Raw genomic sequence first — 57671 nt, forward strand, 5'->3', positions numbered from 1 at the left:
GCCTGAACGCTGATTCTTTTGCCTGAGCGCTGATAATTTTGCTTGAGCGCTGATTCTTTTCTCTGAACGCTGATTTTTTTGCCTGAACGCTGATACTTTTGCTTGAACGCTGATTCTTTTCTCTGAGCGCTGATAATTTCGCCTGGACGCTGATACTTTTGCTTAAACAATGCAAATTTGATGATCTCTTACTCACGCATTTTAACTGCGCACTCCGTCTTTACTGTGAGTCATTTCACGCTCATTCCTCAACGATAGTTCATTCTTGCTTTTGAAAAGTACAATCATCCAAATAGACAATATTTTTCAAAGGTGATTTTTTTCTCTTCACTTTTTCAACGTATGTATACTTTTCTAGAAATTTGGACATTGATGCACATAACAAGATTTGAGCAAACGCTCTAATGAAACTTGAGGTGAACGCAGATGAAATGTCCAAATTGTTCAAGTAAGAATATCGGTAAAATCGGTGTCAATCAATATTACTGTTGGAACTGCTTTATTGAATTGTCACTTGAGGATGGGAAATTATCATTGAGTCAGGTTGAAGAGGATGGGAGTTTAACCGGTCTGGATGATTTGTTTCAATCTTCAGAGCTGGAGGCGAAAGCGAACGGATTCTGATCGAATTCGTTCACATCTTCCGATCTTGCCGCTCATGATTTGCTTATGATTGGGCAAAGCTAAGCGTGGAGGGATGATGATGCGGAAATGGACTGCCTTGCAGTGGATGAAGGGCCTATCTATCGCACTGCTGATTTTTCTTAACGGGTATCTTTTTTATCGGTTACTGCCATTAATCGGTATTGTGCTGCAATTTCTCACCAAAGTGGCTGTTCCATTCATTGCGGCGGCTATTATCGCCTATTTGCTTCATCCGCTCGTGGGACGCGTTCAGCGCATGGGTTTGCCGCGGACAGTGGCGATTCTTGCAATTTACGCGCTTTTCTTTGGCGTGGTCGGCTTTACAATCTATAAAGGCGGCCCGGTGCTGCTGCATGAGCTCAGAGGGCTTGATGATGATATATCTAATTATGAAAAAATGTATCAAACCAATTTAGATCACTTATATGGATCGACGCCGGAAGCCGTGCATGACCAAGTTAATGATGCGTTGCTGCGAATCCGCAACAGCTTGGCGCATACTGCCGATCGAGCGATGGACTGGTGCTCCGGGGTTGTCCAATCGTTCTTTACGTTGTTAATTATTCCGTTTCTTTCTTTTTATATATTAAAGGATGCAGGTTCAATTAAGAAACATGCGTTGCTGATCGTCCCGAGAAAGTGGCGCAAGCAGACGGCAGACCTGTTTTCGGAAATGGATCAATCGATTGGCAACTATATTCGAGGTCAATTGACCGTTTGCGCGATTCTGGCGGTGATGGCGACAATCGGACTGTGGATTCTTAAAGTTCCTTATCCTATTGTATTCGGACTGTTTATTGGATCAACGGATCTGATTCCGTACTTCGGTCCGTTTATTGGTGCCGCCCCGGCAGTTCTGGTTGCCGCGACAAAGTCATTCTATTCGATGACGGGCGTTGTTCTGATGATTATACTAATCCAGTTCCTTGAGGGAAGCGTGATCGAACCGCTCGTTGTCGGCAAGAGCGCGGAAATTCATCCGCTCTATATTATGCTTGCTGTCGGTGTAGGCGGCGAGCTTGCGGGCATTGTCGGTATGCTCCTTGCCATTCCTTGTTTTATCATCATCCGCACCTGCCTGCGCCATTTGAACGAACGGTTTCGAATCATTGACAAATAAGGGGAATTTCATCTATAATAGCGGCAGAATAATGAAAACGAGACGAAAAGAATAGCGACAGCGCGAGCAGCCAATTGACCGCCTGAACCATTTTAAATTGCGGGAACGGCTTTTCTGTAGTTTATTTTAGCGTTTGCGGCGGTGCGCCTGAAGGAAGCCTTCGGCGGACTGAGGCGCCGAGTGCTGTTATACATATGCCGCGTAGTTTTCTTTTCATTTGCGGCGCAGATAAAGCTTGAAAGCTTTCGTCCTTTCTGGTGAATGGGATGAGAGCTTTTTTCGCTTGGCGTCCTCATGTTTTACATAATGATAGTTGCAGCAAACTTGAGTGGAGGTTCTTGTGATGAAACAGCTTAGTTCATCGGAAGTCAGGCAAATGTTTTTGGACTTTTTCAAAGGTAAGGGGCATACGGTCGAACCCAGTGCGTCATTGGTTCCTGTAGATGATCCGTCCTTGCTCTGGATCAACAGCGGTGTGGCAACACTGAAGAAGTATTTTGACGGGCGTGTCGTGCCGAAAAATCCGCGCATCTGTAATGCTCAGAAGGCGATAAGAACGAACGATATTGAGAATGTCGGGTTTACAGCGCGGCATCATACGTTCTTCGAGATGCTGGGGAACTTTTCGGTCGGCGATTATTTTAAAGAAGAAGCCATCACTTGGGCGTGGGAATTCTTGACCAGCCCGGAATGGATTGATTTTGATCCGGACAAGCTGTCGGTGACCATCTATCCTGAGGATGAAGACGCCTATAAGCTTTGGCATGAAAAGATTGGTCTTCCGGAAAACCGGATTATTAAGTTAGAGCATAATTTCTGGGATATCGGCGAAGGACCAAGTGGACCGAACACGGAGATCTTCTATGATCGCGGTGAAGCCTTCGGCAATGATCCGAAGGACCCCGAACTCTATCCGGGCGGTGAGAACGAGCGTTATTTGGAAGTATGGAATCTCGTGTTCTCGCAATTCAATCACAACCCTGACGGCAGCCATACTCCGCTTCCAAAGAAGAATATTGATACCGGAATGGGCTTGGAACGAATGGTCAGCGTGATTCAGAATGCTGAGACAAACTTCGATACCGACTTGTTCTTGCCAATCATTCATCGAATTGAAGAACTCTCCGGCGCGAAGTATCAGATCGGCAAGAAGAACACAGCGTTCAAGGTTATTGCCGATCATGCGCGTACGGTTACTTTTGCGATTGCCGATGGGGCACTTCCTTCGAATGAAGGCCGCGGCTATGTTCTGCGCCGATTGATTCGCCGCGCGGTTCGTTACGCCATGGATCTTGGGATCGACAAGCCGTTCCTGTTTGAATTAGTTCCGATTGTTGCCGATATAATGAAAGACTACTACAAAGAAGTCTCCGAAAAGGCGGCTTTTGTTCAGAAAGTGATTCGCGGCGAGGAAGAACGATTCCAGGAGACGATTCACGAAGGTGTCTCGATTCTGAAACAGCAAATTGAAGAAGCGAAGGCACAAGGCAAGAACGAACTCTCTGGGGCGAATGTGTTCAAGCTCTATGACACCTTTGGCTTCCCTGTTGAATTAACTGAGGAATATGCGAACCAGGAAGGCTTGACTATTGATCGAACGGGCTTTGAGAAGGAGCTTGACGCGCAAAGAGATCGCGCGCGCTCTGCCCGCAAGGATCAGAAGTCGATGCAGGTTCAGAGTGGTACCTTGCGCAATATTACAGAAGCCAGCGAATTCATCGGTTATGATCAATTCACCGTTGATGATGTCAAGGTACTCGCACTTGTGAAGGATAATGCTGCTGTAGACCATGCTTCTGAGGGAGAAAAGGTTCAAGTGATTCTGGATCGCACCCCGTTCTATGCGGAAATGGGCGGTCAAGTGGCTGATCAAGGTACATTGTCCAATGAGAAGGCCGGACTTAATGTTACTGACGTTCAGACCGCGCCAAATGGTCAGAACCTGCATACCTGCGTTGTTAAGAGCGGTGAAGTGGCAGTTGGTGACCATCTGAAGGCTGCGATTGATGGGAAAGCGCGCCTTGCCATTCAGAAGAATCATACGGCGACACACTTGCTTGATCAGGCACTCAAGGATGTACTAGGTACCCATGTCGGCCAGGCCGGTTCCTATGTCTCAGCCGATAGGCTCAGATTCGACTTCTCTCACTATGGTCAGGTGACAGAAGACGAACTGCGGGAAGTTGAAAAAATCGTTAATGAGAAAATTTGGGAACAATTGCCGGTGACAACCAAAGAAATGCCGATTGACGAAGCGAAAAAGCTAGGCGCCATTGCGCTCTTCGGTGAAAAGTATGGTAAAATCGTGCGCGTTGTCAGTGCCGGCGATTACAGCATGGAACTCTGCGGCGGTTGCCATGTCTCCAATACTTCGGAATTAGGCTTGTTCACACTTGTCGGTGAAAGTGGTATTGGTGCCGGTACGCGTCGAATCGAAGCGCTGACCGGAGAAAAGGCTTTTGAAAAGTTGAATCAAGTCAAGCTTCAGATGAAGAACATTGCCGCGTCACTGAAGGCGGCTCCGGATCAACTTGCGGAACGTATTGACGCACTGCAGCAGCAGATTAAGAGCTTGGAGAAAGAGAACGCGGCACTGATGAATAAGCTTGGCAGCGCGAAGACAGGGGAACTTGAACAATCCGCGAAACAAAGCGGAGATGTCACGTACATCGCGGCTAAGGTCGATGCCATGGACATGAATCAACTCCGTTCGATGGCTGATGATTTGAAGAATAAACTTCAATCAATCATTGTTGTGCTTGCATCAGTCGAAGACGGAAAGGTTCATCTTGTCGCCGGTGTGACCAAGGATCTGATTCAAAAGGGCTTCCATGCCGGCAAAATTGTCAAAGAGGTTGCGACGATTTGCGGAGGCGGAGGCGGAGGACGACCGGATATGGCTCAAGCCGGCGGCAAGCGTCCGGAAAAAGTGCGTGTGGCATTAGACGCGGTTTCCGACCTGATTGAAAAAGCGGCTGTTCGCTAATTCGGTGTCAACGGGCAATACACAATTCCTGTTTGGGAGATGAGTATCATGGATAAGACAATGAAATTCAGTTTTGGCGATCAAAAGGATCACAATCCACGTGAAGTCTTGTTTCAAGTCTATGATGCGCTTGATGAAAAGGGGTATAATCCAATCAATCAAATTGTTGGTTACCTGCTATCCGGAGATCCCGCCTACATCCCGAGACACAAGGATGCGCGGAAATTAATTCGCAGACTCGAACGTGATGAGCTCATTGAAGCGCTGGTCACTTCATACCTTAAAGAGAAATGGGACAAAGAATGAGAATTATGGGCTTGGATTTCGGTTCGGTGACGTGCGGGGTCGCGATTAGCGATCCACTTGGGCTGACTGCTCAAGGTATTGAAACGGTACGTTATGTCGAACATAAGAAAAATCTGCTTTTTGACCGAATTGGTGAATTAATCGAACACTATGAAATTGAATCTGTCGTGGTTGGTCTTCCAAAGGATCTAATCGGCACGGAAAGCGAGCGTGCGCTTGCTTCGCGCGGGTTTGCCAAAAGCGTCCGACGCAAGTTCAAGATTCCGGTGGAACTCTGGGATGAGCGACTGACCACGATGGCTGCCGAACGCATTCTAATTGAAGCTGATGTCAGCCGCAAGAAACGCAAACAAGTGATTGATAAGGAAGCGGCGGTACTCATACTGCAAAGTTTTCTTGATAAAAAACGAATGGAGCAAAAAAAAGATGAGTGAACACGAGCACAATCATTACCCGATTTTCCTGCCGGATTCCGAGGAAAAAGAACGTATTGTCATCCCTGAAGAAAATGGAGACGAAAATCTCTTTGACGTTCTCTTTTATTTTGATGTTCCGGAAACAGACAAGTCTTATGTTGTGGTTGTACCTGCCGAACAGGATACGGATGATGATGAAGAGCAGGAAGTATTCGCTTTCCGCTATGAAGGCGATGACGAAGATTTTAAACTGTTCCCAATCGAAACGGATGAAGAATGGGATATTGTTGAAGAGATGATCAACACATTCAGCGATGAAGGCGAAGAATGATTGAGCCCCGGCAATAGGGGCTTTTTCTATGCCAAATGAACTGGTAAAAATCGAAACGAATCGTGTCAATTTATGAAAAAATTTTGCTGTTAATTAGTGTATAATTGATGGGGTACTCTTGAAAGGAGCGGCTCATTTCTATGATAAAAAAACACTGGCGCATGATTGCTATCATCATTATTATTTTTTTCGTGATGATTGCGGGAGCGGCTTGGGGTTTTAACCGATACTATATAAACCAGTTGACGCCGGTCAATCGCCAAAATAAGCAACCGGTCTCGGTAACCATCCCGTCCGGTGAGTCCGTCCGTGAAATCGGGCATATTCTTGAGAAGAAGCGCTTAATTCGCAAGGCTTGGGCATTTGAATTCTATGTACGATGGAATCATCTGAACACCTACCATTCAGGAACTTATACGTTTAATCAGACGATGTCGGTTGGCACATTGATGAATGATTTGAAGAAAGGGGAACATCACGGGCTGATTTTGCTTGTGGATGTCCGTCAAGGCATGTGGGTCAGTGAAGTCGCCGGTCAAATGGCCGAAGTGTCCAAGCTGGATAAGAAAGATATACTCCGGAAACTGAGTGATCATGCCTACGTAAAAGAACACTATGCAAAGAAGTACTCATTTCTCACTAATGAGATCTTTTCTAAGGGAATTAACTATCCATTGGAAGGTTATCTTGCTCCGGGCAACTATCGCTTTAAAGTGACGAAGAAGGATCCTATAACTCTTGATCGAATGGTTGATCAGATGCTTGAGAATACGGGGAATACTTATAAGGACTATTTATCCCAAATTAAGAAAAATAAGCTTCATTCATTTCATGACATTTTGGCGATGGCTTCACTTGTTGAGCAAGAGGCCCCAAAAGATAAGGATCGTCGTCTTATAGCGGGCGTCTTTTACAATCGGCTTGATCAGGGAAAAAGACTTGAATCAGATACTACGGTTATCTACAGCAGACAAAAAAGAAGTCGAGACTATACGATTAAAGATATTCGCAAGGATACGCCGTACAATACGTACACGAGAACTGGTTTGCCGGTCGGACCGATCGGTGCTCCAGCAAAAGACGCGATCGAGTCAGTTCTGAAATCGACACCTTCGAAATATCTGTTTTTCTATGCGAGACCGAATGGGAAAATTTATTATTCGAAAACCTATAAAGAGCATCTCGCGATTGTCGCTAAATATCGTCATGAATGGTCTGAGAAATCGTAAATAAATATCGGATTCAATGAATTAGAGAAAGGAAGATAGGGTTGATCGATTTTAAAGAGCTGTCGGCGTATGCGGCCGCTTTCACGTGCTCGGAGAATGAGCTGCTTCACAAAATGGAAAAGAAAGCTGCGGATATTTATATTCCCATCATGCAGCCTTCAGCGATGGCTTTTCTGCAGCAATTGATCCGTTGGACAAACGCGCAAAGAATTCTTGAACTTGGCACCGCGATTGGTTATTCATCCATTCGAATGGCACTCGTCACCGGTGGTGGTACAAAAATCATTACGGTTGAGCGGGATCCGGCGATGATCGAAGAAGCAACTCAGAATATTAAAGCACTCAATCTTCAAGACTCGATACAAATTGTGGATGGGGATGCGACTGAAGATTTGCCGGAAGTACATGCTTCCGCCCCGTACGATCTGATCTTAATTGACGCCGCAAAAGCCCAATATGAACATCTTTTTCAGAAGTGTGCCGGCCTTTTGTCTGATAAAGGCATTATCGTTACAGACAATGTCTTTTTCCACGGCCTTGTTTGCGATATTGACGCTGTTAAGAAAAGGCAGCTGAACAGGCTCGTCAAAAAAGTCGATGAATACAATCACTTCCTTTCAGAGCAGCCCGATTTCGATACCCTATTTCTCACGATTGGCGACGGAATGGCCGTAAGCACAAAGAAAACATTTACCGCGCACGAGGGGGAACGCTGATATGAAAAGAAACAAGCCCATTGTTATTGGAGTTGCCGGAGGTTCGGGATCCGGCAAAACGACGGTTACTCGGGAAATTTACCGCAGTTTCCCCGACAAATCAATCGCAGTTATCCAGCATGATTCTTATTACAAGGCTCAAGACGACAAGCCTTTTGAAAAGAGGCTTCTGACAAACTACGATCATCCATTTGCATTCGATACGGACTTGTTAATTTCACATATTCACGAGCTGCTTCAATTCCACCCGATAAAAAAACCGGTGTATGACTATACAGTACATACAAGATCTGCTAAAATTGTACCCGTCGAGCCAAAAGATGTGATCATAATCGAAGGCATTCTTATTCTTGAAGATGAACGGCTTCGCGATCTGATGGACATTAAGGTTTTTGTGGATACGGATTCAGATCTCCGTATTATTCGCCGACTGCTCCGCGACACCGCGGAGCGGGGCAGAAGTGTTGAATCGGTCATCAATCAATACCTAACCGATGTTCGCCCGATGCATCTGCAGTTTGTCGAACCAACGAAACGGTATGCAGATATTATTATTCCTGAGGGCGGGAAAAATACGGTAGCGATTGATTTGATGGCCACGAAAATTCGCACCATTCTGGAAGGCAAGGGCAATGTGACAACATGACTTGAACGTGAAAATCCTAATCTCAATTCGCTCTTGTTGATGGACATCCGAATTGCAGACTAGAGCAGTTGATCATAAATTAACTCAGGAGTGTGGCAGACTATGGCAGAAAAACTTCACTATATGACCGCTGAAGGTAAAGCGAAACTTGAACATGAACTCAATTATTTGAAGACTGAGAAACGAAAAGAAGTTGTTGAACGAATTAAGATCGCTCGTGGATTCGGTGACCTTTCCGAAAACTCTGAATATGACGCGGCAAAGGATGAACAAGCGTTTGTTGAAGCACGCATCCAACAGCTGGAAGTCATGATCCGTAATTCGGTCATCATTGAAGATGATGAAACGACTGATGTTGTAAAAATCGGTAAATCAGTAACGTTCCGCGAATTGCCGGATGGCGATGAAGAAACGTATCAGATTGTCGGCAGCGCCGAATCCGATCCGTTTAAGGGAAAGATTTCAAACGATTCTCCGATGGCCAAGGGCTTGATCGGTCTGTCGGTCGGTGAAGAGGTTAGTGTGAGCACACCGGGCGGCGACATCCGCGTCAAGATTTTAAAGGTCGAATAAATGAGAAAAAGAAAACAGCGCAAATCTGTTCGGATGTGATGAGTCCAGCAGTTTTGCGCTTTTTTTCTATATAGGTGTTCACTAAGGCATCATATGTGAAAAGGATCAGACGGGAATAGTTTTGAGACAGGCGCATAAGTTGTACAGTGTATATTTATGGCAGGCTTAAAAGGGACAGTCATGACGAGCCCGACTCCTTCGAATTCCTTTATACAGGTTTTGGGGTCACATGTATTATAGACAAAGTATTCATAATGAAGTAGTTTGTTAACTATTGCGGGCCACTTAAATCAAATAATAATATACTTTTAAAGCTGTCCCGTATATAATCAGTTAGTGTTGTCGGTAAAAAGGAGGATGTCCTATGAGAAGTCAGAGAGGGAATGGTGATTCATCGTCTCGAGTTGAGCAGCGCAAAAGTAAAGGAGATCGTTTGCTGAGCTGGACAATTGGCATTGTCTCATTGCTCATTCTAGCAGTGGGCTGCATCATTCTCATTTCAGTTTTTCACACATCGCCATCATCGAATAAAGCTGCATCATCGCATTCGCAGGCACAATCCAGCGAAAGCAGCAATTCTCAAGAAAATAGTTCCGATCAGTCATCATCTGATTCCAGTCAGGCATCAAATGATGATGAAAGCAGCTCTGAATCATCGAGTTCAGCTACGGAGTCTGATGAGAACCACCAAGCCTCATACGAGATGGGGTCTGCAGACTGGAACGCTCAGGTTAGCGCTATTTCCGAGGCTACAGGGATTGACGTGGCCAACATGACGATTCGCTGGCTGGGAAACGGTGGAACGCCGAACAGCTCTCTTGCACGCGTTGCACCGAAAAATAATCAAAACGCTATCTATGTTGTTCATTTGATCTATCAAGATGGGAAATGGCAAGCAGATAATGTCAAGAAACCGTGAACCAGTCTTTACCATCCAACAGCCGCCGAGTGCGGCTGTTTTTTAGATTCTGCTTTATTGCTGACGATTCATAAGAAAACGGGTGCGTTTTTTTCCAGCTTTCGGTAGAGATGTAGAAAAGTTTTTTGTTGTAGTTTTTTATAATGTGTGCTAATTTAGTGACATTGAATTCAATAATCCATACTAATATTATATGAAATTAATGATTTTCGACTAGTATGGGAGGAAAAATAAATGGGACGCGAATTTATTCATACATTTGAGCAATGGGCCGATCATTATGATCACTCTGTCTTTGGTGGGGACAGAGAATATAAGGAAGTTTTTAAAAATTATGATTTGATCCTTGAAGAAGTAGCCAAGCATGCACGCGGGGCTGTCCTCGAATTTGGGGTCGGTACCGGCAACCTGACACAGAAATTGATTGACCGGGGACTGGATGTCGTGGGTATTGAACCATCGGGAAAAATGCGGGAGAAAGCTCAAACCAAGCTTCCTAATTTACAACTAGTGGATGGCGACTTTCTCGACTTTCCACTGCCCGATCATCCGGTCGATTCTATTGTCAGTTCTTTCGCCTTTCACCACCTAACGGATGAAGAGAAGGAACAAGCGATCGAGAAATATAGTCGCCTATTGCCGATTAATGGTAGAATAGTGTTTGCAGATACACTGTTTGACAGCGAACTAGAAAAGAAAAAGGTGCATCGGTGGGCACGCGCGAATGGGTATGCTCATTTGTTGAAGGATTTAAATACAGAATACTATCCACTGCGAAGCAATCTATATACGGCATTTCGCAAGAAGCACTTTGTGCCGTATTTTAAGCAGTTGAATCGATTCGCGTGGCTGATTGTCGCCGAAAAAAATTAAATGATCTTCAGGAGGACCCAGTTGTGACATTAGGAATGATCGGAGCAATGGAAGAAGAAGTTGCATTGTTGAAAGAACATATGAGCGGAGTCGAGGAAAAAGAAATTGCCGGCTGCCATTTTTATAAAGGAATACTTGAGGGTACTGAGGTTGTTCTGCTCCAATCAGGAATTGGAAAAGTGAGCGCGGCGGTTGGAACGACGCTTCTGATCGACCATTACCATCCGTCTGCCGTCATTAACACCGGATCGGCGGGTGGTACAGATGCGGCACTTAATATTGGTGATGTTGTGATTTCGTCATCCGTCATTCATCACGATGCCGATGCGACCGCCTTTGGCTATGCGCCAGGGCAGGTTCCAGGTATGCCTCCTGTTTTTCTTCCGGACCGCAAGTTGGTTGAGACGGCGATTTTCGCTTCTGAAGCTGCAAGATCTGAGCATCAAATTGTTGAGGGAATGATCGGTTCGGGAGATTCGTTTATGTCTGATCCGGAACGCATTCAAAATGTTAAAAATACATTTCCTGAGTTAAAGGCAGTGGAAATGGAGGCAGCGGCAATCGCGCAAGTCTGTCACCAGTTCAATGTGCCGTTTCTGATCATCCGTTCCTTATCAGACATCGCCGGTAAGGATTCAACTATATCTTTTGATCAATTTTTAAAGACCGCCGCGAAACATTCGGCTGAATTCATTCTCTCAATCATTAAGGAGATGGCTTAACTTGACGGAACGCCCAAAAATGAACGTTGAAAGCTTTAATCTGGATCACACCAAAGTGAAGGCGCCTTATGTGCGGCTGGTCGGGGTGACTAAGGCGCCGCGTGGAGATGAAATCTATAAATATGACGTTCGTTTTTGCCAGCCAAATGAAGAGCATATGGAAATGCCGGCACTCCATTCTCTAGAACATTTAATGGCAGAAAACATTCGCAATCATATTGATAATATATTCGATGTCGGTCCGATGGGCTGTCAGACCGGCTTTTACGTGTCAATCGTTGACAACAGCAGCTACGACGCTATTCTTCAAGCAATTGAACGTACACTTATTGACGTAGTGAACGCAACCGAAGTTCCAGCTGCAAACTGTTATCAGTGCGGCTGGGCGGCAAGCCATGATCTTGCCGGTGCAAAGAAAGTTGCGGAAAAAATGTTGGCGCACAAAGCCGAGTGGAGAGAAATCTATGCCTGAGCTTGACCTTGTGCCCAAAAGATAGGGAGAGAGGGTTATGGCAGTTTACGAAAGTGTTCATGAACTTGTGGGCAAGACGCCGCTTGTCGCTTTGCACGCATTTCCACTGCCCGAGGGTGTGCGAATCTATGCGAAATGCGAATATTTCAACCCTGGAGGCAGCGTGAAAGATCGGCTGGGAGAAAAGCTGATCCGTGAGGCGATGCAGTCTGGAAAACTTAAGCCGGGCGGCACCTTAATTGAGCCGACAGCTGGAAACACAGGGATCGGGTTGGCACTTGCGGCAGTGGGGAAGGGCATTAATGTCATTTTCTGCGTCCCTGAGAAATTCAGCGCGGAGAAGCAAGTCTTAATGAAAGCGCTCGGTGCTCGTGTCGTTACCACGCCGACCGATCAAGGTATGTCCGGAGCGGTAGCGAAAGCGCGGCAACTGGAGCGGACGATAGAGGGCGGCTACTGCCCGAATCAATTTGCAAATTCTGATAACCCGAGGACTTATTTTGAAACACTAGGACCTGAGATCTGGGACGACTTGGATGGGAAAGTGGATGTGCTGATCGCGGGTGCAGGTACTGGCGGCACATTCACAGGTACGGCGGAATATCTTAAAATGAAAAATCCGGATGTGAAAACGGTGGTTGTCGAGCCTGTGGGTTCAATTCTAAACGGAGGGAAGCCCGCAGCGCACCGCACTGAGGGAATTGGAATGGAATTTATTCCTTCTTTCGTTAAAACCAAGTATTTTGATGAAATTTATACAATTGAAGACCAAGATGCTTTTCGGCGGTTGAAAGAGGCAGCAAAATATGAAGGACTGTTGATCGGCAGCTCATCAGGATCCGCGCTGCACGCGGCCTTGCTTGAGGCGGAAAAATCAGAACCGGGAACCACTATTGTCGTCATTTTTCCTGACTCGAGCGAACGTTACCTCGGTGAACATATCTATGAGTAAAAGAATTTACTGAAAAAACTGGAGGAGTCATACATGAGACCAAAGACACAAGTTATTCACGCAGGAATTTTTGGGGATGAGTTCACAGGCAGTGTGTCTGTGCCGATTTATCAGACAAGTACTTATAAACAAGAAGCAGTAGGCAAAACGAAAGGTTATGATTATTCGCGTTCAGGCAATCCGACGCGTCACGCACTTGAAGTGTTGATCCAAGAGCTTGAACATGGAAAAGCGGGATTTGCGTTTGGATCCGGTATGGCCGCTATTTCTTCGGTTCTCATGCTGCTTAATAGCGGCGATCACTTGGTCATTACTGATGATGTCTATGGCGGAACGTTCCGCGTTATTGATAAAGTGTTTAAACGGTTGGGCATTTCTGCGACCTTTGTCGATACAAGTGCTCCGGAAAACATTGAAAAGGCGATCACTGCCAAGACAAAAGCGCTTTATCTGGAAACACCGACAAATCCTTTGCTGAAAGTGACGGACATTCGTGAAGCATCTAAAATCGCGCATCAGCATGGACTGTTGTTGATTGTTGACAACACATTTGCAACACCATACTGGCAGCATCCGCTCGACTTAGGCGCGGACATTGTTCTCCATAGCGCGACCAAATATATTGGCGGACACAGTGACGTAGTGGCGGGACTTGTCGCCGTTGCTTCTAATGAGTTAGCTGAACGGCTCTATTTTGTTCAAAATTCAGTTGGCGCGGTGCCAGGTCCCCAAGATGCTTGGCTTCTCGTCCGCGGAATCAAAACACTCGGCCTGCGTATGGAGCAGGTCGAGAAGAACGCAAATCAGATCGCAAAATTTCTCGAGGCACATCCAAAAGTGAAGAAGGTTTATTATCCGGGGCTTGAGAGTCATCCTGGGCACAATCTTGCCGCAAAGCAGGCATCAGGGTTCGGCGGCATGATCTCTTTTGATGTTGGAGATGAGAAGACTGTGAATCAAATCCTTTCAAAGACTCATTTTTTCACACTTGCTGAGAGCCTTGGCGCTGTAGAGAGTTTGATTTCGGTTCCGGCGAAGATGACGCACGCATCAATTCCAAAGCCTCGTAGAGATGAACTGGGTATTACTGATGGTCTCATTCGCTTGTCCGTCGGCATTGAAGACGCGGAGGACTTAATTGAAGACTTGGAACAAGCATTAAGTTGATTTAATACGGTTTGTCGATTAAGATGTGGAATCAATCTGAGTTTCATTTTGTCAGAAACTACCTGATCTTCTCTTATTCATCTCGTGTTATAGTAATCAAGTGACGGAGGGATGGACTTGGAAGAACAACAAAAAATGATTCTAGATAAAATCATCGACTACCAAAGAATCGGCATGTTATGCCTGTTTATCAGCTCGTTTCTCTATAGCGGCACTTTGATTCCTAAATACGCCGAGGTTCAATGGAAGCTTGGGATTCTATCCGCATCCAGCCTCATATTCCTAATCTTTTCATTCTTTTTATACTGGAGAACATCGAAACTGAAGGAAAAACTATGATAGATGCACGACAAACCGTCGAACGATCGATTAAGATCGTTTGGCGGTTTTTTTTTTTTTTTTTGAAAGAAAAAATGCACGAAAACTAGGGATCAATGCACAAAAACCAGAGAGTCCATGCATAAATAAGATCTCGAGCAGAGTCCATGCATGAAAGCTTAATCTCAATGCACGAAAATTACCCGAGTGCCGCACCAATTCCCGATAGGGAACCAATTTCCAGGGATTGTTTTGGGTTTTTCCCAGATTAAATGATTATTTTCCTGGATTAATCCCTAACTAGCCGGGATAAAGTCTGAGTTTTGTGCCGATTCTTGGATAAGCCGCCATTTCTCCGGAATTTTGGGTTTTTCCCAGATTAAATGAACAATTTCCCGGATTAATTTCCAATAACCTTCGTTTTGCATAGTTCGTCCTTACTGCGCACGAAGCCCATTAAATTAGAACCGATCAGGTATATTTGCCTGATTTTTCTTCTTCTCAGACTGAGAAAAATTCAGACTTCGGCAGGAGGCAGAAACCATCCAACAGCCCGTCGAAACAGATTAAGGTGGAATGTAAAATGACGGTATACAAGATGAATAATACGTAGGAGGCATACAAAAATGATCTGTTTCCATATTCAAAAACTGACCGTAACCCTACAGTGGAAGCCTAGATACATTGATCGCGCGTCGAGAGTGAGACGCAACCAACTTATAAAAAAAGCTCATGAAACAATCTTGGATCGGCAATGCGAGCATTCGCTCTTCCTTTAATTGTTTCTTTTTTTGCTCAACAGAAAAATGCCAATATCTTTGACCGATCGATTTAGAATTGACACATTTTCCCTTCCGAAGTTATTGTTATTATCGAAAAACAATGATATATTTTGATAGTACTAAATATTTATTATTATTTCGAAAATGTTACATAATTTTGAAAAATTATCTTCAAGAAAGGTTATCCATCTAGAAATGGGGGGAGAATTTATTGACGAAAAGAAAAAACAAAGTGATCATCAGTGTTCTGGCAATTGTTGTTTTAATTCTTAGTTCGCTGACAGGATGTGGTGGCGGAAATAAAAAGAGTGAAAGTAGCAATTATCTGAATGTCGCTTTTGGACAAGACCCGGGGACAGCTGATGTCCAGAAAACGACGGATGACTACGCGATTCCGTTAAATATTTTTGATCGATTAGTAGAGACAAAAACGGTTGATGGAAAACCGACCCAGGTGCCGGGTCTAGCGAAGAGTTGGGACGTTTCATCAAACGGATTGGTGTATACTTTTCATCTGAGAAAAGGTGTCAAATTTTCAAACGGTGCAACATTCAAAGCAGATGATGTACTCTTTACTTTTGATCGTATGCTCAACCCGAAAACAAAAGCATTAAATACCGATTTTTTAAACATGATCAAAGGCGCGACTGCTCGCCTTGATGGTAAAGCATCAAGTGTTAGTGGCTTAAAAATTATTGATGACAATACGATCCAAATTACTTTAGAAAAGCCTTTTGCGCCGTTTATCGCAAATTTAGCGACACCGGCAGGATCGATTTATAACAGAAAAGCGACAACTGCTGCAGGAGACAAATTTGGTGTTGAACCATCTAAAACAGTTGGAACCGGTCCTTTTAAACTTAAATCATGGAAAGTTAACGACAAGATTTTGCTCGTCGCAAACAAAAGTTATTTTGGTGGGAAACCGACTTTGGACGGTGTGAATTTTAACGTTGTTTCTGATGCGGATACGAAAAGAATGCTCTTTGAAACGGGTAAGTTGGACGTTTTTGATTTGGATGATGCTCCTTCTCAAATTGCTTACTTTGAACAGAACAGTAAATGGAAGAAAAATGTGGTCAGTGGGCAAAGAGTAGGTGTCTATTACTACGCATTGAATGAAAACATTAAGCCATTCGATAATGTGAAGGTGCGTAAGGCATTCCAACTGGCGATTGATCGGAAATCATTGGTAGACAAGCTTTATAACGGCAAAGGCAAAGTCGCAGGCGGTATTCTTCCTGAAGGTTTGATTGGCTATAATGCAGATCTTCCGGAAATGAAATACGATCCTGATCAAGCAAAGGCTCTATTGAAAGAAGCGGGCTATGCTAAGGGATTCGATATGACAATCGCTCAAGTTACTGACAGCCCATCAACATTAAAACTAAACGAGGCTGTGCAGGCGATGCTGAAAGATGTAGGTATTCGGGTGAAAATAAAGCAAATGGACGAAGCAAGTTACTTCGGCACTCGTGGTGAAGGAAAACTACCTGCTTATGAATCCGATTGGTCTGCAGATTATAATGATCCGGACAATTTTATCTACACATTCTTCTCGGAAAAGAATACCGGAGCACGCTCATTTAATTACAAGAACAAGGATGTTTTCAAAAAGCTTGATCAAGCACGTGAAATGACCGATCAGTCAAAACGGCTCGCTCTCTATCAAGATGTTGAGAAAACAATTGTTCAGGATGACGCTGCTTTTGTGCCGCTGTTCTCTTTGGAGCACCTCTTTGTGGTACAACCGAAAGTGAAGAACTTTAAAGTTTCTTGGAATGGTTGGAGCAACATGCCTTATAACGGAATCACACTGAGCAAATAAAATTAAAACGAACATGTATCGAAGCAAATACTGTGCGCTGGCCGGTATTTGTTTTTATATTCTTAGTTTTAGAGGAGCGGTTTTATGAAGAGATATATTCTCAAAAAGCTGATTGTTTCAGTTCCGGTGATTATTGGGGTCGCTTTAATCACGTTCCTTCTTCTCAATGTGGTTCCGGGAGATCCAATTACATTAATGATGAAGGAACATATCAATCCAGATGTAGTCAAAAGGGTCAGCGCTGAAATGCATCTTAACGATCCGGCGTATTTCCGTTTTATTCACTTTTTATGGAATGCCTTGCGCGGAGACTTTGGTATTTCATATAAGTTAAATCGACCTGTTTCAGAGCTTTTATTAGAGGCTTTTCCGAATACGTTAGCCCTTGCTGTTGCGGCAGCGGTGGTGTCGTGGATTATCGGTATTCCGGCTGGCATTCTGTCCGCAATCAAACGTTATTCTTTTCTGGATAACTTTTTCATGGGTTTTTCTCTGTTAGGGGTGTCTATGCCGGTTTTTTGGACTGGACTTTTGTTTCAGTATATTTTTTCCTTAAAACTTGGCTTTTTTCCAATCTCCGGGTTCGATGGTCCGGAATATCTGATTATGCCTGCTATCGTGCTTGGATGGAGTTCTGCTGGAACAATTGCCAGACTGACGCGTTCTAATCTGTTGGATGTTATGCGGAATGATTATATAAGAACAGCTCGATCAAAAGGGATAAAAGAACTTAAAGTGGTAACCAATCATGCGTTAAAGAACTCCCTGCTTCCAGTCGTGACGGTGATGGCGCTTCAGGTTTCAGGTTTGCTATCGGGAGCTGTCATTACTGAGAGCATTTTTGGAATTCCAGGAATCGGGCGCGTGGCTGTGGACGCCATTCAAAATAGAGATATGCCTCTTTTGCAAGGGTCGGTTATTCTGACAACCATCCTCGTCGTTGTCGGAAATCTTGTTGCAGATATTTTGTACTCTTATTTAGACCCACGCATCAAGTACAACAAGAAGGAGGCTTAATATGAGTGCCAATGTAAACGGTGTGGTCACCGAAGAATGGACCGATCAAGATTACGAGGTGGAAATGGGAAACGGATGGAAAGAGCTAGGGTTAAATTTCGTACAAAATAAAATGGCTGTCATAGGCGGAGTTATTATTATTCTTGTGATTGCGACTGCATTGTTCGCGCCCTTTATCGCGCCGTATGATCCCTATAAAGTAAATTTGAAATTGCAGTTTCAGGAACCAAGTGCCCAATTTCTATTAGGAACAGATATGTATGGCAGAGATGTCCTATCGCGAATTATTTACGGATCCAGGATATCACTCCTGATCGGTCTTGTTCCCACATTAATCTCCATGGTCATTGGAGCAATAATTGGAATGATCGCCGGATATTACCGTGGGAAAATAGATTTTATTTTAATGTCGATTTCCGACATGGTCCTATCTTTTCCATCACTGCTGCTGGCGATGGTCGTAATGTATACGTTAGGCGCGAGCTTAATCAATATTTTTATTGCGCTCAGTGTAATCGGCTGGGCACAAACCTCTCGTGTGGTTAGAGCACAGACCATGTCGCTGAAGAACAAAGAATTTGTTGAAGCATCGAGGGCTATTGGAGTGCGAGACATCGTTATCATGTTTCGCCATATCCTGCCTAATTGTATTTCGCAATTGATCGTTCTGTTTACGTTGAACATTCCGAGCTCTATTCTTTCTGAAGCGAGTTTAAGCTTTCTGGGTATTGGCGCGCAACCGCCTGCTTCAAGCTGGGGGCTGATGGTATCAAATGGAAAAGAATATTTATTTAACGCCCCTTGGGTGACGATTTCCCCGGGTATCGCCATTCTTATCGTTGTACTGGCGTTCAATTTCTTTGGGGATGGGTTGCGTGATGTTCTTGATCCGCATCTCAAGCATTGAGGCAGAGGGGAGAAAAAATATGGTTGACACGATACAGCCTTTACTGGAAATAAAACATTTGAAAACTCAATTTTTTACATCAAAAGGGATTGTTCCTGGGGCGGATGACGTCAGCCTCACGATTGATAAAGGGAAAATTGTTGGCGTGGTTGGGGAATCTGGTTGTGGCAAGAGTGTCACAGCTCTTTCAATCATGCAGCTGATTTCAGAACCGGGAAAGATTGTCGGAGGAGAAATTTTATTTGATGGTCGGGATCTTCTAAAAAGTTCCAAGCAACAGATGTATACAATTCGTGGCAACGAGATATCTATGATTTTTCAAGAGCCCATGACCTCATTGAATCCTGTGTACCCGGTTGGCAAGCAGGTTGCGGAGACTTTGCTGATACACAACAGCCATTTAAGCAAAGAGGCTGCGAAAAAGGCTGTGATCAACATGTTTGAACTTGTCGGTATCCCGGATGCCAAAAGACGTTTTCAGGTGTACCCGCATCAATTATCAGGAGGATTGCGCCAAAGGATCATGATTGCGATGGCGTTGATCTGTAAGCCGAAACTGTTGATCGCCGACGAACCGACGACCGCACTTGATGTGACGATTGAAGCGCAAATTCTGCAGCTATTAAAAGATTTACAAGAAGAAATTGATACATCAATTATGATCATTACACATAATCTAGGCGTTGTTGCAGAAGTTTGCGACGATGTCTATGTCATGTATGCCGGTAAGGTTGTTGAACATTCGGATGTCTTCGAACTTTTTGATCATCCGAAGCACCCGTATACGAAAGGACTCTTGAAATCCATGCCCCGTAGTGATGTCGATGAACAAAGAAGAAAGCTTTATAGTATTAAGGGAATGGTTCCAAATATGTTAAGACCGCCGCAGGGGTGTAGATTTCACCCGAGATGCAGTGAAGCTATGGATATATGCAAGAAAACTGAGCCAACTGTTGTGACGATTAATGAGCAGCATTGCGTCAGTTGCTGGAAGTACAACGAGCGATAGGCGGTGGCAGAATGAATGACATATTAGTGAAAGTGGAAAATATAAAAAAATATTTTGCTTTAGATTCAGGCGTTATGGGGGATAAAGGCGAAGTTGTCCATGCTGTGGATGATGTGAGTTTAGAGATTAAAGAGAATGAAACATTAGCGCTTGTTGGAGAGTCCGGATGCGGTAAAAGTACGCTTGGACGATTATTAATTCGTCTTCTGGATCCTTCTTCCGGCCATATTTATTATAAAGGTGAAGATATTTCACAATACAGTAATAGAAAAATGAGAAAGACAAGAAAAGAAATGCAAATCATTTTTCAAGATCCATTTGCTTCCTTGAATCCGAGAATGCGGATTATTGACATCATTGCCGAACCATTGACGACGCATATCCGCATGAGTCAGAAAGAGAAGAAACAACGGGTCAGTGAATTGATGAAACTGGTTGGGTTACGATCAGAATACATGATGAGATATCCTCATATGTTCAGTGGCGGGCAGAGACAAAGAATCGGTATTGCTCGTGCGATCGCCCTAAATCCAAAGTTCATTGTGTGCGATGAGCCGGTCTCCGCTTTGGATGTTTCCATTCAGTCGCAAGTCATTAACTTGCTTCAGGATTTGCAGGAACAGAAGGACCTGACTTATCTTTTCATTTCTCATGATCTTAATATTGTGAGCCATATATCTGATCGTGTTTGTGTGATGTTCCTTGGAAAAGTTATGGAAATAGGGGATACTCATGAGGTGTATGAACATCCGTTGCATCCATATACTAAATTTCTACTTGCTGCATCTCCGGTACCGGATCCACATCTCCGAAATCAAAAAAAATTGGTGTTGAAAGGTGAAATTCCTAGTCCAATTCATGTGCCTTCCGGGTGCAGATTTCATACAAGATGTCCGTTTGCACGTGAGATTTGCAAGGAAAAGGAACCGCCGCTCGTCACTCGTGAGGGACGAAGTATCAGTTGTCATTTTCCTCTTGAATAAATGGAACAGCGAAATCCAAAAGCAGTAAAACAAGACGCATAGGTCTTGCTTTACTGCTTTTTAGAGTTGGTTCGATCAATCTGAATTTTTTATTTCAAATTGAATGTAATTTTTCGGCTCGGTATATTCATACAGGTCAACGCTAGAGATTCGCGAGAAAGGACTTCCTTTTTTTATCGTTTTCACAAATTGTTGAATATCTGATTTTTCGCCTTCAGCAGCAATTTCGACACTGCCATCGTCACGATTGCGTACCCATCCGGAAATGCGATATACATTTGCTGTTTGCCAAGTGAAATAGCGGAATCCAACAGCTTGTACTCTCCCCTTAACCATTAGGTGAACACTTTTAATTTCTTCCGGCTCTCCCATCAGGTTCAAACCTCTATTTTTGTGCGATTCGTCCATAGTGATTCCTCGATTCTCATACTTATTCTGAATCTTTATTATTAATGGTACCATTTAATCAGATGACAGGGTATGAGAATGCTTATCTATTGTTGATTTTATTACGATTAGTGATTAGGTTTTCGATAGATTTCATGAAACAGCTTCATCAGCGCACGTTTTTCAATCCGTGAGACATAGCTTCTGGAAATCGATAGCTTTTTCGCGATTTCCCGTTGAGTCAACTCATCTTGATTGTCTAGTCCAAATCGATCGATGATTACTTCACGTTCGCGTGGATCAAGAATATGCAAGGCACCATAAATTTTTTTTGTTTCAAGTGTTAGAGATATCTCATCGACAATGTCCTTATTCGTGGATTTCAGAATATCAATGAGCGAAATGGTGTTGCCTTCCTTGTCTTGCCCAATCGGATCATTTAATGAAACGTCTTTCCTTGATTTCTTTAGTCCACGCAAATGCATTAAGATTTCGTTCTCGATACAACGCGCAGCGTAAGTCGCGAGTTTCGTTCCTTTCCCTGTTGAATAGCTGTTGATGGCCTTGATAAGTCCAATGGAACCAATGGATATCAGGTCATCCGTATCTTCTTTTGTGTTGTCAAACTTCTTCACAATATGAGCGACAAGCCGCAAGTTGTGTTCAATGAGCTTATTGCGGGCATCTTCATCGCCTTCAGCCATAAGCTGTAAACACTTGGCTTCCTCATCCTCTGACAAGGGCTGGGGAAAAGCGTTGTTTTTCACATAAGATACAAGCAGCCACACATTTTTGAACAAATAGGCGAGTCCACCGACAATTGACAGCATGAGCGTTCACTCCTTTGGGAGATCTATTTTCCTTCGCTGTCTTTTAGTTTATGGGCACTCGCCCTGTCCTGTGCCTGTCCTGCTTGAAAAGAATCACTTGGTCCTAATGTTCTATTTTGTCAACGAGTTATTTGGAGTTTGACTGATCATTGAATGTTAGCTTGTCTGCTGCATTTGATTCCGCAAGCTTCGACGTTCCATTTCTGCTTCAATCAATTTAATAAAATCCTCACATAAATGGTATTCTTTAGCTTTTGTATAGGATTCAATGAGTAGATCGTCTGAAAGAATGTCCATTGTCAACCGTTACCGGTTTTTCATCTCCTTTTATAGAATTAATAATCACTACGTATCTTTGCACAAATCATAGATATATATTGAAAAAGTGGTGCAATCAATAGGAGATCTTAGAATTTGCTTGATGATTAACGAGTTGTTTATTCAGTACAATTGTCAACCGTTTCCATGTTGTTATTGTGATCAAATCTACAAATTAAATTGCATAAATACACTTTACCATGTTCCGTGTTTCGGAACAATTCGATATTTATCCACAATGGAGGTGGATAAACTGTGCGCTTTATGTGGGTAACTTGACGAAAATAGTGAAGTCTATTGGATGGTGATGTGGACAAATTTATCCACAAAAATTATGCTGTCAACTTTTGTCGAAATATTTAGGAACTGGATGGTCAATGTCGCACATAGAATAGTCGGTTTATGTTTTTTACACGGGGTCAATAGATTTTTTTGAATCGTTGTCTGATAAAAATGATTTAGGACTTGGTAAAATCGTCAACATGTGGGAAAATGAGAACAGAATATGAGGTGGAGAATTCAGTGTTGAGAAAATTTTTACCTGAGGAACATGTAGAAAGTATTCTAGATATTCAACCGGATAAACTGAAGCAGCGAGGAATAAAAGCGCTGGTCACAGATCTGGACAATACACTTATCGCTTGGAATGAAAAGGAGATAACACCGGAACTGATCGGCTGGTTCTCTTCTCTGGAAGAGGCGGGAATCTCGGTTATGGTTCTGTCGAACAATAGTGAGAAAAGGGTCAAGCTGTTTTCGCATTCCGCCGGTGTTTCCTACATTTATCGAGCGCGAAAACCGCTGCCTTTTGCCTTTAAACGCGCGATGCGAATCATGAAGGTGAGAAAAGACGAAATGGTGGTCGTCGGCGATCAATTGCTGACTGATGTGTGGGGAGCCAATCAAGTCGGCGCTCACACAATTTTAGTAACACCTATTGCCTCTACTGATGGTTGGGCGACCAAAGTTAACCGTCATTTGGAACGTTTTATCCTTTCTCAGATGAGGCGCAAAGGATGGCTGAAATGGGAGGAATAATGCATGGATGAACTTTATTGCGCCGGTTGCGGCGTAAAGATTCAGACCAACGATCCAAATGCACTTGGTTATGCCCCGACAAGCGCGTTGCAGCATGATCCTGTGGTTTGCCAACGCTGTTTTCGTTTGGCACATTATAATGAAATTCAAGATGTCTCACTGACCGGAGATGATTTTCTGAACATGCTTTCTCGGATCTCCGAGAAGGATGCTTTGGTCGTTTATTTGGTTGATCTGTTCGATATTGCCGGAAGCTGGGTTCCCGGTCTGCAGCGTTTTGTCGGTAATAATCCGGTGCTTCTTGTTGGAAATAAACAGGACCTGTTTCCAAAATCGACGAATCCGAACAAATTGATCAGCTGGATGCGTCGTTCTGCGCATGAGCAAGGGTTAAAACCGGTGGATGTTGTATTAATGAGTGCGGCTAAAAATCACGGCCTTGATGATGTGGCATCTTGTATTGATTACTATCGCAAAGGCCGCGATGTCTACGTTGTGGGCACGACAAATGTGGGAAAGTCGACCTTTATTAATCATCTGATTCAGCAGCTTGGCTCCGGAGATTCAGTGATTACGACATCAAAATTTCCTGGAACGACCTTGGATTTCATTGCGATTCCGCTGGATGATGATCGTAATCTTTATGATACGCCCGGGGTTGTTAATGATCACCAGGTGGCACACTTTGTGGAAACGCGTGATTACAAAAAGATTATGCCTGGAAAAGAAGTTAAGCCGAAGGTTTTTCAGCTCAACGAAAACCAAACGTTATTTCTTGGCGGGCTTGCGCGAATTGACTATATCGGACCTGCAAAAAGATCTCTGATCGTGTATGCGGCGGGATCATTGCTTATTCATCGCACAAAGATGGAACAGGCGGATGATTTATATGAAAGGCAGCTTGGCCGGCTGCTTGCTCCGCCAAGTGAGGGGACGAGCCTTCCGGCAATGGTGCGTTATGATTTTCGTACCGATGAACCGGACTCGGATGTTGTTTTTTCCGGGCTGGGTTGGATCACAATCAAAGGAAAAGGGGCTAGGGTTTCTGCTTATGCACCGAAAGGAATAGGGGTTTCTCTACGTCCATCGATTATAAAGGGGTAACGACAAATGGAAGATAAGTATGGTCTTATTGGCGCGCCCATTGCGCACAGTCTGTCACCGGCCATGCATAATTTTTGGTTTGAAGAATATGGTATTTCGGGTGATTACCGGCTTTATCCGGTGGAAAAGTGTGACCTTGTCCAAGCAGTGTCGCGTATAAAAGAAGCAAGGGTAAAGGGATTTAATGTCACTTTTCCACACAAAACAGCTATTTTGTCATTACTTGACGAAGTTGATGAGGCTGCTGAAGTGATTGGAGCTGTAAATACTGTTGTTCAAACAGGTGGCAGACTGATTGGGTACAATACGGATGGTATTGGTTTTCTTAAGGGGTTACAAAGGAATTTTCCCAGTTTTATCAATAAAAGGCCATCCATTCTAGTGATTGGAGCAGGTGGAGCCGCGCGATCTGTAGCGTTGACGTTAGCACGAGCGATGGGGGCGCGCGTCGATATTTGCAATCGGACTTGTTCAAAAGCGGTGGCGTTGAGTGCGGCTTGCGGTGCGTACAGCGATTCTGATGCTTTAAAATTCGATCAGGCCGAACGGCAATTGGATCGGTATCAGGTTGTCATTAATACAACATCAATTGGTTTAAATCCAGATGCAGATCATTCGGTTATTCATTTAAACAGGGCGCTTCCCGGAACCCTCTTTGCGGATTTGATCTATAGTCCAAGAAGAACTGCGTTTCTGCGAGAAGCCGAGCGGCTCGGTCATCCTGTAATGAATGGTCTATCGATGCTGGTTTATCAGGGGGCGCTTGCTTTCCAGAAATGGACGGGAGTATTTCCTGAAACTGTAAAAATGGAGAACCACCTTATTAAAATGTATTTGATGAGTTAATTATGGAGGAGTTAAAGAACGTATGCTGAGCAATAATCAAAGAAAATATTTAAAAAAATTGGCGCACCCGCTCAGACCGGTTTTTCAAGTTGGCAAAACCGGTGTACATGATCAATTTATTAATGAGATTGATCATGTGCTCGAGAAACGTGAGCTAATCAAGGTGCAGTTTTTACAAAATACATTCGAAGATCCGTTTGATGCAAGCACGGAAATTAGTGAACGCACAGGTTCGGAGCTTATTCAGGTGATCGGTCATACCGCTGTTTTATATAGACGTTCCAAAGAGCATATGCGGATTGAAGTTCCGAAAAAGTAGGCATACCCATGATAAATAAGAGAATTGGCGTTTTCGGAGGCACGTTTGATCCGCCACATCTGATGCATCTGCTGATTGCAGAGGAGGCTCTTGAAGCGTGTGAACTTGATCAAGTTTGGTTCCTACCGAGCTACCAACCGCCGCACGTACAAGGGAAAACGGCTCGCGCAAGCGCCGAACAACGCGCGGATATGGTACATCTGGCGATTAAAGAGAATGAACGATTTGCTGTTTGCCGAGCGGAAATTGAGCGTAAGGGCAAGTCCTATACTGTGGATACTTTTCGCGAGTTGACTGAAAAATATCCGAATTATCATTTTTACTTTATTCTTGGCGCGGACATGGTTGATGACCTCCCAACATGGCATCAGGTAGTTGAGTTAAGCAAATTGACATCATTCATCGCATTCAAACGGCCGGGCTATCCGGAGACGCATCCCGACTTCGCCGATGTGCGCTACATTGATATGCCAAAGGTGGATTTATCCTCGAGCTTTTTGCGTAGGAGATTGAGACAGGGTCGGTCATGCCGTTACTTTTTGAATGACGCGGTCATAAACTACATAAAGGAGCGAGGGCTTTATGAAGATTGATGAAGCACAGCGAGCAATTAAGGACATTTTACCTGAAAAACGGTATGTACATTCCGTTGGTGTTTCAGAAACAGCGGGAAAACTTGCGAAAAAATATGGCGCAGATGAAAGAAAGGCCAGGCTCGCCGGAATGCTGCATGATATTGTCAAATATTTCTCAGATGATGAATTAAAGGCAATGATTTTGAGCAAACCAGGGACGTGGAGTGACTGCCTAGAGTATTCAGATAAATTGTGGCATGCTCCTGCCGGGGCGGTTTATGTTGAAAAAACGTATGGTATCGCTGATTTGGATATTCTAAATCCAATGATTTATCACACAACCGGACGCAAACAAATGACTCTTCTTGAAAAAATAATTTTTCTGGCCGATTATATAGAGCCAAGCCGTGATTTTCCTGGAGTTGATGAAGTCAGGGAAGCGGCTAAGCGGAATTTGGATACGGCTGTGTTGTTGGAATTACAGAAGACGATCACGCATCTTCTCTCCAAGCAACAAAGCGTCTATCCAAAGACGTTTGAAGCATATAATGATCTTGTACGAGAACAAAAAAACAAGAAAATCGATGAGGTGACTGAATGAACAGCGAAGAATGGGTCAAATATCTTGCGGAGACCGCAGACGACAAAAAAGCTCAAGATCTTGTCATGCTAAAAATGCAAGGTATTTCAATTATTGCCGATTACTTTATCATTTGCCATGGTGATTCTGGAAAACAAGTACAGGCCATCTCCATGGCGCTCCGGAAAGCAGCGGAGGAGAAAGGGCTGACGATTCATCGGATGGAAGGATATGATCAGGCGCGCTGGGTTCTGATTGATTTTGGGGATGTCGTTGCCCATGTCTTTCATAAGGATGAACGTGATTATTATCAATTGGAAAAGTTATGGGGAGACGCCCCATTATATACGTTAGAAAAAAAACCTATGTAATATGTAAAGCGAGTAATTTGTGGAGATGACTGTTCATTCTCCACATTTTTTTACTTAATTATGAAGAGATTGGATGTTACGTGTAAACGCGGAGGTGTAGACTTGAAAGCGATAATGCTCGGTGTGTTAGCAGCGTTTTTCTTTGCCGCGGCTTTTATCTTTAATCATTCGATGGAATTATCCGGCGGCAGTTGGGTCTGGAGCGGCACATTGCGTTATTTTTTTATGCTGCCTTTCCTTGCTTTAATTGTTATTATGCGTGGAAATTTTCTGGATCTATTGCGTGAGATGAGGTCCAATTGGCCGCGCTGGGTGTTATGGAGCTCTGTCGGTTTTGGATTATTCTATGCGCCGCTCTGTTATTCAGCTAGTTTCGCGCCTGGTTGGCTGATCGCGGGTACATGGCAGTTCACAATTATTGCCGGTTCATTACTGTCACCGCTCTTTTATGAGACAACGCACACTGTAAATGGCGTGGTGCGGATAAGAGGCCGTATCCCTGTAAAAGGTCTTATGTTCTCATTGATCATCTTGATCGGCATCGCACTCCTTCAGGTGGAGCAGGCAAGCAGTCTTTCTCTTAGCTATGCACTACTTGCGGTTGCTCCGGTTGTGTTTGCGGCTTTTGCTTATCCGCTCGGCAATAGAAAAATGATGGACGTATGCGGCGATCGTTTGGATACATATCAACGTGTGTTCGGAATGACACTGGCGAGTATGCCTTTCTGGCTTATTCTTGCGGTGTTCGGCATTTTTACAGCGGGAATGCCAAGCCGAACTCAGGTGGTTCAGTCGTTTATTGTTGCGATTAGTTCCGGGGTTATTGCGACCATTCTGTTCTTTTCGGCGACAGACCAAGTGAGGGGCAATATGCAGAAGTTGGCGACCGTTGAAGCGACGCAATCAATGGAAGTCTTGTTTACAGTGTTAGGGGAACTTGTCCTTTTGTCCACTCCGTTACCTTCGCTTCTTTCTTGGACAGGCATGCTGATCATCATGGTAGGCATGATTCTACACAGCTTCCGATCACATGGTGCAGCCCCAACGATAACTACCAAGCTATGTGACAATAAAAAAGAAATGATCCTGACTGATGTTTCCACTAAGGAATAATCGTTCGGGTCATTTTTTTAATTTGATTAGAAGGGATTCACGTTGATTTGTCGAAATAGTAAAAGATCCCGTTTTAGACTTCTTCTTGATTAAAGGCAGCGTTCACTGCCTGTCGATCTTCGGCAAACTTTTGCTGTGTCGCCGAGAAGAGCTTTTCAAAGTCTTCGTTATATCCCTGTTCCAAGATATCTAAACCAACCCCTGTTACACCGCCCTTGACTGTCACTTTCTTTTGCAATTCTTCGAGCGTGTAAATCTGCTCCGCAAACAGCTTGCCCAAGCCCTCGACCATCTCAGTTGTTAACTGTGTTGCTTGTTTTTTTGAGAGCGATGTTGTATTCACCGCGCCGTCAATCATTTTTCGCAACAGAAAAGAGATAAATGCGGGACCGCAGCTGGAGAGGTCTGAAGCCACGCGGACATTTTCCTCATCGATCTCGATCGGATGAGAAAACTGGGAGAGAATCGCCCATAGTTTGCTTTTCTGAATATCGGTCATACTTGTTCCGAATGTGACGAGCGTGCTGCCTGAAAGGCCTTGGTTGACAATGCTCGGAATCACCCGTGCGACCTGGCAAGGAATCAGCTGCTCGAGCTGACTCACGGAAACTGGACTTGTTATGGAGATCGCAATCTGTCCGGGATGCCATGCGCCGCGTAGCGATTGGAGCAAGGAGTAGAATTGGCCGGGTTTGACGCAAAGAAAGACAATATCTGCGTGCCGGAGGATATCAACCGGCGATTCATAAACAGACAACCGGTGATGCTTCTTCGCCAGGTCCAATGCTTTTTTCTTTGTTCTGTTCATTACAGAAATAAACCGTGGCTTTACTGCCTTGCTTTTTACCAATGCGTCGACAAGCAGCGCGCCCATATTTCCGGTCCCAATCACACCGATTCTCATGATTTTCCACCTCAATCTCGCTTCAGTATCCTTTTTGAACCTATGTCACAAACTTATGGATTATGTCTGACAATACCTGACTTCACTAATTATGCAAGAGGAGGCAATGGTTTGAGAGAGCGCTTGAATAAATTTAGAGTATGGGTGATTATCGGCGTAGTCGCGGCCCTTCTCATCTTTTGGCTGCTTTATCAGCATCAAAACAATCTCAAGCGATCAGCGGAAGTGCGGAAAACCGATCAGCTCTTTTCGAAGCAACAGAAAAGTAACGGTATATCCGAAAGCCCAATCAGCAAGCAAAATAGTTTACCTTCAGAACTTGTTATCGATGTAAAAGGGGCCGTACGAAATCCGGGCATTTATCATGCGCAAGCATCTGACCGTGTCATTGATGGTATTAAGCAGGCTGGCGGTTTCAGCAAAAAAGCGGATCGCGACAAAATCAATCTGGCCCAGAAATTGGCCGATGAGATGGTAATTTATGTGCCGGAGAAAGGTGAAGAGATGCAGGTGTCTGCCGGCGGGGCACCGGGAGCGGTGTCTGGGCAGCAGGGGAGCACAGAGATGGTGAATGTAAATACGGCGGATGAACAAGCGATGCAGAATCTGCCCGGAATCGGTCCTGCAAAAGCGAAGGCGATTATTCAGTATCGAGATGAGCATGGACCTTTCAATAGCCTGGATGAGTTGACAGATGTTTCAGGAATTGGTGAGAAGTCTTTGGAGAAGATGAAACCAAATATGTCACTCCAGTAAGCGCACAACTGATAATAGAAATGAAAATAAGAGGCGGATTCTGATACAATAGGGACAGGTTGCTAAATCGGGAGGCTGTTAGATCATGGAAAGACTATCTTGGGATCAATATTTTATGGCGCAGAGTCATTTGCTCGCGTCTCGAAGTACATGTACAAGGCTGGTTGTCGGCGCAACCATCGTCCGCGAGAAGCGCATTATTGCCGGCGGGTACAATGGCTCAATCGCCGGCGGACCACATTGTACGGATGAAGGCTGCTATATGATCGACGGACATTGCGTGCGCACCATTCATGCGGAGATGAACGCGATTCTCCAATGCGCAAAGTTCGGAGAGCCGACAGAAGGTGCGGAAATTTACGTCACTCATTATCCATGCTTGCAGTGCTGTAAGGCAATCATTCAAGCGGGGATCAAAGGTGTCTATTTTGCTAAGGATTACAAAAATCACCCGTACGCCAGTGAGCTCTACAAAGCGGCACATGTGACTGTAAAAAAGGTTCCATTTGATGATCTGATTAAACTAAAGCTCGCGGGAGTACAAGAAACTAAATGAAGGAGGGGTTTTCATGTGAACGATCGTATTGATTATCAACTAATCCTCTTCAGAACGGCTCAATATGCCTTTTGCCGGTAAGTGGCACCTAGTCGCCCTTTGCAGCTGCTTATCAGCTTGGGGCCTTTTAGACGGCGATTCGTTTGTTCCGCTCGTGCTGCTTGTCGCTTACGGGCTATTCCTTGTATCGAAACGCAAATTTCGGCTGCTTACAATTCTTTTTCTTGTTTTTTTGGTCGTAAAAATTGATCTCACATTTTTTCAAGAAAATGAATCAATCTTATCCGGAAAAGAACAAACATTAAGCGGTCGGATTGCCGATCTTCCTCATTTTGACGGCGATCTGCTTCGCTTTCGAATGAAGACAGAACAGGGCGAACTGGTGCAAGTTGATTTGCATTTGCAAACGGAAGATCAGAAGAATACGTTAATTCGTGAACTGAAAACCGGCATGGTTTGCCGCGTGATCGGGAAACTTGAGAAACCGGAGCTGCCTGGTAATTTTCACGCGTTTAATCAGCGCTTGTATTTAGAACGACATCATATTTATTGGCAAATGAAGACGAGCCAATTACCTGCCTATTCCAAGTCTTCACTGACACTTGCCGATCTGCTTCGCCTCGTTCGACAAAATCAGATTACGTTTATTTCCGAAAACTTCACACCTTCTTCTTCGGAAATGATGAACGCTTTGCTGTTTGGGTCGGATGATCAAATGGAAGAAGGGCTTACGTCAGCATACAGGATGTTCGGTTTGGTACATCTGCTCGTTGTTTCCGGCATGCATGTCGCCGTTGTGTTCGGCACTTTGTTCTATATGCTCAGGCGCGTTGGGATGGTTCGGGAACACGCATCGCTTCTGTTACTTGCATTGATTCCAGCCTATGTCGTACTTACCGGTGCTGAGCCGTCCATCGTGCGTTCCGGAATTACAGCCAGTTGCGTGCTCATTTTTACACTGATGAAAAAGCGGAATATTCCGGTTTCGGATCCAATCAGTATTGCTTGTCTTCTGATGGTCGTTTATGATCCGAACGTTGTGTTTGATTTGGGCTTTCAGCTTTCATTCGTTGTAACCTTTGTTGTCCTTATTGCCGGCCCAACAGTAGTTAAATCTTATCGATCCCCGGTTATGCGAATGATCATCCTCTCAGTAATTTGCGAACTTGCAACGTTCCCAATCATTGTCTCAAGTTTCTTTCAGCTTTCACTCGCAGGTATTGTTCTCAGTGTTTTCTTCGTTCCATTTATCACCTTCATAATATTTCCACTATGCACTGCTGCGTATTTCTGCAGTTTGACATTTATTGGCCTTTCCGGTTTTTTCTCTTACGTTCTGGATATTTTGTTATCTGTTCCTCATCGTATTCTGCTCTACCTTGCGCAGCATCCGCCGTTTCAACTGAATTATGGAGCCTTAACCGGATGGCAAACAAGTCTTTCTGTCTTTTTTATTGTCGCTTCATTGCTTTTCTGGGAACACTTCCGGAATAAAAAAGCGATTTTGGTATTGCTGGTTCCCTTTGGTCTGATTTTTATGAGTGTGTCACTTGCTGATCTTCTCGATGATCGCGGTACGGTGACGTTTCTGAACGTCGGTCAAGGTGACAGCATCTTGATTCAGCTCCCTAACAAACAAGGCGCGGTGCTGATTGACACCGGAGGGACGATTTCGTTTGGTCGTGAAAAGTGGAGGGAACGGAAAAAACCATTTGAAGTCGGGAGAGATGTGGTGCTTCACGAATTGTCGGCTTTGCGTATTAATGATCTCGACGCGCTTGTACTGACACATCGAGATTACGATCACGTCGGAGGTTTGAAAGGGATCGTAGGTAAAGTGCGGATTAATCAGCTGCTCGTGAGTCCGTATCATGATCCGGATGCAAACGATCAGGCGCTTTTCAGAAAAATGGTGCGTGACGGAACTGTGGTGAAACGTATTCATTCGGGAATGACGCTGAGGCTCGGAAAAGCAGAGTTTCATGTGCTTGCTCCGACTGCAAGATCGAAGGAGAGCAATGATAACTCCATCGTGCTGCATACGGAATTAGGCGGCAGACAGTGGCTGTTTACTGGTGATTTAAGCCAGAACGGTGAAAAAGCGCTGCTCGAACGCTATCCGGGAACAACTGCCGACGTGCTCAAGCTTGGCCATCATGGCAGCCGTACGTCAACATCGGAAGAATGGCTGAATCAGCTTCAACCCGCGATCGGGATTATTTCCTGTGGCAAAGGAAATCGTTATGGTCATCCACATCAAGAGGTTGTCCAATTGCTTGCCGCGCATCAAATAAGCAGCTTGCGCACCGATCAATTGGGGGCGATCCAATTTAAGTTTGACAATGAGCGAGTTATCGATTTTGAGCACCTCTATCACCCATAATTTCCATCATTTATAAAACGCAAAATAACAGTTGTCACCCATACTTTTTTAAGTCATAGGATAACATAGAGAGAGTAATGTATATCGTTTGACCAGCGATGTCCTAGGCTTCGCCGGTCGGCGTTCATATATAACAGGAAGCGGCGATAAGCCGCTTTCTTTTTTTTGCAAGACAAGATAGTATAGCGTTTTGCCTTGCCGGTACGACGGTAAGCGTCACAAGATTTGGTTGGGCGATTAGATAAGCGCCCAATCTCAGAAATAAACGGAGAAATTCCGCTTATTTAGAAAATGAATGAAAAAATTGCTTAAATAGACGGAGAAATTCCGCTTATCGCATCGAAAAACGTGAAAATGGAGATTTTTTCTGTGCATAAGCGGAAAAATTACCCTTGTTTATCTGTGAAACAAGCGCCATGATGCAAATAACCGGAAAATCTCCGCTTATTTTATTTCCGGCCACGTTACTTAATCAAGAATCAAAAGGATTCATGGAATAGAATAATACGTCTAAAAAATTTGATGAGTTCAACGGCATTTTATCAATAAGTCTGTTCGAGACGCGCGCGGCAAGCGAGCAGCTGAAGTGTCGCATAGGCACAAGATTCTCAAGCCGCATCCAGAGTGACCAATAATACCGGGGAATGCGGCTGGGTGTCTTGTCATTAGGGCGGCGGGACGGTAAAGTAGGTATAGGTACAGAGCGCGTAAGGCGCTTTGAAGAATTCGAGGTAAAGGATGAACACCACCAATGGCAGCACCTAAGTCAGCAAACTTATCGATAAGTAAACCGCTTGCGCCCATCTATCTGCTCTTCGGCACGCAGGATTTTCTCATCCAAATGATGAAAAAAAACATCACGAGTGAAGCGTTAAACGATGAAGAACGTGATTTTAATTTTTCCAAATACGATATGACGGAACTTCCGCTTGAGCATGCGATTGAAGATGCGGAAACGATTCCATTTTTCGGTGATAAGAAAGTTGTCATTATAGAAAATGCTTACTTTTTGACAGCTGAACGAACGAAGACGAAAATTGAGCAAAAAATTGACCGATTGGAACAATACATGGAACATCCGGCAGAGAGTGCTGTGCTCATTATAAATGCTCCTTACGAAAAGCTTGATCGACGTAAGAAAATTGTCAAAAAGCTTGAAAAATCGGCCGCTGTCTATGAATTATCACACCTTTCGGACACGACGCTTTTCACTATTCTTGAGAACGTTGCCGCCCAATATGGCACGCGATACACGAAGGAAGGCCATGAACAGCTGCTGGCAGCGATTGGTCCTCATCTTGGTCAACTTGCCAATGAGGTTGGAAAATGTGCTCTGTACTGCGATGCGGATCGCGCGATTGACGCGCAGGTGGTTGAAGAGATCGGTTCAAAATCGCTTGAGACGAATGTTTTTCTGCTTGTGAATCAGGTGATGCACAGAAAAACGGCGCAGGCACTGCAATTGCTTCATGAACTTGTTCGAATGAAAGAAGAACCACTGAAGCTGCTTGCACTTTTGGAACGTCAATTCCGGATCGTGTATCAAGCAGGATACTATCAGAAGGAAGGCTACACACAAAACAGCATTGCGAGCAAGATCGGTGTTCACCCCTATGCGGTTAAGTTGGCACTTGAGCAGACGCGCTTATTCAGCACTGCTTTGTTGCAAAATGCGTTGGAGAAATGTGCGCAAACGGATTATCAGATCAAGACCGGACAAGCGGACAAAGTGCTTGCACTTGAGCTTCTGATCGTTCAGATATCTGGAAAAGCAGCTTGACTATGAGAAAAAATGCAAAAAAAAGAGGCTCGCTTTGAGAAGCGAGCCATTTTTCATAATTAAGCGTTCAAACTATTCATTTTCTTGGACAGCCTTGATTTTTCATGTGCTGCTTTATTTTTATGGATTAATCCTTTAGTCACTGCTTTGTCGACTTTCTTCGTAGCAGTAAGAAAAGCATCCTTTGCGCCTTCAACATCATTTTCTTCAACCTTTACGTTGAATGATTTAATCGCTGTGCGCATTGCGGACCTGTATTGCACGTTGTGCTGACGGTTCGCTTCGCTCGTTTTCACACGTTTAATTGCTGATTTAATATTTGGCATTCGATTCACCTCCAAATCATGAATTCCCGGTCATCATACTAACTCTGCCGAAATAAAAACGTTCTTATATAAATAAACGATAGACCGAAAAGGCCTCTATTCCTATGAGCAGAGATTCATTCTGACAAACTGTATTGTATCAAAGGCTCCCGTCTTTTGCAATGAATGAATGAAAAAAGCGTAAATGAACATCCTTTTAACAGATATGAAGTTGCTATGGGCGTGCGGAAATTCCGTTCTTAGTGAAGAAGGTCAATTAACGAGGAGGACTTTGCATGAATAGAGATCTGGATTTAAAGCAATATGCGGTACGAACAGACCTGGCAATTGAGGCGAATGAAAGTCAGCCGACAATTCAGGGTGTTCATATTGAGGAGAAAATGGAATCCGGCATTAAAGTGACGTCAATGACTATCAATCAGCAAGCGGCCGAAGCGATGAACAAGAAGCCAGGAGCGTATCTTACCTTTGAAGCGAAGGAGCTGCGTACCGGTGACACTGATATCGAAGGAAAAACAGAAAAGGTGTTTGCTCATTATTTCTCTCAATTTCTCAAACAGTTGGATATTGCAGATGACGCGAGTTGTCTTATTGTCGGGTTGGGAAACTTAAAAGTGACGCCGGATGCACTTGGGCCGAGTGTGGTGGAGAATGTGCTTGTGACAAAGCATCTGTTTGACCTTCAGCCGGAGAATGTGCAGCCGGGTTATCGTCCGGTCAGCGCCATAACACCAGGAGTTATGGGAGTCACAGGTATTGAGACGAGTGATATCATTCTTGGCGTGATCGAGAAAACGAAACCGGATTTTCTTATTGCCGTTGACGCGCTGGCGGCACGCGCGATTGATCGTGTAAATACAACGATTCAGGTTGCCGACAGCGGTATTCATCCGGGATCGGGAATTGGAAACAATCGGAAAGAATTGAGCAAGCAAACATTGGGAATTCCAGTCATTGCTATTGGCGTGCCAACAGTTGTTGACGCGGTAACGATTACGAGTGACTCGCTTGACTTGCTGCTGCGCCATCTGGAGCGGGAAATGAAAGATACGAGGCCTTCCAAATCACTTGCTCCGTCATGGATGTCATTTGGGGAAAAGGTGGACTACAAAAAACTAAATTTGCCTAGCAAGGAGGATCGCGCAGCATTTCTCGGTATGGTCGGTACATTGAACGAGGTAGAAAAGGCGCAATTAATTCAAGAGGCGCTTGGAGCGAGCGGCACTCAGCTTATGGTCACACCTAAGGAAGTTGACTTTTTCATTGAAAAAATGGGCAATGTCATCGCTGAAGGCTTAAACGCAGCACTGCATCATCAGATCGACCAAGGGAATGTCGGTCATTTTACGCATTAAGTCATGAATATTCGTTTGCGCGCATAAAATGAAACTACGAACAAGGGACAAGCCTTGAATGAAAGGGAGCGACGGGAGATGAAACGTATCGTCATTGAGTGTTTCGTGGTACTATTCGTACTTCTCTTGTGCGCACTTTACGGGGCGGTTACGGTTCGGGATGCACATCAGCCGCAGTTCAGTAATGAAACGACACGCACGGTTTTTCATGAACAAAAAATTGTGGTTCCTAAAAGTGAACATGAATCATCGACGGATTCAGAGGAGCTAAATACAAATACACCGACAAATAGTGGTACCGAGAGCCATGGTTATTCACTCTCGGACAGAGTGCAGCGCCTATTTTTATGGGGAGTCAGCGCCATTGCAGAGTTTGTGGATGGATTAATCCAAATATTTGCTTAAGGCATTGATACAAAACAGCTGGAATTCCGGCTGCTTTTTTGTCTAGGAAATGATAAATGATCGACTTGTAGATAATTGTCGATGGAACACCAAGAAGCTTGATCTGTGGCTGAATGAAGCAGCGGCATCATTAAATCAATCCTTAAAGAACATTTTGATGACAATCAATTAATGGGGGAGCCTTTTTCTTATTATTTTATGAGTTTATCATGTGCTAAAAGTGATTTCATGCAATTCACAATCACATGCTTTCATGGTTCCTCATTGAAACGTGACTTGACGATTGATATAATCGAGATTAAGTGATGTTTTTTGCGAGCAGGAGGAACAACTATGTCAGAGAAGCAAGACGCACGTCAGTCGCGAATCCGTAATTTTTCAATCATCGCGCATATCGATCACGGCAAATCAACATTAGCCGATCGAATTTTGGAAGCAACACAAGCGCTCACGCAAAGAGAGATGAAGGCACAAACGCTGGATGCGATGGATCTTGAACGTGAACGCGGGATTACGATAAAATTGAACGCGGTGGAATTGAATTATAAAGCGCCGGATGGAAAAACGTATATTTTTCATTTGATCGACACACCTGGGCATGTCGATTTTTCTTATGAGGTGTCGCGGAGCCTAGCTGCCTGTGAAGGAGCACTGCTCGTCGTCGATGCCGCTCAGGGGGTCGAGGCGCAGACCTTGGCAAATGTCTACCTTGCCCTAGAGAACGATCTGGAAATTGTTCCGGTTATTAATAAAATCGACCTTCCGAACGCCGATCCTGATCGCGTCAAGCAAGAGATTGAAGACGTGATTGGTCTTGACACCTCTGAGGCTGTGCTGGCATCGGCGAAAACCGGAATCGGAACGGATGAAATTCTGGCACAGATTATTGATAAAATTCCCGCACCGTCAGGCGATCCGGATGCGCCGCTTCAAGCGCTTATTTTTGATTCGCTTTATGACGCGTATCGAGGTGTCATCGTTTATATTCGGGTGGTTGAAGGTACCGTCCGCGTCGGCGATACAATTAAAATGATGGCAAATGGAAAAACATTCGAGGTGTTAGAGGTTGGCGTTTCCACACCTAAAATTGAAAATCGCGATGAGCTGTCCGTCGGGGATGTCGGTTTCCTGACCGCATCGATAAAATCGGTTCATGACACGCAAGTCGGCGATACGATAACTCATGCGGAACGTCCCGCTGATAAGCCGCTGCCCGGATATCGGAAAATGAATCCGATGGTTTACTGCGGGCTCTATCCTATTGACACCGCTCGGTATGATGATCTGCGGGAAGCGCTTGGCAGACTCGAACTGAACGACTCATCGCTTCAATATGAGCCGGAGACTTCGGAGGCTCTTGGCTTTGGATTCCGATGCGGATTTCTCGGTTTGCTTCATATGGATATTGTTCAAGAGCGTTTGGAGCGTGAATTCAATATCGATCTGATCGCGACCGCACCAAGCGTTATTTACAGTGTCCGCTTGACTGATGGGTCGAAAGTGCGTGTGGGTAATCCGTCTGAGATGCCGGACCGCAAATACATCGCCGAGGTAGAGGAGCCCTATGTTAAAGCGACGATCATGACGCCTAATGATTATGTTGGTGCGATCATGGAGCTTTGCCAAAGGAAGCGCGGCGAATTTCAGACGATGGAGTATCTTGACGCTAATCGGACTAATGTTATCTATGATTTGCCTTTGTCGGAAATCATGTATGACTTTTTTGATATTCTTAAATCAAGCACGAAAGGCTATGCCTCTCTGGATTACGAGATGGACGGCTATCGTGTGAGCGATTTGGTGAAAATGGATATTTTGCTTAATGGTGAAAAGGTGGATGCGCTTTCGGTCGTTGTTCACCAAGAATTCGCCTATGATCGCGGAAAAGGGATCGTCGAGAAATTGAAAGAACTGATTCCACGGCAACAATTTGAAGTGCCGATTCAGGCGGCGATTGGTCAAAAGATTATTTCTCGATCAACAATTAAGGCACTTCGGAAAAACGTGCTCGCTAAATGTTACGGCGGTGACGTGTCGCGTAAACGTAAGTTGCTTGAAAAACAAAAAGAAGGAAAAAAACGGATGAAGGCTGTCGGCAGTGTCGAAGTACCGCAGGAGGCATTCATGTCCGTTTTCCGGATGAGTCATGACGACTAAACGTGGGGCATACATCCATATCCCTTTTTGCGATCACATCTGTTATTATTGCGACTTTAACAAAGTGTTTATGAAGAACCAGCCTGTCGACGACTATTTAGACGCACTTGCCCTGGAGATGCGCGGTTACGGCAAGGAAGGGCGTCCCCAAACCATTTATATTGGCGGCGGGACACCGACTGCGCTTAATGAAACGCAATTTGAGCGACTTTTCACCGCTATTGAACGCTATTTACTGAATCCATCCGTCAAAGAGTTTACGGTTGAAGCCAACCCGGAAAGCTTAAATGAGGCAAAATTAGACATCATGAAGCGATTCGGTGTAACAAGGCTTAGCATCGGGGTTCAAACCTTTGATGATCGGCTGCTTAAAGAAATCGGGCGAGCACATAAAGCGGACGATGCGGCAGACGCAGTCCGACTCGCGCAAAGCCGCGGTTTTGATAATGTGACGCTTGATCTGATGTTTGCTTTGCCGGGACAGACGGAAGCTAGCCTGCACGAGTCGCTGCAACAGGCGCTGAGTTTGGGGACGCCGCACATCTCCATTTATTCGCTTCAGCTGGAGCCGAAAACGATTTTCTACAATCGAATGAAGAGTGGAAAGTTAAGACTGCCCGGAGAAGATATCGAGGCTGATATGTATGGTCAGATCATTCTCGAGTTGGAGAGACATGGACTTCATCACTATGAAATTAGCAATTTCGCAAAGCCGGGTTATGAAGGCGTCCATAATTCAATGTACTGGAGCAATGAAGAATACTACGGCATTGGCGCGGGTGCACACGGCTATTGGAACAGCATGAGATATGCTAATGCTGGTCCGGTGAAAAAGTATATAGAACGTGTGCGCGAGCGGGGCAACGGGAGAGTATCCGAACATCCGGTCACCGTCACAGAAAAAATGGAGGAAGAAATGTTTCTTGGCCTTCGTCTGATGAAAGGCGTCGGCATCAAGAATTTTAAAGAAAAATTTGGAGAATCAATCGAGCATGTTTATGGTGAGCAAATTGCTCAATTAATGAGACAAGAGCTGCTCACTGAGCGTGATGGGCGGCTTGCGATGACCCAAAAAGGAATCTTTTTAGGGAATAATGTATTTGAAGCCTTTTTAATTTCGTAAGAATGGCCTAAAACATTTGACAAATAGGAATGAAGTTGGTAAATTTTAATGTAGAATTAGCACTCGGTTAGATCGAGTGCTAACAGAGGTGATCAACAAGATGTTAACTGATCGTCAATTGTTTTTGCTGCAGCTTCTCGTTAATGACTATGTTGTCTCTGCCGAACCGGTCGGTTCACGATCAATTGCGAAACACGATGATGTCAATTTCAGTCCGGCGACAATCAGAAATGAACTTGCGGACTTGGAAGAGATGGGCTATCTTGAGAAAACACATCTTTCCTCAGGGCGGGTACCTTCCGAAAAGGGGTATCGTTTTTATGTCGACCATTTACTTTCACCGGTGCTTCTCTCCGATGATGAAATGGGAAATATTCGGTACGCCTATCAGAAGAAATTTTCTGAGACGGAGGAACTGATTCGGGTCACAGCCCAAGTGCTGTCCGAGTTCACGAATTACACGGCGATTATGCTCGGTCCCGAACTCTTGGAAATGAAACTGAAACATATTCAGTTGGTTAAACTGAATGAGACTCAAGGCGTATTAATTATCGTGACAGATACCGGCCATGTGGAAAATCGTGTCGTGTCGTTTCCAGAGTCGATAAAAGCGGATGATATTGAGAAGATTGTTAATATCTTGAATGACAAACTGAAAATGGTTCCGCTCTATCAACTTCAAAGTCGTCTGAATGTCGAGATTGCCAGTGTGCTTCGTGCGCATGTCCGTGATTACGAACGAGTGATGACTCTGCTGAAAGACAGTTTGACGATCAATGATCCTGAGCAGATTTTCTACAGTGGGAAAAGCAATATGCTGTCCCAGCCTGAATTTCAGGACGTCGATAAGATCATTTCACTTTTAAATGTGCTTGAGGGAAAAGAGATCGTTCGTGAATTAATGAGTATGCCGGCGAAAGGGCTGCATATTCGTATCGGCCGTGAGAACAAACTTAATGGCATTGAGGATTGCAGCCTGATCACGACTACTTATTCGGTAGGAAGTGAACACCTGGGTACGGTCGCTGTGATCGGTCCTAAGCGGATGGCTTATCCGAGAGTTGTTACACTGATCGATATGGTCTCCAAATTATTAACTGAAAATCTAAATAAACAAGAGTGAAGAGATGAGTAGCTCTTTAACTAGTTCAGGAGGTGAGCCTATGACAGAACAGGCAAACAAAGAAACTAAAAACACCAACGAAGAAACAGAAGAAATCAAGGACGCACAAACAGCAGAAACAGTTGCCGACACCTCAGAAGCACCGGAAACAGATAAGACTGCCGCTCCGGATAGCGAAGCGCTTCTCAAGAAGATCGCCGAACAGACAGCTGAAATTGATTCACTTAAGAAGCAATCGGATGATTTTAATAATCGGTTGCTTAGAACACAGGCTGACTTCGATAATTTCCGCAAGCGCACAACTAAAGAAAAGGCCGATTCACGTAAGTTTCGCGCTCAGGATCTTGTCTCGGATATCCTTGAAATTGTGGACAATTTCCAACGCGCACTTGCAGTTGAGACGGTTTCCGAAGAGGGTCAATCCCTAAAAAAGGGAATGGAAATGCTGCTCTCAAAATTGGAAAATGCACTTAAAAAGGAAGGCGTCGAGGAAATTCCATCGCTGCATCAGCCGTTTGATCCCAATGTGCATCAGGCAGTTATGCAGGAGGAGAGCGCTGAGCATGAATCTGGCACAGTGATTCAAGTACTTCAGGCAGGCTATACTTTGAATGGACGTGTGATTCGTCCTGCAATGGTAAAGGTCAGCTCTTGATTTAGAAGGTTCAAACTTAATGTTTTTTAAATATTAGGAGGAAATGAACATGAGCAAAATTATTGGTATTGACTTAGGAACGACAAACTCTTGCGTGGCAGTTATGGAAGGCGGCGAACCGGTCGTTATTCCTAACCCGGAAGGAGCAAGAACAACACCTTCTGCTGTCGCATTCAAAAATGGTGAACGTCAAGTCGGCGAAGTTGCAAAGCGCCAAGCAGTCACCAACCCGAATACGATTCTTTCGATCAAACGTCATATGGGCACGGACTATAAAGTTGAGGCGGAAGGTAAAAAATATACGCCGCAGGAAATCTCAGCAATTATCCTTCAGAAACTGAAATCAGACGCTGAAGCTTATCTTGGCGAAAGTGTTGATAAGGCGGTTATTACGGTACCTGCTTACTTTAACGACGCGCAACGCCAAGCAACAAAGGATGCAGGTAAAATCGCAGGACTTGAAGTTCTGAGAATTATCAATGAACCGACTGCGGCATCACTTGCTTATGGGCTTGATAAAGGTGAAGATCAGACGATTCTTGTATTCGACTTAGGCGGCGGTACATTCGATGTTTCCATCCTCGAACTTGGCGACGGCATTTTCGAAGTTAAAGCTACCGCAGGAAACAACAAACTTGGCGGTGACGACTTCGATGAACGCATCATCCAGTATTTGATCGGTGAATTCAAGAAGGAAACCGGTCTTGATCTTTCTGGTGACAAGATGGCATTGCAACGTTTGAAAGATGCCGCTGAAAAAGCGAAAAAGGAATTATCCGGTGTATCACAGGCGCAAATCTCACTTCCGTTTATCTCAGCAGATGCGTCTGGTCCGAAACACTTGGAAACGAACCTGTCACGTGCGAAATTCGATGAATTGACTGCTGATTTAGTTGAATCAACGATGGGTCCGGTTCGTCGTGCGTTGTCCGACGCAGACATGACTATGGATGACATCCATAAAATTGTTCTTGTCGGTGGTTCGACGCGTATTCCGGCTGTTCAGGCTGCAATCAAGAATCTGACAGGAAAAGAAGCAAGCAAGGGTGTAAACCCTGATGAAGTGGTCGCTGTCGGTGCCGCAATCCAAGGCGGTGTATTGACCGGTGATGTAAAGGATGTCGTTCTGCTTGACGTTACACCGCTATCCCTTGGTATTGAAACAATGGGCGGTGTGTTCACGAAATTGATTGATCGCAACACAACGATCCCAACAAGCAAATCCCAAGTCTTCTCGACGGCTGCTGACAATCAGACAGCCGTGGACATTCACGTGCTGCAAGGTGAACGCCAGATGGCCGCGGATAACAAAACGCTTGGACGGTTCCAATTGACCGATATTCCGCCGGCACCACGCGGTATTCCACAGATCGAAGTGACGTTCGAAATTGATGCGAACGGTATTGTAAACGTTAAGGCAAAAGACAAAGGTACGAATAAGGAACAATCCATCACGATTCAATCGTCTTCAGGTCTGAGCGACGATGAAATTGACAAGATGGTTAAGGATGCTGAAGCGAACGCGGATGCAGATAAGAAACGCAAAGAAGACGTTGATCTTCGCAATGAATCGGATCAATTAATCTTCGCAACGGAGAAAACAATCAAAGACCTTGGCGACAAAGTGGACGCATCTGAGAAATCAAAAGCTGAAGCTGCTAAGGATAAGCTGAAAAAGGCGCTTGAAGGCAAGGATCTTGACGCCATTAAAGCCGCAAAAGATGAATTAAACGAAGTTGTTCAGCAGCTTTCTGTGAAACTGTATCAACAGGCGCAACAAGCACAAGGCGCGCAAGGTGCAGCCGATAACAGCAAAAAAGCGGATGACGATGTCGTTGATGCGGATTACAAAGAAGTTAACGATGAGGATAAAGACAAGAACAAAAAGAACTGATCGTTCATACGTTAATTATTGATCTGTTCAATGGGGCCCAGGGGTCTCGTTGTTCTAAACCTGAAAGCAGTTTTTGTGAGAAAGTCGAAGTCGGACGCGGGTTCTGGCTTTGGCTTTTTCTTGCTTAACCAACGAAGCGAATGATATGATAAACTTTATGTGAAATCATTTCGGGAGTGATTTGATGAGTAAACGGGATTATTATGAGATCCTCGGCGTAAGCAAAGACGCGTCGAAGGAGGAAATTAAGAAAGCATTTCGAAAATTGGCACGGAAATACCATCCCGATGTGAATAAGGATTCGGACGCACCGGAGAAATTTAAGGAAGCCACTAAGGCATATGAAACCTTAAGTGATCCGCAAAAAAGGGCACAGTATGATCAATTTGGCGAAGCGGATCCGAATCAAGGCGGATTTGGTGGATTTGGCGGCGGCCAAGGTTTCAGCGGAGCCGATTTCGGTGGATTTGGCGATATTTTTGATCAGATTTTTAACGGAGGGTCTTCCAGACGGCGTGACCCAAATGCGCCGCGCCAAGGATCGGATCTTCAATATGAAATGTCAATCACATTTGAGGAAGCTGCCTTTGGCAAGACTACGGATATTCGTATACCAAAGGAAGAAACCTGCACAACATGTCATGGCAGCGGTGCTAAACCGGGAACAAAGCCGGTACAATGTACGCATTGTCATGGTACCGGTCAACTGAATCAGGAGCAGAACACACCTTTTGGACGTATCGTTAACCGCCGTGTCTGCTCTTATTGCCATGGTACGGGGAAAATGATTAAAAATCCATGCGGGACATGTGCCGGAACCGGTAAAATGAAAGTGAATAAAAAGATCGAAGTCAAGATTCCCGCGGGTATTGACGACGGGCAGCAAATTCGTCTATCCGGTCAAGGCGAACCAGGAGTAAACGGAGGCCCGTCAGGTGATCTGTACATTGTTTTCAGCGTAAAGCCGCATAAATATTATCAGCGTGCCGGAGACGACGTTCTTCTGGAGGTACCGTTGAACTTCGCTCAAGTCGCGCTCGGTGATGAAATTGAGGTTCCGACTCTTTACGGAAAAGTGAAGCTGAGGATTCCGGCGGGAACACAGACGGGCACCAAGTTCCGATTAAGAGGAAAAGGCATAAAAAACGTCAGAGGCTACGGTCAAGGCGATGAACATATCACGGTGAAAGTTGTGACGCCGAAGCATTTGTCTGATGAGCAGAAAGCGGTATTTAAGAAATTGGCCGCTACTGAAGGCAGCGCGCTGAATGAAGATGACGAGAGTTTTTTTGACAAAATGAAGAAAAAGGTATTTAAAGCGGACTGATTCCCGCATCATCGTTTTCATTGATCATTAATAGGACAGAGCGGCTGGTCTTCACCCTAAACCTAATATGATCGCCAGTTTTTCTACACATCTTCTTTTAAGGAGCGAATCCATAAACGCGATGAGATGGTCGGAGATTTGTATTCATACAACCGAAGAAGCAATTGAAGCGGTGACTAATGTTCTCTATGAAGCCGGCGCCGGTGGCGTAGTCATTGAAGATTCACAGGATTTGCTAAGAACGCGGGCGTCTGATAAAGACTCGGTATACTCTCTGGATCCTGCAGATTATCCTCTTGACGGAGTGAATGTCAAGGCCTATTTGCCGATCAACAGTTTTCTTGGCGAGACTGTCGAAGAAATTAAGCAATCGCTGAATAATCTTCTCTTGTATGATATCGACTTGGGCGATGGCCGCATGACACTTAGTGAACACAATGAAGAAGAATGGGCAACCGCATGGAAGAAGTATTATAAGCCCGTGCGTGTCGGCAAACACTTTTATATTGCTCCAACATGGGAATTATTTCAGCCTGAGGATCATGAGCGTCATGTGATTGAACTCGATCCTGGAATGGCGTTTGGGACCGGAACTCATCCGACCACAGTACTGTGCATTGAAGCGCTTGAGAAATACCTGCCTGAGAATGCAACGGTGCTTGATGTTGGGACAGGTACCGGCGTCCTGGCAATTGCATCTGCGAAGCTTGGCGCGCGTCAAGTGAACGCTGTCGACTTGGATCCGGTCGCGGTTCAATCCGCAAAACTTAATATCAAATTAAATAAAGTTCAGGAGGTTGTTGCGGTTCGCCAAAACAACCTTTCTGATGATATAAAAGGTGTGTACACCATCGTTGTCGCCAATTTACTTGCGGAACTGGTTATCCGACTGGCAAAGGGCGGTGTCGCGAGTTTGTTGCAAGAAGACGGGCTGCTGATTGTGTCGGGGATTATTAAACCGAAAAAAGAACAAGTCGCGCAGGCACTTGCTCAAGTTGGGCTTCATGTCGTTGATGAAATGGACTCAGGGCATTGGGTCGCGCTGATTGCTGAGAAGGCGGATTGAGATGCAGCGTTATTTTGTTCCGGAAGATCACTTTACGGAGAAAAGAGTCACGATCACAGGGGCCGATTCTCGGCATATTCAGAAGGTGATGCGCATGAAACCTTCTGATTCGATTATTTGCGCAAACAATAAAGGTGATGCCTATTTATGCGAAATTGAGTATGTCGATGAGGATCAGGTGCATGCAGCGATTAAGAGCAGACTAACTGCGGACCCGGAGCTTCCTATTGATGTCACAATTGCTCAAGGCATTCCAAAAGCTGATAAGTTTGATGCAATTATTCAAAAAGGTACGGAGTGCGGTGCTGCTCAATTTATCCCATTTCAAGCGGAACGCTCCGTAGCCGTTTGGAAAAAGGACAAGAAAGATAAGAAAAAGCTCCGCCTTGAGAAAATTGCTAAAGAAGCAGCGGAACAATCGCATCGACGCTTCATACCTGAAATTGGCGATCCAATGAATCTCGACCAGTTGATCACATTCAGTGCATCATTCACAATCAAAATGGTCGCATTTGAAGAAACAGCAAAGGCAGGCGCGCAAGCCGGGTTTCCAACACTTTTGGGTAAAATGGGCAAAGGAGATCAGCTGCTCGCTGTTATTGGACCGGAAGGCGGGTTAACTTCAGAAGAAGCACGACAGCTGGAAGCTCATGGATTTATTCTCTGTGGATTGGGTCCGAGAATTTTAAGGACAGAGACGGCGTCTGTTTACCTTTTGTCGGCAATTTCCTATCATTTTGAATTATTAAATTGTGAGGTGGGTGAATAAAAATGCCTTCAGTTGCTTTTCATACGTTAGGATGTAAAGTCAATCACTATGAAACAGAAGCCATATGGCAGCTCTTCAAAAAAGGCGGTTATGAACGTGCCGATTTTGAAAAACACGCTGATGTCTATATTGTTAATACATGCACGGTTACCAATACCGGCGACCAGAAAAGCCGCCAGACGATTCGCCGTGCCATTCGCAATAACCCGGATGCGGTGATTTGCGTGACCGGATGTTATGCTCAGACTTCTCCGGCTGAAGTCATGTCCATACCTGGTGTGGATATTGTGGTCGGGACGCAGGATCGTGAGCGTCTGCTTGGATATATTGATCAGTTTCGCAATGAACGCGAGCCGATCAATGGGGTCAGTGACATCATGAAGGCGAAAGTATACGAAGAGCTTGATGTTCCTGAATTTACCGATCGCACCCGTGCATCACTGAAAATACAGGAAGGTTGCAATAACTTTTGCACGTTCTGTGTCATTCCATGGGCACGTGGACTGTTGCGCTCACGGGAACCTGGAAACGTGATGAAGCAGGCTCAGCAGCTGGTCGATGCCGGCTATAAGGAAATCGTGCTCACCGGAATACATACTGCCGGGTATGGTGAGGACATGAACGATTACAATTTTGCGCATCTACTTAGCGATATAGAGGAAAATGTTCGTGGTTTGAAACGATTGAGAATCTCGTCTATTGAGGCAAGTCAGATTACCGATGAAGTTATTGACGTTGTCGGGCGTTCGAAAATCCTTGCGCGCCATCTTCATATTCCGCTTCAGGCTGGTTCCGATAGCGTTTTGGAGCGGATGCATCGCAAGTACAAAACCGAGTATTTTGCTGAGAAAGTGGCTCGGCTGCGTGAGGCTTTGCCGGATTTCGCTTTAACTTCCGATGTGATTGTCGGCTTCCCTGGCGAAACCGATGAAGAATTTCAAGAAACCTACGATTTTATTCGTGATCTTCGTTTTTCTGAATTGCATGTCTTTCCTTATTCACAACGAACGGGCACACCTGCCGCAGGTATGCCGGATCAGGTACCGGACAAGGTGAAGCATGAACGTGTGGATCGCTTGATCGAATTATCAAGCAAGCTGTCCGCCGAATATGCAGCCGGTTATCAGGATCAGGTCTTGGAAGTGATTCCGGAAGAACCTTTGAATCATCGCGAACCGGACGGCTATTTTGTCGGTTTCACGGATAATTATTTGAAAGTGAAATTTAAGTATCCGTCCAAAGATATTGTCGGTAAACTAGCACGCGTCAAACTTGTGAAAACAGGCTATCCAATGAATGAAGGCGTGTTCGTTCGATTTGCTGAGAACGGACAATCTGCCGTGACGATCTGACCTGTGTGTCTGATTAAAGGCGGGTTCGCTCAACCCAGCGGCCAAAAGGCGCGGCAAGAGGCACGGCGATTAAACCGGTGATCAGGTTAAAGATAACCGATGCGTGTGCGAGGGCTGCTCGTCCTGTTCCCCCGATTATTATCGAATAATCTGCCATGTAGTGAATGAAAGGGAAAAAGACAATAACGCTTAGCACATTGAAAAGAATATGAGTGTATGCGGTCCATCTGCCCTCTCTGCCGGTCCCCAAGCTCGCGATATAAGTGGTGAGGCAAGTACCGACATTCGAACCGAGCATGATGGCGATCGCCGCAGGCAGGGACAGGATGTTGTGGTCTAAGAATCCCATGCAGACAAGCAATGTGGCGGAACTTGACTGGATAATTGCTGAAAACAAGGTTCCGACAATTACTGCATAGATCATACTATCATTGGCGTCAACGAGAAGATCGCGGATAAATGGTGACTGAATGAGTGATTCGGCAAGCGAACTAAATCCATTCATCGAGGCAAACAGGCAGCCGATGCCGAACAAAAATGTCCCGAATGAAAAGAATCGCCGGAACGGAAGGCACATCATGATCAGACCTGCGCCGAAAAAAACGTAATGTAATGATCCGATGGGTAAAGCAGCAATCTCTCCGGTCATCGTGGTACCGATATTCGCACCGAGAATAATTCCGACGCTCTGTGAGAAGCGCATCGCTCGTGCGCCAATCAATCCGACCGTGATGATCGTTACTGCTGAGCTGCTCTGCAGAAGCATGGACGCGATTGTTCCAATCAGCAGTCCTTTCAACGGTGTGCTAGCGGCACGTTCGAGTGTTTGGCGCATCCGGTCTCCAACGAGCGCGTGCATACCGCCCGTCATGACGCCCATGCCAAATAAAAAAAGTAAGATATATAAGATAAAAATAATTACCTGTTGATCCACGTCCGCTCACCTCGTCCTATTGTATGGACAAGTGGGTACGAGCATGACAAAAAGATATTTATGCATGAAAATAATTTCTCGATATGTTGTAATTGCTTGAAATGCACTTAAAAAATAGAGATGGTTTAAAAATAACGCTTTCTTAAATTTGATAATTTTTTTTTTATCGTATATAATGGCAAGTGACATAAAAGAGATGTCAGTTGAGTTGTTTTCGTTTTTGGAGGGAGGGAAACAAAGATGGTCGAGACAAGAGTTCGGAAGAATGAATCGATTGAAGATGCGTTGCGACGCTTTAAACGGTCGGTCTCTAAATCCGGTACATTAGCAGAAGTTAAGAAGCGGAGAAATTATGAGAAACCTAGCGTTAAGCGTAAGAAAAAATCTGAGGCTGCGCGTAAGAAACGCCGCAGATTCTGAGAAGGAGTTTTATAAATGAGCCTTGTTGATCGTTTGACTACAGATATGAAACAAGCGATGAAAGCGAGGGAGAAAGCGCGTCTCTCGGTTATTCGCATGATTAAAACATCACTGCAGAACGAATCGATCAAGCTAGGTCAACCATTGTCCGATGACGAGGCACTGGCAGTCCTGACCCGAGAGCTTAAGCAGAGGAAAGACTCCCTCCAAGAGTTTAAGAACGCAGGGCGACAGGATCTTGTTGAAGAAGTCACCAATGAAATTGCAATTGTCCAATCTTATATGCCCGAACAACTTTCTGAAGAGAAAGTTACGGCGATTATAGATGAAACAATTTCGGAAGTCGGCGCTGCTTCCAAGGCAGATATCGGCAAAGTGATGAAAGCGGTCATGCCGAAAGTCAAAGGCCGGGCGGATGGAAGCATGATCAATAAAATCGTGCGCAGTAAATTAAGTTAAGAAATGAGAAGCTCTGTTTGTCGGAAAAACAAACAGAGCTTTGTTTACATTCAGAGTACTTCAAAGGTGAGTAATGGAGCAACTGGCAACGCCAGATTATAAATAGGTAGGGGATGAGAGCTATGCAATTAGACGCTTCAACAGTAGGAATTCTCATAATCGCTGCGCTTCTAATTATCGTGATTGTCATTCTTTTCACTTTTGTACCGGTTATGTTGTGGATTTCAGCGCTGTCTTCCGGCGTTCGGATCAGTATCTTTACATTGATTGGTATGAGATTGAGACGGGTGGTACCAAGACGAGTCATTGATCCGTTGATTAAGGCAACCAAAGCGGGACTTGACCTTCATACGAACCAACTTGAAAGCCATTACCTTGCAGGAGGAAACGTTGACCGAGTGGTTAACGCACTGATCGCTGCTCATCGAGCGAATATAGCCTTGACATTTGAACGTGCGGCGGCGATTGATCTCGCCGGACGCAATGTATTGGAAGCTGTCCAAATGAGTGTCAATCCTAAAGTCATTGAATCGCCATATATTGCCGGGGTGGCAATTAACGGTATCGAGGTTAAAGTCAGAGCGAGAATCACGGTTCGCGCGAACATCGATCGATTAGTCGGAGGCGCCGGTGAAGAAACCGTTGTCGCCCGTGTTGGTGAAGGTGTAGTCAGCACGATTGGTGCGTCACACACACATAAAGATGTGCTGAAGAATCCGGATACGATTTCTAAGACCGTTCTCGATAAAGGGTTGGACGCCGGTACTGCGTTTGAAATTTTGTCTATTGATATTGCGGATGTGGATGTTGGCAAGAACATCGGTGCGTTCCTGCAAACGGAACAAGCTGAGGCAGACAAGAACATCGCACAGGCTAAGGCTGAGGAACGCCGCGCAATGGCTGTCGCTAATGAACAAGAAATGCGTGCTCGCGTCGAAGAAATGCGCGCAAAAGTTGTGGAGGCGGAATCTGAAGTTCCGCTCGCAATGGCAGCCGCGCTTAAATCAGGAAAATTAGGTGTCATGGATTATATGAACTACAACAATATCAAAGCAGATACAGAAATGCGCCATTCGTTTGGCAAAGAGAACAACAATGACAATACATCCGGAGATGAGTACAAATAAACACCATTCATGAGAGAGGGTGAGGCAGTGTCATTTGTCTGGATTATTGGTTTAGTTATCTGGATGATCTTCTATGTTGCAAAATCTGTTGAAAAACAGAATGCCCAAGAACAGAAGCGTCGACAAGAACTAGGGCGGAGAACCAATACACGTCCGCAAATGCCTAGCGCGAAGCGACAGATTACTCAAGCGAATCGAGATGTGAACCGACGCGCTGAACCGATTATGGAACAGGCACCGACCGATACACATACTGCTGAGAATGTCTGGATGAAGAAATACTATGAAACTAAGGATCGAATGAACCAGTCTTCGAGCCAACGAACAGTCGATCGATCACTGCATCCGGCAAAGGCGTCAGGATCGGAAAACGTCGGGAATGGTTGGAAGAGCAATCAAGATGCCCTGCGGCAAGCCTTTATTTTCTCAGAATGTATTGGAAAACCTCGTGCCGTTCAACCTCATCACTTTTTTGACAGGAACCGGGTACGCTAATTTAATCTGAATGTCGTCCGTGACTCTATTGGTTGCGGGCTTTTTTACAGTTAAAAAATATAGCGTTCTGACTTGTTGGTACATAAGATTCGGTTGGGCGATCAGGTAAGCGCCCAATCTGAGAAATAAACGGAAAAATTCCGCTTAATTAGAAAATGAATGAAAAAATCGCTTAAATAGACGGAGAAATTCCGCTTATCGAATCGAAAAACGTGAAAATGGAGGTTTTTTCTGTGAATAAGCGGAAAAATTACCCTTATGTACCCGTGAAACAGGCGCTATGATGCAAATAGGCGGAAAATTTCCGCTTATTTTGCGCGTTACTTAAATGAAACAGAAATGCCTGTTCAAGCACAAAGTTGATGATTCAAAATGGCATGTGGATCAAGGGAACTTTCGTATGTAAGGAGCCTTCGCTAACTGTAAAGGAACTTTCGCTAATTACGCATACGTCCTGTATGCAATGCGAAAGTCATCACATCCTGTGAAAGTACGTCCTGTATGCAACGCGAAAGCCACCGCATATGGATCGGAATCGTTCATTTTGCTTTAAGAGCAATTTTTGCTGCCATACCGAATTCTCATTTACCAAATCTATACGTCATGCCACCGCTTCAAAGTATTTGCGTGTCCGCTGTCTTTCCTACAATTGATTCGATAATTTCTTCCGTACTTTCTCGATGATCTAAACGATTTCTGTGCTAGCCGACATTCTTTACTCATAAGTTTGTAAAGAGGTGGAGAGAGATCATGAGAAAATGGAGCGCTCATTTAAAAAAATGGTTTGCCGAAGTGTCCGACATTCCTGAAGATGTGGTTTTAGGGTCGCCTCGATTGACCTTAATTGGCCAGTTTCGACTCTCCATTGAAAACTATCGTGGCGTTCTTGCATTCTCAAAGACAGAGTTGAAGCTTGCTATGAATAAAGGCGAACTTCATATCGCAGGTGATGATTTTGTCCTTGAAACGATTCTAGAAAGAGAAATCGTTCTTCAAGGACGCGTAGATGATGTTCGATTTGTGGATGAATGAGAGGAGGCTAGCCGGTTGAGGCATACAATTCAACGTGCGGAGGGATATCTGAAGGCGGAAATCATAGGTGATGATCCTGAAAAATTCATCCGACTCTGCGTGAGTGAACACGTAAAGATATGGCATATTGTACGCAAAAATGAGACAACCCTCATTTGTTTTATAGAACTTACAAATTCGAATACTTTGAAAAGAAGGCTCAAGGATACAAATTGCCGGATCCATATTCTTGAAAAAGAAGGTTTCCCCTTTCTTTTAAAAAAGATAAAATTGCGACTAGGCATCGTGGCCGGTCTTCTATTCTTTTTAATGCTCCTCCTTATTCTCTCTAATATGGTGTGGTCGATCAATATCAAAGGAGCTGATTCGAAGCTGGAGGAGCATATTCGCAGTATTTTAAAGCAAAATCATCTCTATGAAGGCTCACTTGATCTCTTCGTCCCGGATACCAGCAAACTTGAGAACGCATTATCCACCAAACTAACAAAGGTAACGTGGATTGGTGTTTCAAGAGAAGGGACCACCTATAGAATCAACGTCGTTCAAAAAAAATACCCGAAGCCAAAGGAGGTCACGGGACCAAGAAATCTTGTCGCGACAAAACAGGCGGTGATCCAGCGTTTATTCGTGGAAACAGGACAACCTGTCGTCGAAAATGATCAATTTGTGAAACCCGGACAGGTTCTGGTCAGTGGAATAATCGGCAATGAAAAGTCTTCACGGTTCGTCTCCGCAAAAGGAACGGTTATTGGCGAAACGTGGTATCGTTCAGAGGCTCAGATTCCGCTTCTTAGCCGATATACGACTTATTCAGGCGCAGATTATCATAAGTACCAATTAAAGCTTTGGAACCTGCGAGTGCCCTTGTGGGGGTTCGATAAAGAGCCGTTTAAGCACTATGATCGTGAAACGTTGCGCAAACCGATCCGTTTTTTGATTTGGCAGACGCCATTTGTCTGGATTCAAGAAAACGATCGGCAGAAAAGAATAGCGACTCGCAAATTAACGGTCAATCAAGCGATTGCTGATGCGGTTGAGTCATCCGACAAAAAACTATTGGACAGCCTTCCAAAAGAATCGAAAATTATTAATACCGCCGTCGACTATAAGAAAGTAGTGAAAAACAGTGTGTACATTCGAACACATCAAGTCGTGCATGAAAATATTGCTGCTGCGCGTGCGATTGATGTAAAAAAAGAGGAGAAAAAACTGAAAGCGAAGAATGAAGAATAAGGTGCAAACAGATTCTTTCAAGGGCGCGATCGCGCGCGCGTCAAATCAAATTGGAATTTAAGCGATAACATATGGTAAAATGATGGAAACGCTACTGATTTTTGAGGAGGACAAAAAGAGCTTGCCAGAACGCCATTTATATAAAATTACACTGGATTGTGAAAATGGAAACGAAGCACTCATGCTTTTTGGACCAGGAGACGCGCATTTGAAAATAATTGAGCAGACACTTGGAATTTCGATCGTGACGCGGGGCGGATCGGTAAGTGTCTCTGCCGAAAGCGAGACGGATGCTCGTAAAGTGGAACAAGTGCTGAGCGCGCTGCTCAGCCTAATCAAAAAGGGTATCGCAATCACGAGCCGTGACGCTGTCTATGCTCTAAAAATGGCAGACAACGGTCAACTAGAGGCTTTTGGCGATTTGTATGAGAATGAAATTACAACCAATAGTAAGGGCAAACCGATCCGCGTTAAAACACTTGGTCAAAAGCGTTATGTTGAGGCAATCCGAAGACATGACATGGTGTTTTCCATCGGACCGGCGGGGACCGGAAAAACGTATTTGGCGGTAGTTATGGCTGTGACCGCGATGAAAGCGGGGAAGATCAAACGTCTGATTTTGACAAGACCTGCTGTGGAAGCGGGAGAAAGTCTCGGCTTTCTGCCTGGAGATCTGAAGGAAAAAGTGGATCCCTATCTTCGCCCTCTCTATGACGCGCTTCATGATGTGCTCGGTGCGGAGCACACGCTTCGATTGATTGAAAGAGGGACGATCGAAGTGGCGCCGCTCGCTTATATGAGAGGCAGGACACTGGAAGATGCCTACGTGATTCTTGACGAAGCGCAGAACACAACACAAGAACAGATGAAAATGTTCCTGACACGGCTCGGCTTTGGTTCAAAGATGATTATTACCGGTGATGTGACACAGGTTGATCTTCCCAAGGGAAAAAAATCCGGACTTAAGACGGCGAAAGAACTTTTAGAACATGTCGATGGGATTTCATTTATTAATTTGAATCGCACAGATGTTGTGAGGCATCCGCTTGTACAGAAAATCATCGAAGCATATGGCGACTGACTCTGCCTACCCTGTCCCGATCACTTCATTTATGAATGTCGGGCCGGGTCAAGGAGATAGGTTGCGGAGGCGTAGCAATGACACCAACAATCCCGTTCAAACAAAAAATTAAAAAATTTGTACTCGTTTATTTGACTGATTGGGGAATTGTGCTGATTGTCGGTCTTATTTTGTATGGACTGATGATCGGCAGCGTTCTGCCAAAGAATCCCAATGTCAAGCTGCACGAAATTGCGACGAATGATATTCAGTCGCCGATCGACACAGTGGACACACAAGCTACGCAAGCGAAGCGGCAAGAAGCGATCGGTTCGACACCATCAGCCTATGCGTATAATAAAAATCTTGGACTTATACAGGTTGAAAAAGTCGGTGATTTATTTGATACGATTGCCGAAGTAAAGAACGATGAGAAGATTTCATCCGATTCAACTCAAGAACAAGTGAATGCGGCGATAAAAATCATTATGGATCGTCTGTCCGATTCTACGGATTCGCACCTTCCCAACAACACCATGACCGCTTTGATTACTGCGTCAGATCATAATCTTCAAATTGCGGAGGATATCGCAAGCACGAGTATATATGAGGCGATGAATGCTAAAGTCGGTTGGAATGATCTGGAACGCGCGCAAGATAAGGCCTCGGCTTCTCTGCCGTCATCGGTATTGAATGACAGCATTCGACGAGCGCTGAATGAAGTGCTGCACGCGTACATTACCGCAAACTATTCTTTTGATGCCAACGCGACGAAACAAAACAAACAAGAAGCCGCAAGAAATGTTGACAATGTCGTGATTCATCAAGGTGAAGTGATTGTAAAAAAAGGGGAACTCGTCACCAATGATATGATTCGACAGCTTAAATTGGTAGGCTTGTTAGACGAGCACTTCAATTTGATTCCTTTCGTTGGCCTGCTTCTTTTCGTCAGCTTCATTACCTTTATTTTCTGGTTCGAGTACTTTCGCTTTAAAGAGAACCACCCAAACTATTCTGTTAAATTTTTATATATCTACGCAATCATTTTTTGCGGAGCTGCAGCAATCATTAAAATATGCAGCTATCTAAGGCTCACGAATATCTCAGGAATCAGCTATCTTGTTCCACTGGCCATGGCGCCGCTAATGATTCGTATTCTCTTGAACGAGCGTGTCGCTGTTGTCTCCGGCTTATTGCTCTCATTGGTTGGCAGCGTACTCTTCGGTATCAGCGCGAAAGCTGCAATCTTTGACTCAAGCATGGGCATTGTTTTATTCTTTTCATCACTCGCCGGGGCTTTGGTTTTGCGAAAACGTCAAGCACGTCCGAAAATTATGCAAACCGGCGGACTAATCGCGCTTGTGAATGTGCTGGTCGTACTCTCGCTGCTGATGTTCCAAAACACACCATTTTCGCTTTTGAGTACGGGACTAAGTCTTGGATTTGCCGCCTTATCAGGATTCTTATCCGTTGTTTTAACCAATGGTCTTATGCCGCTTTTCGAGACGGGATTCAGCATTCTTTCACCCATCCGGTTGATTGAGTTGTCGAACCCGAACCATCCGCTGCTCCGAAAAATATTGATTGAAGCACCTGGAACATATCATCATAGTCTTATGGTCGCCAATTTGGCTGAACGTGCCTGTGAGGTGATCGGAGCGAATGGTTTACTTGCCCGCGTCGCAGCCTATTATCATGATGTAGGTAAGACCAAACGGCCGAAATTTTTCGTTGAGAATCAAATGAACGGGATTAATCCCCATGATAAGATTTCGCCGCAGCTTAGCCGGACGATCATTATTTCACACCCATATGATGGGGCGGATATTCTTCGACAATACCGTATGCCTAAGGAAATCGTCAACATTGCTGAGCAGCATCACGGGACAACGCTTCTCAAATATTTCTATGTGAAGGCTCAGGAGCAAAGCGAGCAGCCAATTGATGAAAGTGAATTTCGTTATCCAGGTCCGAAGGTTCAGTCGAAAGAAGCGGCAGTTGTTGAGCTTGCGGACAGTATTGAGGCGGCGGTTCGCTCAATGAAAAAGCCGAATCCTGTCAAAGTGAATAATCTTGTTAAAAGTATCTTTAACGATCGATTAAGTGACGGTCAGTTTGATGAATGCAATATAACGCTTAAAGAGTTGAAAAGTGTGGAGAAGTCGATCGATGAAACACTGCGAGGTGTTTATCATTCCCGCATTGAGTATCCTAAAGACCTTAAAATGAAAAAGGTGAATCCAAAATGGCAATGACAATTGATATGCACGATGAAACAAAGGAAATTAATCATGCAATACAAGAGAGTGTGATCAAGCTGATTGATTACGCAGCGGAACAGCTTGATTTGGAAGGTGAAATTGAATGTTCCATTACGTTCGTTGACAACGCGCGTATTCAGGTAATTAATCGCGACTATCGCGGTATTGACCGGCCGACTGACGTTATCTCATTCGCACTCGAAGAAATGGATGAGAATGAAGTGCCAATTCTTCCGGAAGAAGGTGAGCCGCGAGTTCTCGGTGATATCATCATTTCTGTCGAACGGACACATGAACAGGCAGCTGAGTATAATCATTCCT

Annotated in this window: 60 protein-coding genes (1 of these 60 only partly in view); 54 read left to right on the forward strand and 6 right to left on the reverse strand. The window is 44.6% G+C overall.

Translation table 11 applies throughout. The features are described 5' to 3' along the window. Positions 1-426: 426 nt before the first annotated feature. From BM003_RS02725 to BM003_RS02830, 22 genes are all read left to right on the forward strand, one after another. Entirely contained in the window at positions 427-624 is a 198-nt protein-coding gene (locus tag BM003_RS02725; RefSeq protein WP_093669865.1) for a hypothetical protein, read from the forward strand. 79 nt (positions 625-703) lie between these two features. Next, complete coding sequence (locus BM003_RS02730) at positions 704-1765, forward strand: AI-2E family transporter (protein ID WP_093669867.1); 1062 nt, start codon at positions 704-706, stop codon at positions 1763-1765. Positions 1766-2108: 343 nt separating this feature from the next. After that, the gene (gene alaS / locus BM003_RS02735; RefSeq protein ID WP_093669869.1) at positions 2109-4751 is read left to right on the forward strand and encodes an alanine--tRNA ligase; all 2643 of its coding nucleotides are present in this window, start codon (positions 2109-2111) and stop codon (positions 4749-4751) included. 39 nt (positions 4752-4790) lie between these two features. Beyond that, complete coding sequence (locus BM003_RS02740; RefSeq protein ID WP_093669871.1) at positions 4791-5057, forward strand: IreB family regulatory phosphoprotein; 267 nt, start codon at positions 4791-4793, stop codon at positions 5055-5057. Beyond that, positions 5054-5491, forward strand: a complete 438-nt coding sequence (ruvX, locus tag BM003_RS02745; RefSeq protein WP_093669873.1) for a Holliday junction resolvase RuvX — start codon at positions 5054-5056, stop codon at positions 5489-5491. The genes BM003_RS02740 and ruvX overlap by 4 nt, the downstream gene beginning before the upstream one ends. Further along, positions 5484-5804: a DUF1292 domain-containing protein gene (locus tag BM003_RS02750; protein ID WP_093669875.1), complete on the forward strand. Its 321-nt coding sequence runs from the start codon at positions 5484-5486 to the stop codon at positions 5802-5804. Before ruvX ends, BM003_RS02750 begins: the two co-directional genes overlap by 8 nt. Before the next feature lie 140 nt (positions 5805-5944). Continuing rightward, a complete protein-coding gene (mltG, locus tag BM003_RS02755; protein WP_093669877.1) occupies positions 5945-7033 on the forward strand; it encodes an endolytic transglycosylase MltG in 1089 nt (362 codons plus the stop codon). Between the two features lie 41 nt (positions 7034-7074). Further along, positions 7075-7749 (forward strand): O-methyltransferase, encoded by a 675-nt coding sequence (locus tag BM003_RS02760; RefSeq protein ID WP_245734010.1) that lies wholly within the window; start codon positions 7075-7077, stop codon positions 7747-7749. 1 nt (position 7750) lies between these two features. Continuing rightward, positions 7751-8395, forward strand: coding sequence for a uridine kinase (gene udk / locus BM003_RS02765; protein ID WP_093669879.1), 645 nt, complete (start codon positions 7751-7753; stop codon positions 8393-8395). 102 nt (positions 8396-8497) lie between these two features. Next, positions 8498-8968, forward strand: a complete 471-nt coding sequence (gene greA / locus BM003_RS02770) for a transcription elongation factor GreA (RefSeq protein ID WP_093669881.1) — start codon at positions 8498-8500, stop codon at positions 8966-8968. 364 nt (positions 8969-9332) lie between these two features. Next, the gene (locus BM003_RS02775) at positions 9333-9887 is read left to right on the forward strand and encodes a YrrS family protein (RefSeq protein WP_093669883.1); all 555 of its coding nucleotides are present in this window, start codon (positions 9333-9335) and stop codon (positions 9885-9887) included. A gap of 234 nt (positions 9888-10121) precedes the next feature. Continuing rightward, complete coding sequence (locus BM003_RS02780; protein ID WP_093669885.1) at positions 10122-10760, forward strand: class I SAM-dependent methyltransferase; 639 nt, start codon at positions 10122-10124, stop codon at positions 10758-10760. 23 nt (positions 10761-10783) lie between these two features. Next, positions 10784-11482, forward strand: coding sequence for a 5'-methylthioadenosine/S-adenosylhomocysteine nucleosidase (gene mtnN / locus BM003_RS02785; protein ID WP_093669887.1), 699 nt, complete (start codon positions 10784-10786; stop codon positions 11480-11482). Position 11483: 1 nt separating this feature from the next. Further along, the gene (locus BM003_RS02790) at positions 11484-11954 is read left to right on the forward strand and encodes an S-ribosylhomocysteine lyase (protein WP_093669889.1); all 471 of its coding nucleotides are present in this window, start codon (positions 11484-11486) and stop codon (positions 11952-11954) included. A 37-nt stretch (positions 11955-11991) separates the two neighbouring features. Further along, on the forward strand, positions 11992-12906 hold the full coding sequence (locus BM003_RS02795) for a PLP-dependent cysteine synthase family protein (protein ID WP_093669891.1): 915 nt from the start codon (positions 11992-11994) through the stop codon (positions 12904-12906). A gap of 33 nt (positions 12907-12939) precedes the next feature. Continuing rightward, on the forward strand, positions 12940-14073 hold the full coding sequence (locus BM003_RS02800; RefSeq protein WP_093669893.1) for a bifunctional cystathionine gamma-lyase/homocysteine desulfhydrase: 1134 nt from the start codon (positions 12940-12942) through the stop codon (positions 14071-14073). A gap of 117 nt (positions 14074-14190) precedes the next feature. After that, positions 14191-14412, forward strand: a complete 222-nt coding sequence (locus tag BM003_RS02805; RefSeq protein ID WP_177184598.1) for a YrhC family protein — start codon at positions 14191-14193, stop codon at positions 14410-14412. Positions 14413-15384: 972 nt separating this feature from the next. Further along, positions 15385-17001 carry an ABC transporter substrate-binding protein gene (locus BM003_RS02810; protein ID WP_218143201.1) on the forward strand — a complete coding sequence of 539 codons (1617 nt, stop codon included), beginning with the start codon at positions 15385-15387 and terminating at the stop codon, positions 16999-17001. An 84-nt stretch (positions 17002-17085) separates the two neighbouring features. After that, on the forward strand, positions 17086-18018 hold the full coding sequence (locus BM003_RS02815; protein ID WP_093669897.1) for an ABC transporter permease: 933 nt from the start codon (positions 17086-17088) through the stop codon (positions 18016-18018). Position 18019: 1 nt separating this feature from the next. Beyond that, positions 18020-18925 carry an ABC transporter permease gene (locus BM003_RS02820; RefSeq protein WP_177184599.1) on the forward strand — a complete coding sequence of 302 codons (906 nt, stop codon included), beginning with the start codon at positions 18020-18022 and terminating at the stop codon, positions 18923-18925. Between the two features lie 19 nt (positions 18926-18944). Next, positions 18945-19934 (forward strand): ABC transporter ATP-binding protein, encoded by a 990-nt coding sequence (locus BM003_RS02825; protein ID WP_093670177.1) that lies wholly within the window; start codon positions 18945-18947, stop codon positions 19932-19934. 11 nt (positions 19935-19945) lie between these two features. Beyond that, a complete protein-coding gene (locus tag BM003_RS02830; protein WP_093669899.1) occupies positions 19946-20917 on the forward strand; it encodes an ABC transporter ATP-binding protein in 972 nt (323 codons plus the stop codon). A 75-nt stretch (positions 20918-20992) separates the two neighbouring features. On the opposite strand, the gene BM003_RS02835 is transcribed toward BM003_RS02830, so the two are convergent. The 3 genes from BM003_RS02835 to sda all read right to left on the reverse strand — a co-directional run bounded on the left by BM003_RS02835 (position 20993) and on the right by sda (position 22431). Continuing rightward, on the reverse strand, positions 20993-21289 hold the full coding sequence (locus BM003_RS02835) for an acylphosphatase (RefSeq protein ID WP_093669901.1): 297 nt from the start codon (positions 21287-21289) through the stop codon (positions 20993-20995). A 143-nt stretch (positions 21290-21432) separates the two neighbouring features. Next, a complete protein-coding gene (sigK, locus tag BM003_RS02840; RefSeq protein WP_093669903.1) occupies positions 21433-22134 on the reverse strand; it encodes an RNA polymerase sporulation sigma factor SigK in 702 nt (233 codons plus the stop codon). A gap of 156 nt (positions 22135-22290) precedes the next feature. Next, positions 22291-22431, reverse strand: a complete 141-nt coding sequence (sda, locus tag BM003_RS02845; protein WP_093669905.1) for a sporulation histidine kinase inhibitor Sda — start codon at positions 22429-22431, stop codon at positions 22291-22293. A 513-nt stretch (positions 22432-22944) separates the two neighbouring features. Between sda and BM003_RS02850 the strand changes: the two genes are divergently transcribed. The 8 genes from BM003_RS02850 (at position 22945) to BM003_RS02885 (ending at position 28398) form a co-directional block, all read left to right on the forward strand. After that, entirely contained in the window at positions 22945-23490 is a 546-nt protein-coding gene (locus BM003_RS02850) for a YqeG family HAD IIIA-type phosphatase (protein WP_281242858.1), read from the forward strand. A 3-nt stretch (positions 23491-23493) separates the two neighbouring features. Further along, positions 23494-24594 carry a ribosome biogenesis GTPase YqeH gene (gene yqeH / locus BM003_RS02855; RefSeq protein ID WP_093669909.1) on the forward strand — a complete coding sequence of 367 codons (1101 nt, stop codon included), beginning with the start codon at positions 23494-23496 and terminating at the stop codon, positions 24592-24594. Between the two features lie 6 nt (positions 24595-24600). Further along, positions 24601-25440: a shikimate dehydrogenase gene (gene aroE / locus BM003_RS02860; RefSeq protein WP_093669911.1), complete on the forward strand. Its 840-nt coding sequence runs from the start codon at positions 24601-24603 to the stop codon at positions 25438-25440. Between the two features lie 22 nt (positions 25441-25462). Beyond that, positions 25463-25759: a ribosome assembly RNA-binding protein YhbY gene (gene yhbY, locus BM003_RS02865; protein ID WP_093669913.1), complete on the forward strand. Its 297-nt coding sequence runs from the start codon at positions 25463-25465 to the stop codon at positions 25757-25759. Between the two features lie 8 nt (positions 25760-25767). Continuing rightward, the gene (locus tag BM003_RS02870) at positions 25768-26352 is read left to right on the forward strand and encodes a nicotinate-nucleotide adenylyltransferase (RefSeq protein ID WP_093669915.1); all 585 of its coding nucleotides are present in this window, start codon (positions 25768-25770) and stop codon (positions 26350-26352) included. Continuing rightward, the gene (yqeK, locus tag BM003_RS02875; RefSeq protein ID WP_093669917.1) at positions 26342-26935 is read left to right on the forward strand and encodes a bis(5'-nucleosyl)-tetraphosphatase (symmetrical) YqeK; all 594 of its coding nucleotides are present in this window, start codon (positions 26342-26344) and stop codon (positions 26933-26935) included. Before BM003_RS02870 ends, yqeK begins: the two co-directional genes overlap by 11 nt. Further along, on the forward strand, positions 26932-27285 hold the full coding sequence (gene rsfS / locus BM003_RS02880; protein WP_093669919.1) for a ribosome silencing factor: 354 nt from the start codon (positions 26932-26934) through the stop codon (positions 27283-27285). The genes yqeK and rsfS overlap by 4 nt, the downstream gene beginning before the upstream one ends. Before the next feature lie 102 nt (positions 27286-27387). Next, positions 27388-28398: a DMT family transporter gene (locus BM003_RS02885; protein ID WP_245734011.1), complete on the forward strand. Its 1011-nt coding sequence runs from the start codon at positions 27388-27390 to the stop codon at positions 28396-28398. A 73-nt stretch (positions 28399-28471) separates the two neighbouring features. On the opposite strand, the gene comER is transcribed toward BM003_RS02885, so the two are convergent. After that, entirely contained in the window at positions 28472-29302 is an 831-nt protein-coding gene (gene comER, locus BM003_RS02890) for a late competence protein ComER (protein WP_093669923.1), read from the reverse strand. A 111-nt stretch (positions 29303-29413) separates the two neighbouring features. Between comER and BM003_RS02895 the strand changes: the two genes are divergently transcribed. From BM003_RS02895 to holA, 4 genes are all read left to right on the forward strand, one after another. Beyond that, positions 29414-30058, forward strand: a complete 645-nt coding sequence (locus BM003_RS02895; protein ID WP_245734013.1) for a helix-hairpin-helix domain-containing protein — start codon at positions 29414-29416, stop codon at positions 30056-30058. Positions 30059-30143: 85 nt separating this feature from the next. Then, positions 30144-30614 (forward strand): ComE operon protein 2, encoded by a 471-nt coding sequence (locus BM003_RS02900; protein WP_093669927.1) that lies wholly within the window; start codon positions 30144-30146, stop codon positions 30612-30614. A 64-nt stretch (positions 30615-30678) separates the two neighbouring features. Then, entirely contained in the window at positions 30679-32997 is a 2319-nt protein-coding gene (locus BM003_RS02905) for a DNA internalization-related competence protein ComEC/Rec2 (RefSeq protein WP_093669929.1), read from the forward strand. A 751-nt stretch (positions 32998-33748) separates the two neighbouring features. Beyond that, a complete protein-coding gene (gene holA, locus BM003_RS02910) occupies positions 33749-34777 on the forward strand; it encodes a DNA polymerase III subunit delta (protein WP_093669931.1) in 1029 nt (342 codons plus the stop codon). Between the two features lie 59 nt (positions 34778-34836). Here the strand turns inward: holA and rpsT are convergent, their stop codons facing one another. Next, positions 34837-35103, reverse strand: a complete 267-nt coding sequence (gene rpsT / locus BM003_RS02915; protein WP_093669933.1) for a 30S ribosomal protein S20 — start codon at positions 35101-35103, stop codon at positions 34837-34839. 275 nt (positions 35104-35378) lie between these two features. On the opposite strand from rpsT, the gene gpr reads away from it, so the two are divergent. The 11 genes from gpr (at position 35379) to mtaB (ending at position 48329) form a co-directional block, all read left to right on the forward strand. Next, positions 35379-36458 (forward strand): GPR endopeptidase, encoded by a 1080-nt coding sequence (gene gpr / locus BM003_RS02920; RefSeq protein ID WP_093669935.1) that lies wholly within the window; start codon positions 35379-35381, stop codon positions 36456-36458. A 78-nt stretch (positions 36459-36536) separates the two neighbouring features. After that, positions 36537-36863 (forward strand): hypothetical protein, encoded by a 327-nt coding sequence (locus BM003_RS02925; RefSeq protein WP_093669937.1) that lies wholly within the window; start codon positions 36537-36539, stop codon positions 36861-36863. Positions 36864-37196: 333 nt separating this feature from the next. Continuing rightward, positions 37197-39020 (forward strand): translation elongation factor 4, encoded by a 1824-nt coding sequence (gene lepA, locus BM003_RS02930; RefSeq protein WP_093669939.1) that lies wholly within the window; start codon positions 37197-37199, stop codon positions 39018-39020. Continuing rightward, on the forward strand, positions 39010-40143 hold the full coding sequence (gene hemW, locus BM003_RS02935) for a radical SAM family heme chaperone HemW (RefSeq protein WP_093669941.1): 1134 nt from the start codon (positions 39010-39012) through the stop codon (positions 40141-40143). The genes lepA and hemW overlap by 11 nt, the downstream gene beginning before the upstream one ends. Before the next feature lie 100 nt (positions 40144-40243). Beyond that, on the forward strand, positions 40244-41266 hold the full coding sequence (hrcA, locus tag BM003_RS02940) for a heat-inducible transcriptional repressor HrcA (protein WP_093669943.1): 1023 nt from the start codon (positions 40244-40246) through the stop codon (positions 41264-41266). A 40-nt stretch (positions 41267-41306) separates the two neighbouring features. Then, on the forward strand, positions 41307-41921 hold the full coding sequence (gene grpE / locus BM003_RS02945; protein WP_093669945.1) for a nucleotide exchange factor GrpE: 615 nt from the start codon (positions 41307-41309) through the stop codon (positions 41919-41921). Positions 41922-41970: 49 nt separating this feature from the next. Beyond that, a complete protein-coding gene (gene dnaK / locus BM003_RS02950) occupies positions 41971-43815 on the forward strand; it encodes a molecular chaperone DnaK (protein WP_093669947.1) in 1845 nt (614 codons plus the stop codon). 184 nt (positions 43816-43999) lie between these two features. Next, on the forward strand, positions 44000-45142 hold the full coding sequence (gene dnaJ, locus BM003_RS02955) for a molecular chaperone DnaJ (protein WP_093669949.1): 1143 nt from the start codon (positions 44000-44002) through the stop codon (positions 45140-45142). Positions 45143-45263: 121 nt separating this feature from the next. Beyond that, entirely contained in the window at positions 45264-46208 is a 945-nt protein-coding gene (gene prmA / locus BM003_RS02960) for a 50S ribosomal protein L11 methyltransferase (RefSeq protein WP_093669951.1), read from the forward strand. A 1-nt stretch (position 46209) separates the two neighbouring features. Then, complete coding sequence (locus BM003_RS02965; RefSeq protein WP_093669953.1) at positions 46210-46977, forward strand: 16S rRNA (uracil(1498)-N(3))-methyltransferase; 768 nt, start codon at positions 46210-46212, stop codon at positions 46975-46977. Between the two features lie 2 nt (positions 46978-46979). Beyond that, positions 46980-48329, forward strand: a complete 1350-nt coding sequence (gene mtaB, locus BM003_RS02970) for a tRNA (N(6)-L-threonylcarbamoyladenosine(37)-C(2))-methylthiotransferase MtaB (protein ID WP_093669955.1) — start codon at positions 46980-46982, stop codon at positions 48327-48329. 13 nt (positions 48330-48342) lie between these two features. Here the strand turns inward: mtaB and BM003_RS02975 are convergent, their stop codons facing one another. Further along, the gene (locus BM003_RS02975) at positions 48343-49263 is read right to left on the reverse strand and encodes a Na/Pi symporter (RefSeq protein WP_093669957.1); all 921 of its coding nucleotides are present in this window, start codon (positions 49261-49263) and stop codon (positions 48343-48345) included. Positions 49264-49503: 240 nt separating this feature from the next. Between BM003_RS02975 and rpsU the strand changes: the two genes are divergently transcribed. From rpsU to ybeY, 9 genes are all read left to right on the forward strand, one after another. After that, positions 49504-49683, forward strand: coding sequence for a 30S ribosomal protein S21 (gene rpsU / locus BM003_RS02980; RefSeq protein WP_093669959.1), 180 nt, complete (start codon positions 49504-49506; stop codon positions 49681-49683). Positions 49684-49698: 15 nt separating this feature from the next. Beyond that, positions 49699-50142: a GatB/YqeY domain-containing protein gene (locus BM003_RS02985; protein ID WP_093669961.1), complete on the forward strand. Its 444-nt coding sequence runs from the start codon at positions 49699-49701 to the stop codon at positions 50140-50142. A gap of 122 nt (positions 50143-50264) precedes the next feature. Further along, entirely contained in the window at positions 50265-51269 is a 1005-nt protein-coding gene (floA, locus tag BM003_RS02990; RefSeq protein ID WP_093669963.1) for a flotillin-like protein FloA, read from the forward strand. A 27-nt stretch (positions 51270-51296) separates the two neighbouring features. Beyond that, positions 51297-51764 carry a hypothetical protein gene (locus BM003_RS02995; RefSeq protein ID WP_093669965.1) on the forward strand — a complete coding sequence of 156 codons (468 nt, stop codon included), beginning with the start codon at positions 51297-51299 and terminating at the stop codon, positions 51762-51764. A 750-nt stretch (positions 51765-52514) separates the two neighbouring features. Beyond that, positions 52515-52796: a sporulation protein YqfC gene (gene yqfC, locus BM003_RS03000; protein WP_093669967.1), complete on the forward strand. Its 282-nt coding sequence runs from the start codon at positions 52515-52517 to the stop codon at positions 52794-52796. 15 nt (positions 52797-52811) lie between these two features. Next, the gene (gene yqfD / locus BM003_RS03005; protein ID WP_093669969.1) at positions 52812-54029 is read left to right on the forward strand and encodes a sporulation protein YqfD; all 1218 of its coding nucleotides are present in this window, start codon (positions 52812-52814) and stop codon (positions 54027-54029) included. 121 nt (positions 54030-54150) lie between these two features. After that, positions 54151-55110, forward strand: coding sequence for a PhoH family protein (locus BM003_RS03010; RefSeq protein WP_093670179.1), 960 nt, complete (start codon positions 54151-54153; stop codon positions 55108-55110). 77 nt (positions 55111-55187) lie between these two features. Further along, positions 55188-57344: an HD family phosphohydrolase gene (locus tag BM003_RS03015; RefSeq protein ID WP_093669971.1), complete on the forward strand. Its 2157-nt coding sequence runs from the start codon at positions 55188-55190 to the stop codon at positions 57342-57344. Continuing rightward, positions 57335-57671, forward strand: the 5' portion of a protein-coding gene (gene ybeY, locus BM003_RS03020) for an rRNA maturation RNase YbeY (protein WP_093669973.1). The gene runs 140 nt beyond the window's last position; 337 of the gene's 477 nt are visible here — the first part of the coding sequence; its start codon is at positions 57335-57337; the stop codon falls past the right edge of the window. The genes BM003_RS03015 and ybeY overlap by 10 nt, the downstream gene beginning before the upstream one ends.

It is taken from the genome of Sporolactobacillus nakayamae (assembly GCF_900113325.1).
GTDB classification, from domain to species: Bacteria; Bacillota; Bacilli; order Bacillales; family Sporolactobacillaceae; genus Sporolactobacillus; species Sporolactobacillus nakayamae.

What these genes read in the sequence shown, in the direction of transcription:
- comER (WP_093669923.1), bottom strand. Translation starts at nt 29,302, where the DNA reads ATGAGAATCGGTGTGATTGGGACCGGAAATATGGGCGCGCTGCTTGTC.
- yqeK (WP_093669917.1), top strand. Translation starts at nt 26,342, where the DNA reads ATGAAGATTGATGAAGCACAGCGAGCAATTAAGGACATTTTACCTGAA.
- yqeH (WP_093669909.1), top strand. Translation starts at nt 23,494, where the DNA reads ATGGATGAACTTTATTGCGCCGGTTGCGGCGTAAAGATTCAGACCAAC.
- BM003_RS03015 (WP_093669971.1), top strand. Translation starts at nt 55,188, where the DNA reads ATGACACCAACAATCCCGTTCAAACAAAAAATTAAAAAATTTGTACTC.
- hemW (WP_093669941.1), top strand. Translation starts at nt 39,010, where the DNA reads ATGACGACTAAACGTGGGGCATACATCCATATCCCTTTTTGCGATCAC.
- yqfC (WP_093669967.1), top strand. Translation starts at nt 52,515, where the DNA reads ATGAGAAAATGGAGCGCTCATTTAAAAAAATGGTTTGCCGAAGTGTCC.
- BM003_RS02870 (WP_093669915.1), top strand. Translation starts at nt 25,768, where the DNA reads ATGATAAATAAGAGAATTGGCGTTTTCGGAGGCACGTTTGATCCGCCA.
- dnaJ (WP_093669949.1), top strand. Translation starts at nt 44,000, where the DNA reads ATGAGTAAACGGGATTATTATGAGATCCTCGGCGTAAGCAAAGACGCG.
- dnaK (WP_093669947.1), top strand. Translation starts at nt 41,971, where the DNA reads ATGAGCAAAATTATTGGTATTGACTTAGGAACGACAAACTCTTGCGTG.
- udk (WP_093669879.1), top strand. Translation starts at nt 7,751, where the DNA reads ATGAAAAGAAACAAGCCCATTGTTATTGGAGTTGCCGGAGGTTCGGGA.
- sda (WP_093669905.1), bottom strand. Translation starts at nt 22,431, where the DNA reads ATGGACATTCTTTCAGACGATCTACTCATTGAATCCTATACAAAAGCT.
- mtaB (WP_093669955.1), top strand. Translation starts at nt 46,980, where the DNA reads ATGCCTTCAGTTGCTTTTCATACGTTAGGATGTAAAGTCAATCACTAT.
- floA (WP_093669963.1), top strand. Translation starts at nt 50,265, where the DNA reads ATGCAATTAGACGCTTCAACAGTAGGAATTCTCATAATCGCTGCGCTT.
- BM003_RS02780 (WP_093669885.1), top strand. Translation starts at nt 10,122, where the DNA reads ATGGGACGCGAATTTATTCATACATTTGAGCAATGGGCCGATCATTAT.
- lepA (WP_093669939.1), top strand. Translation starts at nt 37,197, where the DNA reads ATGTCAGAGAAGCAAGACGCACGTCAGTCGCGAATCCGTAATTTTTCA.
- ruvX (WP_093669873.1), top strand. Translation starts at nt 5,054, where the DNA reads ATGAGAATTATGGGCTTGGATTTCGGTTCGGTGACGTGCGGGGTCGCG.
- yhbY (WP_093669913.1), top strand. Translation starts at nt 25,463, where the DNA reads ATGCTGAGCAATAATCAAAGAAAATATTTAAAAAAATTGGCGCACCCG.
- BM003_RS02985 (WP_093669961.1), top strand. Translation starts at nt 49,699, where the DNA reads ATGAGCCTTGTTGATCGTTTGACTACAGATATGAAACAAGCGATGAAA.
- sigK (WP_093669903.1), bottom strand. Translation starts at nt 22,134, where the DNA reads ATGCTGTCAATTGTCGGTGGACTCGCCTATTTGTTCAAAAATGTGTGG.
- mltG (WP_093669877.1), top strand. Translation starts at nt 5,945, where the DNA reads ATGATAAAAAAACACTGGCGCATGATTGCTATCATCATTATTATTTTT.
- BM003_RS02850 (WP_281242858.1), top strand. Translation starts at nt 22,945, where the DNA reads ATGAGAACAGAATATGAGGTGGAGAATTCAGTGTTGAGAAAATTTTTA.
- aroE (WP_093669911.1), top strand. Translation starts at nt 24,601, where the DNA reads ATGGAAGATAAGTATGGTCTTATTGGCGCGCCCATTGCGCACAGTCTG.
- grpE (WP_093669945.1), top strand. Translation starts at nt 41,307, where the DNA reads ATGACAGAACAGGCAAACAAAGAAACTAAAAACACCAACGAAGAAACA.
- BM003_RS02965 (WP_093669953.1), top strand. Translation starts at nt 46,210, where the DNA reads ATGCAGCGTTATTTTGTTCCGGAAGATCACTTTACGGAGAAAAGAGTC.
- BM003_RS02775 (WP_093669883.1), top strand. Translation starts at nt 9,333, where the DNA reads ATGAGAAGTCAGAGAGGGAATGGTGATTCATCGTCTCGAGTTGAGCAG.
- BM003_RS02900 (WP_093669927.1), top strand. Translation starts at nt 30,144, where the DNA reads ATGGAAAGACTATCTTGGGATCAATATTTTATGGCGCAGAGTCATTTG.
- BM003_RS02750 (WP_093669875.1), top strand. Translation starts at nt 5,484, where the DNA reads ATGAGTGAACACGAGCACAATCATTACCCGATTTTCCTGCCGGATTCC.
- rpsU (WP_093669959.1), top strand. Translation starts at nt 49,504, where the DNA reads ATGGTCGAGACAAGAGTTCGGAAGAATGAATCGATTGAAGATGCGTTG.
- holA (WP_093669931.1), top strand. Translation starts at nt 33,749, where the DNA reads ATGGCAGCACCTAAGTCAGCAAACTTATCGATAAGTAAACCGCTTGCG.
- BM003_RS02830 (WP_093669899.1), top strand. Translation starts at nt 19,946, where the DNA reads ATGAATGACATATTAGTGAAAGTGGAAAATATAAAAAAATATTTTGCT.
- BM003_RS02835 (WP_093669901.1), bottom strand. Translation starts at nt 21,289, where the DNA reads ATGGGAGAGCCGGAAGAAATTAAAAGTGTTCACCTAATGGTTAAGGGG.
- BM003_RS02730 (WP_093669867.1), top strand. Translation starts at nt 704, where the DNA reads ATGCGGAAATGGACTGCCTTGCAGTGGATGAAGGGCCTATCTATCGCA.
- BM003_RS02815 (WP_093669897.1), top strand. Translation starts at nt 17,086, where the DNA reads ATGAAGAGATATATTCTCAAAAAGCTGATTGTTTCAGTTCCGGTGATT.
- greA (WP_093669881.1), top strand. Translation starts at nt 8,498, where the DNA reads ATGGCAGAAAAACTTCACTATATGACCGCTGAAGGTAAAGCGAAACTT.
- gpr (WP_093669935.1), top strand. Translation starts at nt 35,379, where the DNA reads ATGAATAGAGATCTGGATTTAAAGCAATATGCGGTACGAACAGACCTG.
- rsfS (WP_093669919.1), top strand. Translation starts at nt 26,932, where the DNA reads ATGAACAGCGAAGAATGGGTCAAATATCTTGCGGAGACCGCAGACGAC.
- prmA (WP_093669951.1), top strand. Translation starts at nt 45,264, where the DNA reads ATGAGATGGTCGGAGATTTGTATTCATACAACCGAAGAAGCAATTGAA.
- BM003_RS02825 (WP_093670177.1), top strand. Translation starts at nt 18,945, where the DNA reads ATGGTTGACACGATACAGCCTTTACTGGAAATAAAACATTTGAAAACT.
- BM003_RS02795 (WP_093669891.1), top strand. Translation starts at nt 11,992, where the DNA reads ATGGCAGTTTACGAAAGTGTTCATGAACTTGTGGGCAAGACGCCGCTT.
- BM003_RS02925 (WP_093669937.1), top strand. Translation starts at nt 36,537, where the DNA reads ATGAAACGTATCGTCATTGAGTGTTTCGTGGTACTATTCGTACTTCTC.
- BM003_RS02725 (WP_093669865.1), top strand. Translation starts at nt 427, where the DNA reads ATGAAATGTCCAAATTGTTCAAGTAAGAATATCGGTAAAATCGGTGTC.
- hrcA (WP_093669943.1), top strand. Translation starts at nt 40,244, where the DNA reads ATGTTAACTGATCGTCAATTGTTTTTGCTGCAGCTTCTCGTTAATGAC.
- BM003_RS02740 (WP_093669871.1), top strand. Translation starts at nt 4,791, where the DNA reads ATGAGTATCATGGATAAGACAATGAAATTCAGTTTTGGCGATCAAAAG.
- BM003_RS02800 (WP_093669893.1), top strand. Translation starts at nt 12,940, where the DNA reads ATGAGACCAAAGACACAAGTTATTCACGCAGGAATTTTTGGGGATGAG.
- BM003_RS02820 (WP_177184599.1), top strand. Translation starts at nt 18,020, where the DNA reads ATGAGTGCCAATGTAAACGGTGTGGTCACCGAAGAATGGACCGATCAA.
- rpsT (WP_093669933.1), bottom strand. Translation starts at nt 35,103, where the DNA reads ATGCCAAATATTAAATCAGCAATTAAACGTGTGAAAACGAGCGAAGCG.
- alaS (WP_093669869.1), top strand. Translation starts at nt 2,109, where the DNA reads ATGAAACAGCTTAGTTCATCGGAAGTCAGGCAAATGTTTTTGGACTTT.
- BM003_RS02905 (WP_093669929.1), top strand. Translation starts at nt 30,679, where the DNA reads ATGCCTTTTGCCGGTAAGTGGCACCTAGTCGCCCTTTGCAGCTGCTTA.